At 69.9% G+C, this 54,038-nt stretch carries 43 protein-coding genes, 3 pseudogenes and 1 riboswitch; of the genes and pseudogenes, 34 read left to right on the top strand and 12 right to left on the bottom strand.

The window, feature by feature from the left end:
* The 11 genes from lepB (ACFXPL_RS27870) to ACFXPL_RS27920 form a co-directional block, all read left to right on the top strand.
* Positions 1-767 (top strand): signal peptidase I (gene lepB / locus ACFXPL_RS27870; RefSeq protein WP_384924693.1); only part of this gene is annotated, 767 nt, incomplete at its 5' end.
* Positions 760-1,824 (top strand): signal peptidase I, encoded by a 1,065-nt coding sequence (gene lepB / locus ACFXPL_RS27875; RefSeq protein WP_384924695.1) that lies wholly within the window; start codon positions 760-762, stop codon positions 1,822-1,824. The genes lepB (ACFXPL_RS27870) and lepB (ACFXPL_RS27875), both read left to right, overlap by 8 nt.
* A complete protein-coding gene (gene lepB, locus ACFXPL_RS27880; protein WP_384924759.1) occupies positions 1,746-2,666 on the top strand; it encodes a signal peptidase I in 921 nt (306 codons plus the stop codon). Before lepB (ACFXPL_RS27875) ends, lepB (ACFXPL_RS27880) begins: the two co-directional genes overlap by 79 nt.
* Positions 2,667-2,708: 42 nt before the next feature.
* A complete protein-coding gene (gene lepB / locus ACFXPL_RS27885) occupies positions 2,709-3,470 on the top strand; it encodes a signal peptidase I (RefSeq protein WP_384924697.1) in 762 nt (253 codons plus the stop codon).
* On the top strand, positions 3,460-3,987 hold the full coding sequence (locus ACFXPL_RS27890; protein ID WP_384924699.1) for an NUDIX hydrolase: 528 nt from the start codon (positions 3,460-3,462) through the stop codon (positions 3,985-3,987). The genes lepB (ACFXPL_RS27885) and ACFXPL_RS27890 overlap by 11 nt, the downstream gene beginning before the upstream one ends.
* A 54-nt stretch (positions 3,988-4,041) precedes the next feature.
* Entirely contained in the window at positions 4,042-4,350 is a 309-nt protein-coding gene (locus ACFXPL_RS27895) for a DUF2469 domain-containing protein (RefSeq protein ID WP_014675276.1), read from the top strand.
* Between the two features lie 164 nt (positions 4,351-4,514).
* Positions 4,515-4,892: a YraN family protein gene (locus tag ACFXPL_RS27900; RefSeq protein ID WP_384924701.1), complete on the top strand. Its 378-nt coding sequence runs from the start codon at positions 4,515-4,517 to the stop codon at positions 4,890-4,892.
* On the top strand, positions 4,892-6,517 hold the full coding sequence (locus tag ACFXPL_RS27905; RefSeq protein ID WP_384924703.1) for a YifB family Mg chelatase-like AAA ATPase: 1,626 nt from the start codon (positions 4,892-4,894) through the stop codon (positions 6,515-6,517). The genes ACFXPL_RS27900 and ACFXPL_RS27905 overlap by 1 nt, the downstream gene beginning before the upstream one ends.
* Positions 6,514-7,689 carry a DNA-processing protein DprA gene (gene dprA / locus ACFXPL_RS27910; RefSeq protein ID WP_384924705.1) on the top strand — a complete coding sequence of 392 codons (1,176 nt, stop codon included), beginning with the start codon at positions 6,514-6,516 and terminating at the stop codon, positions 7,687-7,689. The genes ACFXPL_RS27905 and dprA overlap by 4 nt, the downstream gene beginning before the upstream one ends.
* Positions 7,690-7,942: 253 nt before the next feature.
* Positions 7,943-8,779 carry an RNA polymerase sigma factor WhiG gene (gene whiG / locus ACFXPL_RS27915; protein WP_384924707.1) on the top strand — a complete coding sequence of 279 codons (837 nt, stop codon included), beginning with the start codon at positions 7,943-7,945 and terminating at the stop codon, positions 8,777-8,779.
* Positions 8,780-8,858: 79 nt separating this feature from the next.
* On the top strand, positions 8,859-9,398 hold the full coding sequence (locus tag ACFXPL_RS27920; RefSeq protein WP_384924761.1) for a TetR/AcrR family transcriptional regulator: 540 nt from the start codon (positions 8,859-8,861) through the stop codon (positions 9,396-9,398).
* A gap of 262 nt (positions 9,399-9,660) precedes the next feature.
* On the opposite strand, the pseudogene ACFXPL_RS27925 reads toward ACFXPL_RS27920, so the two are convergent.
* Positions 9,661-10,344, bottom strand: a pseudogene (locus ACFXPL_RS27925) (peptidoglycan DD-metalloendopeptidase family protein); the annotation flags it as partial.
* A 287-nt stretch (positions 10,345-10,631) separates the two neighbouring features.
* Here ACFXPL_RS27925 and rpsB point away from each other — a divergent pair.
* From rpsB to ACFXPL_RS27970, 9 genes are all read left to right on the top strand, one after another.
* Positions 10,632-11,573, top strand: coding sequence for a 30S ribosomal protein S2 (gene rpsB, locus ACFXPL_RS27930; RefSeq protein ID WP_384924709.1), 942 nt, complete (start codon positions 10,632-10,634; stop codon positions 11,571-11,573).
* 93 nt (positions 11,574-11,666) lie between these two features.
* Positions 11,667-12,503 (top strand): translation elongation factor Ts, encoded by an 837-nt coding sequence (gene tsf / locus ACFXPL_RS27935; RefSeq protein WP_384924711.1) that lies wholly within the window; start codon positions 11,667-11,669, stop codon positions 12,501-12,503.
* Positions 12,504-12,682: 179 nt separating this feature from the next.
* Positions 12,683-13,447, top strand: coding sequence for a UMP kinase (pyrH, locus tag ACFXPL_RS27940; protein ID WP_384924713.1), 765 nt, complete (start codon positions 12,683-12,685; stop codon positions 13,445-13,447).
* Positions 13,448-13,574: 127 nt separating this feature from the next.
* Positions 13,575-14,132, top strand: coding sequence for a ribosome recycling factor (gene frr, locus ACFXPL_RS27945; protein ID WP_046499668.1), 558 nt, complete (start codon positions 13,575-13,577; stop codon positions 14,130-14,132).
* Positions 14,132-15,199: a phosphatidate cytidylyltransferase gene (locus tag ACFXPL_RS27950; RefSeq protein ID WP_384924715.1), complete on the top strand. Its 1,068-nt coding sequence runs from the start codon at positions 14,132-14,134 to the stop codon at positions 15,197-15,199. Before frr ends, ACFXPL_RS27950 begins: the two co-directional genes overlap by 1 nt.
* Before the next feature lie 116 nt (positions 15,200-15,315).
* Complete coding sequence (gene rlmN, locus ACFXPL_RS27955; protein ID WP_384924717.1) at positions 15,316-16,422, top strand: 23S rRNA (adenine(2503)-C(2))-methyltransferase RlmN; 1,107 nt, start codon at positions 15,316-15,318, stop codon at positions 16,420-16,422.
* Positions 16,423-16,461: 39 nt separating this feature from the next.
* Positions 16,462-16,587: riboswitch (TPP riboswitch) on the top strand.
* A gap of 90 nt (positions 16,588-16,677) precedes the next feature.
* The gene (locus ACFXPL_RS27960; RefSeq protein WP_384924719.1) at positions 16,678-17,802 is read left to right on the top strand and encodes a thiamine ABC transporter substrate binding subunit; all 1,125 of its coding nucleotides are present in this window, start codon (positions 16,678-16,680) and stop codon (positions 17,800-17,802) included.
* 173 nt (positions 17,803-17,975) lie between these two features.
* Entirely contained in the window at positions 17,976-19,589 is a 1,614-nt protein-coding gene (locus tag ACFXPL_RS27965) for an ABC transporter permease (RefSeq protein WP_384924763.1), read from the top strand.
* Complete coding sequence (locus ACFXPL_RS27970) at positions 19,589-20,659, top strand: ABC transporter ATP-binding protein (RefSeq protein ID WP_384924721.1); 1,071 nt, start codon at positions 19,589-19,591, stop codon at positions 20,657-20,659. The genes ACFXPL_RS27965 and ACFXPL_RS27970 overlap by 1 nt, the downstream gene beginning before the upstream one ends.
* 435 nt (positions 20,660-21,094) lie before the next feature.
* Here the strand turns inward: ACFXPL_RS27970 and ACFXPL_RS27975 are convergent, their stop codons facing one another.
* From ACFXPL_RS27975 to ACFXPL_RS27995, 5 genes are all read right to left on the bottom strand, one after another.
* On the bottom strand, positions 21,095-22,222 hold the full coding sequence (locus ACFXPL_RS27975; RefSeq protein WP_384924723.1) for an LOG family protein: 1,128 nt from the start codon (positions 22,220-22,222) through the stop codon (positions 21,095-21,097).
* Between the two features lie 277 nt (positions 22,223-22,499).
* Positions 22,500-23,843 carry a hypothetical protein gene (locus ACFXPL_RS27980; RefSeq protein ID WP_384924725.1) on the bottom strand — a complete coding sequence of 448 codons (1,344 nt, stop codon included), beginning with the start codon at positions 23,841-23,843 and terminating at the stop codon, positions 22,500-22,502.
* Positions 23,825-24,553, bottom strand: coding sequence for an ABC transporter ATP-binding protein (locus tag ACFXPL_RS27985; protein WP_384924727.1), 729 nt, complete (start codon positions 24,551-24,553; stop codon positions 23,825-23,827). The genes ACFXPL_RS27980 and ACFXPL_RS27985 overlap by 19 nt, the downstream gene beginning before the upstream one ends.
* Positions 24,554-24,815: 262 nt before the next feature.
* Positions 24,816-26,195 (bottom strand): aspartate aminotransferase family protein, encoded by a 1,380-nt coding sequence (locus ACFXPL_RS27990; RefSeq protein ID WP_384924729.1) that lies wholly within the window; start codon positions 26,193-26,195, stop codon positions 24,816-24,818.
* On the bottom strand, positions 26,180-26,620 hold the full coding sequence (locus ACFXPL_RS27995) for an Lrp/AsnC family transcriptional regulator (protein ID WP_384924765.1): 441 nt from the start codon (positions 26,618-26,620) through the stop codon (positions 26,180-26,182). Before ACFXPL_RS27995 ends, ACFXPL_RS27990 begins: the two co-directional genes overlap by 16 nt.
* Positions 26,621-26,958: 338 nt before the next feature.
* On the opposite strand from ACFXPL_RS27995, the gene ACFXPL_RS28000 reads away from it, so the two are divergent.
* Complete coding sequence (locus ACFXPL_RS28000) at positions 26,959-28,398, top strand: gamma-aminobutyraldehyde dehydrogenase (protein ID WP_384924767.1); 1,440 nt, start codon at positions 26,959-26,961, stop codon at positions 28,396-28,398.
* A gap of 256 nt (positions 28,399-28,654) precedes the next feature.
* On the opposite strand, the gene ACFXPL_RS28005 is transcribed toward ACFXPL_RS28000, so the two are convergent.
* On the bottom strand, positions 28,655-29,470 hold the full coding sequence (locus tag ACFXPL_RS28005; protein WP_384924769.1) for a glycerophosphodiester phosphodiesterase: 816 nt from the start codon (positions 29,468-29,470) through the stop codon (positions 28,655-28,657).
* A 2-nt stretch (positions 29,471-29,472) separates the two neighbouring features.
* The gene (locus ACFXPL_RS28010; protein WP_384924731.1) at positions 29,473-30,498 is read right to left on the bottom strand and encodes an adenosine deaminase; all 1,026 of its coding nucleotides are present in this window, start codon (positions 30,496-30,498) and stop codon (positions 29,473-29,475) included.
* Positions 30,499-30,685: 187 nt separating this feature from the next.
* Here ACFXPL_RS28010 and ACFXPL_RS28015 point away from each other — a divergent pair, with 187 nt between their 5' ends.
* Positions 30,686-31,450 (top strand): DUF4190 domain-containing protein, encoded by a 765-nt coding sequence (locus tag ACFXPL_RS28015; protein ID WP_384924733.1) that lies wholly within the window; start codon positions 30,686-30,688, stop codon positions 31,448-31,450.
* A gap of 62 nt (positions 31,451-31,512) precedes the next feature.
* On the opposite strand, the gene ACFXPL_RS28020 is transcribed toward ACFXPL_RS28015, so the two are convergent.
* On the bottom strand, positions 31,513-32,085 hold the full coding sequence (locus tag ACFXPL_RS28020) for an NADAR family protein (RefSeq protein WP_384924771.1): 573 nt from the start codon (positions 32,083-32,085) through the stop codon (positions 31,513-31,515).
* 238 nt (positions 32,086-32,323) lie between these two features.
* Here ACFXPL_RS28020 and ACFXPL_RS28025 point away from each other — a divergent pair.
* The 7 genes and pseudogenes from ACFXPL_RS28025 to ACFXPL_RS28055 form a co-directional block, all read left to right on the top strand.
* Positions 32,324-32,809, top strand: a pseudogene (locus tag ACFXPL_RS28025) (aldehyde dehydrogenase family protein); the annotation flags it as partial.
* Between the two features lie 79 nt (positions 32,810-32,888).
* Positions 32,889-34,136 carry a spermidine/putrescine ABC transporter substrate-binding protein gene (locus tag ACFXPL_RS28030; RefSeq protein WP_384924773.1) on the top strand — a complete coding sequence of 416 codons (1,248 nt, stop codon included), beginning with the start codon at positions 32,889-32,891 and terminating at the stop codon, positions 34,134-34,136.
* Between the two features lie 192 nt (positions 34,137-34,328).
* On the top strand, positions 34,329-35,591 hold the full coding sequence (locus tag ACFXPL_RS28035) for an ABC transporter ATP-binding protein (protein WP_384924735.1): 1,263 nt from the start codon (positions 34,329-34,331) through the stop codon (positions 35,589-35,591).
* Positions 35,588-36,532, top strand: coding sequence for an ABC transporter permease (locus ACFXPL_RS28040; protein ID WP_384924737.1), 945 nt, complete (start codon positions 35,588-35,590; stop codon positions 36,530-36,532). Before ACFXPL_RS28035 ends, ACFXPL_RS28040 begins: the two co-directional genes overlap by 4 nt.
* Before the next feature lie 77 nt (positions 36,533-36,609).
* Positions 36,610-37,410, top strand: coding sequence for an ABC transporter permease (locus tag ACFXPL_RS28045; RefSeq protein WP_384924739.1), 801 nt, complete (start codon positions 36,610-36,612; stop codon positions 37,408-37,410).
* A 106-nt stretch (positions 37,411-37,516) separates the two neighbouring features.
* Positions 37,517-38,941 (top strand): NAD(P)/FAD-dependent oxidoreductase, encoded by a 1,425-nt coding sequence (locus ACFXPL_RS28050; protein ID WP_384924741.1) that lies wholly within the window; start codon positions 37,517-37,519, stop codon positions 38,939-38,941.
* A gap of 276 nt (positions 38,942-39,217) precedes the next feature.
* A complete protein-coding gene (locus tag ACFXPL_RS28055; RefSeq protein WP_384924743.1) occupies positions 39,218-39,694 on the top strand; it encodes a hypothetical protein in 477 nt (158 codons plus the stop codon).
* A gap of 126 nt (positions 39,695-39,820) precedes the next feature.
* Here ACFXPL_RS28055 and ACFXPL_RS28060 read toward each other — a convergent pair whose 3' ends face one another.
* Together ACFXPL_RS28060 and gabT are read right to left on the bottom strand one after the other, a co-directional pair.
* The gene (locus ACFXPL_RS28060) at positions 39,821-40,402 is read right to left on the bottom strand and encodes a phosphatase PAP2 family protein (protein WP_384924745.1); all 582 of its coding nucleotides are present in this window, start codon (positions 40,400-40,402) and stop codon (positions 39,821-39,823) included.
* A 509-nt stretch (positions 40,403-40,911) separates the two neighbouring features.
* Positions 40,912-42,246 carry a 4-aminobutyrate--2-oxoglutarate transaminase gene (gene gabT / locus ACFXPL_RS28065; RefSeq protein ID WP_384924747.1) on the bottom strand — a complete coding sequence of 445 codons (1,335 nt, stop codon included), beginning with the start codon at positions 42,244-42,246 and terminating at the stop codon, positions 40,912-40,914.
* Positions 42,247-42,525: 279 nt separating this feature from the next.
* Between gabT and ACFXPL_RS28070 the strand changes: the two genes are divergently transcribed.
* From ACFXPL_RS28070 to ACFXPL_RS28085, 4 genes and pseudogenes are all read left to right on the top strand, one after another.
* A complete protein-coding gene (locus ACFXPL_RS28070; protein WP_384924749.1) occupies positions 42,526-44,637 on the top strand; it encodes an ATP-binding protein in 2,112 nt (703 codons plus the stop codon).
* Between the two features lie 205 nt (positions 44,638-44,842).
* Positions 44,843-46,498, top strand: coding sequence for a PucR family transcriptional regulator (locus ACFXPL_RS28075; protein WP_384924751.1), 1,656 nt, complete (start codon positions 44,843-44,845; stop codon positions 46,496-46,498).
* A gap of 489 nt (positions 46,499-46,987) precedes the next feature.
* Positions 46,988-48,433: an aldehyde dehydrogenase family protein gene (locus ACFXPL_RS28080; RefSeq protein ID WP_384924753.1), complete on the top strand. Its 1,446-nt coding sequence runs from the start codon at positions 46,988-46,990 to the stop codon at positions 48,431-48,433.
* Positions 48,434-48,898: 465 nt separating this feature from the next.
* A pseudogene (locus ACFXPL_RS28085) lies at positions 48,899-50,818 on the top strand (acyl-CoA dehydrogenase family protein); the annotation flags it as partial.
* 569 nt (positions 50,819-51,387) lie between these two features.
* Here the strand turns inward: ACFXPL_RS28085 and ACFXPL_RS28090 are convergent.
* Positions 51,388-52,620: a glycoside hydrolase family 64 protein gene (locus ACFXPL_RS28090; protein WP_384924755.1), complete on the bottom strand. Its 1,233-nt coding sequence runs from the start codon at positions 52,618-52,620 to the stop codon at positions 51,388-51,390.
* 370 nt (positions 52,621-52,990) lie between these two features.
* On the opposite strand from ACFXPL_RS28090, the gene ACFXPL_RS28095 reads away from it, so the two are divergent.
* Entirely contained in the window at positions 52,991-53,809 is an 819-nt protein-coding gene (locus tag ACFXPL_RS28095) for a hypothetical protein (protein ID WP_384924757.1), read from the top strand.
* Positions 53,810-54,038: the final 229 nt, after the last annotated feature.

A 54,038-nucleotide genomic window follows, 5' to 3' on the forward strand; every position in this document is an offset into this window, starting at 1 on the left:
ACCGCTCTTCCGATACCCCCACGGGGGCGGAAGAGCGGTCGCGCTTCTCGCGTTCTCCCCGGCTCGGCAGGGGGGCCCGGGACACGGCGGAGAGATCGTGGCTCTCCTGGCGCCGTACGGGGCTCCTCGGCCTCTTCTGCACGGTCTTCGTGCTGTTCTTCAGCGCATTCGTACTCCAGCCATTTCTGATCCCCAGTGGCTCGATGGAACCCACCCTCCGCGTCGGGGACCGCGTACTCGTCAACAAGTTGGCGTACCGTTCCGGTACCGCGCCGCAGCGTGGTGACGTGATCGTCTTCGACGGCACCGGGTCCTTCGTACAGGAGCCGCCCCGCGAGAACCCCGTCACCTGGCTGCTGCACGGGGCGGCCGCGGCCCTCGGTCTCGCCGAGCCCGCCGAGACCGATTTCGTCAAGCGCGTGGTCGGTGTGGGGGGTGACCGTGTGGTCTGCTGCGACAAGGGGGGCAGGGTCGAGGTGAACGGCCGGGCCGTTGACGAGCGGTACGTGTACGCCGGCGACGCGCCCTCCCGCGTGCCTTTCGACATCGTCGTACCCGACGGAACCCTGTGGGTGATGGGCGATCATCGCAGTAATTCGCGTGACTCCCGGGATCATCTCGGAGAGCCGGGAGGCGGGATGGTGCCCGTGGAGAGAGTGATCGGTAGGGCGGACTGGATCGGCTGGCCCATGGGCCGCTGGTCCGTCCTGGAGCACACCGACGCCTTCCGTGAGGTCTCGGGGCCGGGGAGCGGGGCCCATGGGTAAGCGTGGACGACCTGCGAATCACGGATACGACACCAGACTGCCGACCGGCTCCAGGCCCACCACCGGGCGGGCGCTGCCGGGCCGGGCGGAGCGGCGCAAACTCGCCAGGAAGGTGAAGCGGCGCCGCAGCAGGTCCGCGGCCAAGGAGATCCCGCTGCTGATCACGGTGGCGCTCTTGATCGCCGTCGTACTCAAGACGTTCCTGGTGCAAGCTTTCGTGATCCCTTCGGGATCCATGGAGCAGACGATCAGGATCAGCGACCGGGTGCTGGTGGACAAACTGACCCCCTGGTTCGGCTCCAAGCCGCAGCGCGGCGACGTCGTGGTCTTCAAGGACCCGGGTAACTGGCTCCAGGACGAGCAGCCCCAGCCGGACAACTCCCCAGTGGTGGTCAAGCAGCTCAAGGAAGGGCTGTCCGCGATCGGGCTGCTGCCGTCCGCCGACGACAAGGACCTGATCAAGCGGGTCGTCGCGGTCGGCGGTGACACCGTCAAGTGCTGTGACGTCAACGGCAAGGTGACCGTCAACGGCATGCCCCTCACCGAGCAGTACCTGAACCCCGGCAACGCGCCCTCCACGATCCCCTTCGAGGTGCAGGTCCCCGCCGGACGCATCTTCGTCATGGGCGACCACCGCTCCAATTCAGCCGATTCCCGCTTCCATCTCCAGGAGGAGTACAGCGGGACGGTCTCCGAGGCCGGGGTTGTGGGCCGCGCGGTCGTCATCGCCTGGCCGCTCGACCACTGGAGCGGACTGGAGCAGCGGTCGACCTTCGCTTCCGTACCCGACGCGCGTGCCGCGCCGACCACGGCGGCCGGACCGTCGAATAGTCTGTCTTCCCAGGATCGAAACGGATTGGTCCGGCTCCCGACCCCTGCGGAACTCCCGCTCGTTATGGGAGTGGTGGGCCTGTCCCTCCTTCGGGACAGGCGATCACACAGAGTATTCGCGCGGAGTAAGGAGTGGATGTGGGGGATGTGGCGGTCGGCGCACGATCCGGACACGACGATCCCGAGGAGGGACGCGAGCAGCTCGCCGAGTCGCCCGAAGACGTGACGGACGAGCCGGCGGAACGGCGGGGCGACGGCGGGGACGGACCGGACGGAGACGGCGCGACAGCGCCGAAGAAGCCGCGTTCCTTCTGGAAGGAACTGCCCCTCCTGATCGGGATCGCGCTTCTTCTCGCCTTCCTGATCAAGGCTTTCCTGGTCCAGGCGTTCTCGATCCCCTCGGACTCGATGCAGGACACGCTGCAGCGCGGCGACCGGGTGCTGGTGGACAAGCTCACACCATGGTTCGGGTCCGAACCGCAGCGCGGAGAGGTCGTCGTCTTCAACGACCCGGGCGGCTGGCTTGACGGCGCCGAGACCCCCGAACCGAACGTGGTGCAGCGGGCCCTCGGCCTCATCGGGCTGATGCCGTCCTCCGACGAGAAGGACCTGATCAAGCGGGTCATCGCGGTCGGCGGCGACACGGTGGAATGCAAAAAGGGCGGAAAGGTTCACGTCAACGGCCACGCGCTGAACGAGACGGACTACATCTACCCGGGCAACACCCCCTGTGACGACGAGCCCTTCGGCCCGATCAACGTGCCCAAGGGCAGCATCTGGGTGATGGGTGACCACCGGCAGAATTCGCTGGACTCCCGCTACCACCAGGAGCTTCCCGGTAACGGTACGGTCGAGAACTCGAAAGTCGTGGGCCGCGCCTTCGTCGTCGCCTGGCCGGTCAACCGGTGGTCGCTGCTCCCGGTGCCCGGCACGTTCGACCAGTCCGGGCTGAATACGGCGGCCTCCGTTGCGGCGGCCGCGACCCCGGGGGCGCTCGCCCTGGCCGGAGCTGCGCCGATCGTGCTGTGGCGCAGAAGGAGGCTGACCCGCCGGAGTACCGCCGGGTAGGGTGCCATCCCAGATCGTTCTCCGAACGGGGGGAGTGCTGGGATGAGCACAACAGAACGTAAGAACAGCGGCCACGGCCGCCTCGACAGTGTGCTGTCGGGGCTGGCCGTGGCCGTCGGCTGTGTGCTCTTCCTCGGAGGGTTCGTCTGGGCGGCGGTCGAGTACCGGCCGTACACCGTGCCCACCAACTCGATGGACCCGACCGTGAAGGCGGGGGACCGGGTGCTGGCCCAGCGGATCTCCGGCGGCGACGTACGCCGTGGGGACGTGGTCGTCTTCACCGACTCCGAGTGGGGTGACCTGCCGATGGTCAAGCGTGTGGTCGGCGTCGGCGGTGACACGATCTCCTGCTGCGACGCCTCCGGCCGGCTGACCGTCAACGGCAAACCGGTCGAGGAGCCCTACGTGCGGGGCATGCTCGGCGGACGGGCCTCCCTGACCGATTTCGACGCGACCGTGCCTGAGGGGCAGCTCTTCCTGCTCGGCGACGAGCGCAGCGGATCGCTGGACTCCCGCGTCCACCTCCAGGACCCCACGCAGGGCTCGGTGCCGCGCACGGCGGTGGACGCGCGCGTGGACGCCGTGGCCTGGCCGCTGGGCGGCATGATCGGGCGGCCCGCGGCCTTCGCCGCGCTGCCGGGCGGCGTGTCCGCTCCCGGACCGCTGGAACCGCTCGTCGCGGCCGTGGTGGGCGGTGCGCTCCTGATCTTCGGGGGCGCGGCGTACGGGCCGGTCGTGCAGCTGATCTCGAAGAGGCGCCGGAGCGACACCCGTGGGGACGGAGCGTCCGCACATGTCGCCTGACGACCGGTGCGGGGCAGAGGCCGACGCGGAGGCGCGCCCGTTCAGGAAAGTGGCGCGGGTGGTGCTGCTCGACCCCGAGGACCGCATTCTGCTGATGCACGGGTACGAGCCGAGCGATCCAGCCCGCCAATGGTGGTTCACACCCGGCGGAGGCCTGGAGGCCGACGAGAGCCGCGAGGAGGCCGCGCTGCGCGAGCTGGCGGAGGAGACGGGGATCACACAGGTGGAGCTGGGGCCCGTGCTGTGGCGCCGTCTCTGCTCCTTCCCGTTCGACGGCCTCCGCTGGGATCAGGACGAGTGGTACTTCCTGGCACGTACGCCGCGGACCGAGGCCTCCCTCGGTGACCTCACCGACCTGGAACGACGCAGCGTCGCGGGGCTGAGGTGGTGGACCTCCGCCGAACTGTCGGCGGCGCGTGAGACGGTGTATCCGACCAGGCTCGCCGAGCTGCTGCGCACGCTGCTCGACGAGGGTCCCCCGGGCGCGCCGGTGGACCTCGCGCCCGAGCACGTCTAGCGGCGCGGGGGCCGGAGCACAATAGGGGCACGTACGGCTGAAGGGGAACATGCCATGAGCGCCGAGGACCTCGAAAAGTACGAGACCGAGATGGAGCTGAAGCTCTACCGGGAGTACCGCGATGTCGTCGGTCTGTTCAAATACGTGATCGAGACCGAGCGTCGTTTCTATCTCACCAACGACTACGAGATGCAGGTGCACTCAGTTCAGGGTGAGGTGTTTTTCGAGGTCACCATGGCGGATGCCTGGGTCTGGGACATGTACAGGCCGGCCCGCTTCGTCAAGCAGGTGCGGGTACTCACGTTCAAGGACGTGAATATCGAGGAGCTGAACAAGAGCGATCTCGAACTGCCCGGCGGCTGAAACGGGTGAGGTCGGCTCGTCGGATGATGAGCCCGGCCCTCGGCGTTGAAGACTCGGATATCACTCGGACGGGTGGCCGAGTTATCCACACTCGATGAGTTTTCCACCAAGATCCACCCGGATCGGGAGATCGCGTCAGAGTCGGTGCCGGAGGTGGTGCCGAGATGAACGCGACGGGGGCACTGGGAAGGTACGGCGAGAATCTCGCGGCGCGGCGACTGGTCGCGGCGGGGATGATCGTGCTGGCCCGCAATTGGCGGTGCGGCAGGACGGGTGAGATCGACATCGTCGCCCGGGACAGTGACACGCAGGGCCGGGAGACGCTGGTCGTCTGTGAGGTCAAGACGCGCACAGTGGGTGCGTTCGAACATCCGATGGCCGCGGTCACGCCGGAGAAGGCCGATCGGCTGAGGCGGCTCGCCGCCTGCTGGCTGGACCGGCACGGCGGCCCGCCGCCCGGCGGCGTACGGATCGACCTGGTCGGGGTGGTACTGCCCCGGCGGGGCGCTCCCGAGGTCGAGCACGCGCGGGGGGTGGCCTGATGGGATTCGCACGTGCCTGTTCGGTCGCCCTGGTGGGCGTCGAGGGTGTGGTCGTCGAGGTCCAGGCCGACCTGGAGCCCGGCGTGGCCGCCTTCACCCTGGTCGGGCTGCCGGACAAGAGCCTGGTGGAGAGCCGCGACCGGGTCAGGGCCGCCATCGTCAACTCCGGCGAGGAGTGGCCGCAGAAGAAGCTCACGGTGGGGCTCAGCCCCGCCTCCGTACCCAAGAGCGGCAGCGGCTTCGATCTCGCGGTGGCCTGCTCCGTCCTCGGCGCGGCCGAGCGCATCGATCCCAAGGTGATCGCCGACCTGGTGCTCATCGGGGAGCTGGGCCTGGACGGACGGGTCCGCCCGGTGCGCGGGGTGCTGCCCGCGGTGCTCGCGGCGGCCGAGACCGGATATCGCCAGGTCGTTGTCCCCGAGCAGACCGCGGGCGAGGCGTCGCTCGTGCCGGGAGTCTCCGTACTCGGGGTACGGAGCCTGCGCCAGCTCATCGCCGTACTCACCGGCGGGGCGGTTCCGGACGAGCCGCAGGAGCCTGCGCAGGGCCGTCCTGACGCCATGCTGGCGGGGCTGACGGTGCCCGGAGCCGGAGTGGGTACCGGTCTCGCCACAGGCGCGGCGGGTGGTGGCCACCGACCGGACCTCGCGGACGTGGCGGGCCAGGCCGCCGCCCGCACCGCGCTCGAGGTATCCGCGGCGGGCGGACATCATCTGCTGCTCCAGGGGCCGCCGGGCGCGGGCAAGACCATGCTCGCCGAGCGCCTGCCCGCCGTTCTGCCGCCGCTGACCGAAAAGGAATCCCTGGAGGTCACCGCGGTCCACTCGGTCGCGGGGATCCTCCCACCGGGCGAACCGCTGGTGCACACGCCGCCGTACTGCGCACCGCACCACTCGGCGACGATGCAGTCACTGGTCGGCGGCGGGAACGGGCTGCCACGGCCCGGCGCGGTCTCGTTGGCCCACCGCGGCGTGCTTTTTCTGGACGAAGCGCCAGAATTCTCCGGACGGGCGCTGGACGCCCTACGGCAGCCCCTGGAATCGGGCCATGTGGTCGTGGCGCGCAGTGCGGGGGTGGTGCGGCTGCCGGCGCGCTTCCTGATGGTTCTCGCGGCCAACCCCTGCCCCTGTGGACGGCACACCCTGAACGGCGCCGGATGCGAGTGCCCGCCCGCGGTGATCCGCCGCTACCAGTCACGGCTCTCCGGTCCGCTTCTCGACCGCGTCGACCTGCGGGTGAATGTCCAGCCGGTCAGCCGGGCGGATCTCCTCGGACAGGGCGGCCGGAGCGAGTCGACGGCGGCGGTCACCGCACGGGTGCGGGAGGCCAGGGCGCGGTCAGCGGCCCGGCTGGACGGCACGCCCTGGTCGGTCAACAGCGAGGTTCCCGGACATGAGCTGCGGACCCGCTGGCCCGTCGCCTCCGGAGCGCTCGGAGCGGCGGAACGGGACCTGGAGCGCGGGCTGCTCACCGCACGTGGGATCGACCGGGTCCTGAGAGTGGCATGGACGGTCGCGGACCTCGCCGGGTGCGACCGGCCGGAAGCCTGTCACGTCGACCTCGCCCTGCAACTGCGCACGGGCATCGCCCGGGGCGCCAAGGCCGCGGCGGGAGGCGTCTCATGACGGCCGTAGGCCCCCAGGAGCGACTGGCGCGCGCCGCGCTCACCCGTGTCCTCGAACCGGGCGACGAACAGGGCGGCCGGTGGCTGCGCACGTTCGGTGCCGCCGGACTGCTGGACCTGTTCGGCTCGTCGGCCGGTGCGCGGGACACCGTACGCGGGCAGCTCGCCGGAGCCACCGAGCGGCGGCTCGACGGCTACCGTGCCCGAGCGGCGCGGGCCGTGCCCGAGCGCGATCTGTCGGCGATCACCGCGGTCGGCGGCCGGTTCGTCTGTCCCGGCGATGCGGAGTGGCCCAGCCAGCTCGACGACCTCGGCCCGGCCCGGCCCATCGGCCTGTGGATCCGCGGCCGGCCGGATCTGCGGATCTGGTCCCTGCGCTCCGTCGCGGTCGTCGGGGCCCGGGCGTGTACTCCGTACGGGGCACATATGGCGGCGTCTCTCAGCTCCGGTCTCGCCGAGCGCGGCTGGGTGGTGACCTCGGGGGCCGCGTTCGGCGTCGACGGGGCGGCCCACCGCGGCGCCCTGGCGGCCGACGGGGCGACCGTCGCCGTGCTCGCCTGCGGTGTTGACGTGGTCTACCCGCCGGGCCACGCCGAGTTGGTCGGCCGGATCGCAGAACAGGGCCTGGTCATCGGCGAATTACCGCCGGGTGACCATCCGACCCGCAGCAGGTTCGTGCTGCGCAACCGCGTCATCGCCGCGCTCACCCGGGGGACCGTCGTGGTGGAGGCGGAGTACCGCAGCGGCTCCCTCGTCACGGCGCGCTGCGCACAGCGGCTCGGCCGCTTCACGATGGGCGTTCCAGGACCCGCGACCAGCGGGCTCTCCGCCGGGGTGCACGAACTGCTGCGCGGCGAAGGCGTGCTGGTCACGGACGCTGCCGAAGTGGTCGAACTCGTCGGAGACATAGGAGACCTGGCCCCGGCCCGCAGGGGCCCTGTGCTCCCCAGGGATCTCCTCGATCCGGTCAGCGCCCGGGTCCTTGAGGCGCTGCCGGCCCGGGGCGCCGCCGACGGGCGGGAGATCGCGCGGGTTGCCGGAACGACGGCGGACGAGACGCTCGGCAGGCTGTACGAACTCCACTCGTTGGGGTTCGTCGAACGGCACGGCGACCGATGGCAGTTGGCCTCCCGGACCACGCAGGAGACCCTCGCGCGGCGAGGCGGTGCTTGATCTGGAGCATTCGGGTGAAAGGGTGAGAGCGATGATCCTCGAACCGCTGTCGGCGACTCCCGTCAGGCCGGTGCCCGGACAGGACCTGGCGGGGGCGGCGCCCGATCGAATGTGTGGCCGACGGCATCCACCGGAGTGGACTCGGTCGTCCACTCCTCGCGCAGCGCGATGCTCCAGTCACGCTACGCTCACCTGGACTCCGGTCCAGCGAGATGTCCCCCGCACTTCACGGCAGAACGGCTCAAGGCGACGCATGCCCCAGCACACCTCCGGGTCTGACCGCGCGGCAGCGCCCCCGGCTGCCCGGAGCGCCGTGCGTTCCCCCGCGCCCTCGTCACTCAACGAGCTGTGGCGGTCCTACAAGAGCACGGGCGACAGCCGGCTGCGTGAACAGCTCATCCTCCACTACTCGCCGCTGGTGAAGTATGTCGCGGGCCGGGTCAGCGTCGGCCTGCCCGCCAACGTCGAGCAGGCGGACTTCGTCTCCTCCGGGGTCTTCGGACTCATCGACGCGATCGAGAAGTTCGACATCGAGCGGTCGATCAAGTTCGAGACCTACGCGATCACCCGGATCCGCGGGGCCATGATCGACGAACTCCGGGCACTGGACTGGATCCCGCGCTCCGTACGGCAGAAGGCGCGAGCCGTCGAGCGCGCCTACGCCACTCTGGAAGCCCAGCTCAGGCGTACCCCCACCGAGGGGGAGGTGGCCGCGGAGATGGGCATCGCGTTGGAGGAACTGCATGCGGTTTTCAGCCAGTTGTCCCTGGCGAACGTCGTGGCGCTGGAGGAGCTGCTCCATGTCGGCGGCGAGGGGGGCGAGCGGCTCAGCCTCATGGACACTCTGGAGGACACCGCCGCCGACAATCCGGTGGAGGTCGCCGAGGACCGTGAGCTGAGACGGTTGCTGGCGCGCGCGATCAACACCCTTCCCGACCGGGAGAAAACTGTGGTCACGCTCTACTACTACGAGGGGCTGACCCTCGCCGAGATCGGGAATGTGCTTGGTGTGACCGAGAGCAGGGTCAGTCAGATCCACACAAAATCCGTGCTCCAACTGCGGGCCAAGCTGGCCGACGTCGGACGCTGAGGCTGTGCTGTCGCGGTCGCATCCGTAAAGTGGATGTGTGCCAAGGATTCGAGCGGCCTCCGTGGCCGAGCACCGGACCATGCAACGCGGCGCCCTGCTGGACGCCGCGCGCTCCCTCCTGTCCGAAGGCGGTACGGAGGCGCTGACCTTCCCCGCCCTCGCCGAGCGCACGGGCCTCGCCAGGTCCTCGGTCTACGAATACTTCCGCTCGCGCGCCGCTGTCGTGGAGGAGCTGTGTGCGGTCGACTTTCCGGTCTGGGCGGCGGAGGTCGAAACGGCCATGGCCGGCGCGGACACCCCCGAGGCTAAGGTCGAGGCGTACGTACGGCAGCAGCTCGCCCTGGTGGGTGACCGGCGCCACCGCGCGGTCGTCGCCATCTCCGCGAGCGAACTGGACGCCGGGGCCAGGGAGAAGATCCGTGCTGCGCACGGTGGCCTGATCGCCATGATCGTCGAAGCCCTGGCCGAACTGGGCCACGAGCGGCCCCGGCTGGCGGCGATGTTGCTCCAGGGCGTGGTGGACGCGGCGGTCCGCCGTATCGAGCTCGGCGCGGCGGAGGCCCCACCGGAGATCGCCGAGGCGGCCGTGTCCATGGCGCTGCGTGGTGTACGGGGCTGAGTCCGGCGGCGCTCACGACGCCCCGCACCGCACGGCGTGCCCGCCCGGATGCGTGGTTGACGTGATCGTCGGCGGTACGTCGACGCCCCGGTCGGCAGGCAAGGGCCGCCACTGCCAGCAGCAACAGCGCGTACGGCCCGTACGCGTCGTACGGGGCGCAGTACCCCCCGGCCGGGACCGCCCCCGGGATCGCGCCCGGAGCCGGCCCCACGGGCCTGGTCGGCCCCGCTGACCCAACCGCGGTCGTGATGGTCGACGCTTTGGGTTCCGGCGCTTCGAGCACCGGCAGCAGCCGGGCAGGGCCCCGCCGGAGCAGGCCAGGCGGCAGCAGCGACAGCGGGTCCAGATAGGTCTCCCCTCGCAGCAGCCCCCAGTGGAGGCAGGCCGTCGGGCAGTGGGAAGGACCGGCCGCCAGTACCCCGACCACTTGGCCCGCGACGACCTGGTCACCCTTTCTGACCAGCGGTTCCACCGGTTCGTAGGTGGTACGCAGAGATGGATGGCCCGTGCCGGGCAGGGTGATCGACACGACTCCGCGCCCCGCCACCGGGCCCGCGAAGGAGACTCGCCCCGACGCGGCGGCGCGTACGGGGGCACCTGCGGGCGCCCCGAGGTCAACCCCGCGGTGACCGGGCCCGTATCCCGTCGCCGGCGGCTGCCAGCCGCGCAGCACCGTGGGCCGCGAGCCCACCGGCCAGGACCGGCGGCCGTCCGGGACGTCGGGCGGAGCGGCGGACGGAAGGTCGGGAGGGGGCTCGGAGGGCGCGGGTGTTCCGGCAGGGGCGGGCGTAGGGGCGGCGGAGCCGTGAGGCGCCCAGAGCAGCCCCACGACGAGCGTGAGGGCCAGCGTGACGGCGGGGGTGAAGGATGGCTTGCGGATCTGCGCTCCGGCACGGGCGAGCAGGCGCGGGAACAGTGAACGGCGGGTGACGCGCTGGGTGATCATGCGATACACCGTGGACCCGAACGGCGCGACCGCGCTGATCATGAACCGGATCTGTGGACAACTGGCCGGTTGTGGATAACGCCGTCACCCGAGGGTGCGAAGGTCCCGTACACTTCTTGTGGCGATCCGGGTCACCGGGTCGACTTCGCACGCCTCGTCATCGGCCTCTTCGCGCCGATGCCAGCGCTTCTCGGTCTCGGGCTTTCCCGTGGCACAGCGCAGTCGAGGCGTCAGGCGCGACTGCCGTCCGGCGGACGCGACAACCGAGTACCTCAAGGAGTACGGCCATGGCCGTCGTCACGATGCGGGAGCTGCTGGAAAGCGGCGTCCACTTCGGTCACCAGACCCGTCGTTGGAACCCGAAGATGAAGCGCTTCATCTTCACGGAGCGCAACGGCATCTACATCATCGACCTGCTCCAGTCGCTGTCGTACATCGACCGCGCTTACGAGTTCGTCAAGGAGACCGTCGCCCACGGCGGTTCCATCATGTTCGTCGGTACGAAGAAGCAGGCGCAGGAAGCTATCGCCGAGCAGGCGACGCGCGTGGGCATGCCCTACGTCAACCAGCGCTGGCTGGGCGGCATGCTCACCAACTTCTCCACCGTCTACAAGCGCCTTCAGCGTCTGAAGGAGCTTGAGCAGATCGACTTCGAGGACGTGGCCGCCTCCGGCCTCACCAAGAAGGAGCTGCTGGTCCTCTCCCGCGAGAAGGCCAAGCTGGAGAAGACCCTCGGTGGTATCCGCGAAATGCAGAAGGTGCCCAGCGCCGTCTGGATTGTCGACACCAAGAAGGAGCACATCGCCGTCGGTGAGGCGCGCAAGCTCCACATCCCGGTCGTCGCGATCCTCGACACCAACTGCGACCCCGACGAGGTCGACTACAAGATCCCGGGCAACGACGACGCGATCCGCTCCGTCACCCTGCTCACCCGCGTGATCGCCGACGCCGTCGCCGAGGGCCTCATCGCCCGTTCCGGCGTCGCCACCGGTGACTCCAAGCCGGGCGAGAAGGCCGCCGGCGAGCCCCTCGCCGAGTGGGAGCGCGACCTGCTCGAGGGCGAGAAGAAGGACGACGCCGAGAAGCCGGCCGAGGTCACCACCGAGGCTCCGGCCGCGGAGGCCCCGGCTGCCGAGGCTCCGGCTGCCGAGGCTCCGGTCGTCGAGGCCGAGAAGCCGGCCGAGGCGCCCGCCACCGAGGCTCCGGCCGCGGACACCGAGCAGGCCTGACCTTCACCAGGTTCGGCAGTTGACGGCGGGGGCCCATCGGCCCCCGCCGTTCACCCGTAGATCTTTCAGACCTTCGAAAGAGAATTACAGATCATGGCGAACTTCACCGCCGCTGACGTCAAGAAGCTCCGTGAGCTCACCGGCGCCGGCATGATGGACTGCAAGAAGGCCCTGGAAGAGGCCGACGGCAGTGTCGACAAGGCCGTCGAGACGCTCCGCGTCAAGGGCCAGAAGGGCGTCGCCAAGCGCGAGGGCCGTTCGGCCGAGAATGGCGCTGTCGTCTCCCTCATCTCCGACGACAAGACCTCCGGCGTCCTCCTTGAGCTGAAGTGTGAGACGGACTTCGTCGCCAAGGGTGACAAGTTCCAGGCCGTGGCCAACACGCTCGCCGCCCACGTCGCGGCGACGTCCCCGGCTGACCTGGCCGCCCTGCTCGCCTCCGAGATCGAGGCCGGCAAGACCGTCCAGGCGTACGTGGACGAGGCGAACGCGAACCTGGGCGAGAAGATCGTCCTGGACCGCTTCGCGCAGTTCACCGGTGGCTACGTGGCCGCGTACATGCACCGCACCATGCCCGACCTCCCGCCGCAGGTCGGCGTGCTGGTCGAGCTGGACAAGGAAGACGCCCAGGTAGCCAAGGACGTCGCGCAGCACATCACCGCCTTCGCGCCGAAGTACCTCAACCGCGACGAGGTCCCGGCCGAGACGGTCGAGAAGGAGCGCCGCGTCGCCGAGGCCACCTCGCGCGAGGAGGGCAAGCCCGAGGCTGCCCTTCCGAAGATCATCGAGGGTCGCGTCAACGGCTTCTTCAAGGAGAACGTCGTTCTGGAGCAGGCTTTCGCGAAGGACAACAAGAAGTCCGTTCAGAAGATCCTGGACGAGGCCGGTGTCACCCTGAAGCGCTTCTCGCGCATCAAGGTCGGCGTCTGAGTCCGTACGCGATCAACCAAAGACCCCGATAGGGTCGGAGGCAGTCGCTCGCGTGTGCCTGACGGCATTACTTCGCAGGCGGCCGGGCGACCGCAGATCTGACGAGGAGGCCATTGCCGCACAGGGAACCGCAAGGACCCCGGCAATGGCCTTCTTCGTATGTGCACGAGGAGATCTCCATGGAACAGGCCGACAAGAGCGTCGAGAAGAGCGCCGACGGTGCGAAGCGCCGCTTCATGCTGAAGCTGTCCGGTGAGGCGTTCGCCGGCGGAGGTGCGCTCGGAGTCGATCCCGACGTCGTCCACGCCATCGCCCGCGAGATCGCCGCCGTCGTCCGCGACGGCGCCCAGATCGCGGTCGTCCTCGGCGGCGGGAACTTCTTCCGCGGCGCCGAACTCCAGCAGCGCGGCATGGACCGGGCCCGCTCCGACTACATGGGCATGCTCGGTACGGTCATGAACTGCCTGGCCCTTCAGGACTTCCTGGAGAAGGAAGGCATCGACTCCCGCGTCCAGACGGCCATCACCATGGGCCAGGTCGCGGAGCCGTATATCCCGCTGCGGGCCGTACGCCACCTGGAGAAGGGCCGCGTCGTCATCTTCGGCGCCGGTATGGGCATGCCGTACTTCTCCACCGACACCACCGCCGCGCAGCGCGCCCTGGAGATCGACGCCCAGGCGCTGCTGATGGGCAAGAACGGCGTGGACGGGGTGTACGACTCCGATCCCAAGACCAACCCCGACGCGGTCAAGTTCGACGCGCTCGAATACAGCGAGGTCATCGCCGGCGATCTGCGCGTCGCCGACATGACCGCGATCACGCTGTGCCAGGACAACCGGCTGCCGATCCTTGTCTTCGAATTGCTGAAGGAAGGCAATATCGCGCGTGCGGTCAAGGGTGAGAAGATCGGCACGCTCGTGAGCGACCAGGGCACCCGGGACTGATCCCGGGCTGCCCCGTACGGGGATGGACAGAGCCCTGCCGGTCGGACACCGTGCAGGACGAGACGCGACGCAGGTTCCGCCGGCCGGCAAGCATGCCGGGCCCACTCAAGACACGCAGGAGCAAGTGGTGATCGAAGAGACCCTCCTCGAGGCCGAGGAGAAGATGGAGAAGGCCGTCCTGGTCGCCAAAGACGACTTCGCCGCGATCCGCACCGGGCGTGCGCATCCGGCGATGTTCAACAAGATCGTGGCGGACTACTACGGTGCGCTCACCCCGATCAACCAGCTCGCCTCGTTCGCCGTGCCCGAGGCGCGGATGGCCGTGGTGACCCCGTTCGACAAGAGCGCGCTGCGCAACATCGAGCAGGCCATCCGGGACTCCGACCTCGGCGTCAACCCGAGCAACGACGGCAACATCATCCGGGTGGTGTTCCCTGAGTTGACCCAGGACCGTCGCAAGGAGTTCATCAAGGTCGCCAAGACCAAGGCCGAGGACTCGAAGATCTCCATTCGCGCCGTACGCCGCAAGGCCAAGGAGACCATCGACAAGCTGGTCAAGGACGGCGAGGTCGGCGAGGACGAGGGACGCCGCGCCGAGAAGGAGCTCGACGACACCACCGCGAAGTACGTCGCGCAGGTGGACGAGCTGCTCAAGCACAAGGAAGCCGAGCTGCTCGAAGTCTGATGAACGACTCTTCCCGGGGGGCCTTGCCGACAGCCGGTTACTGGGGACCGACCGACCAGGGGGTTGCCCCGGCGGGTCCCGCATACGATGAGCATTCCGCACAGCAGACTCGGCCCATGCCCATCGTGCCCGACGAACCCGCGAACGGCGGGGACCAGAACGACGACCGGGGGGCTGCTCGGCCGGGCGGCCCCCCGGCCCGCGACGAGACTCCGCAGGAGCCCATGGCCGTCCCCCCGCCGTCCCCGCCGAAGAAGCGGGCCGGTCGTGATCTTCGCGCGGCCATAGGAGTCGGTGTCGGGCTCGGCGCCGTGGTCGCGGCGTCGCTCTTCATCGTCAAGGCCGTGTTCATCGGTGTCATAGCGATCGCCGTGGTCGTGGGGTTGTGGGAGCTGACCTCGCGGCTCGACGAGAAAAAGGGCATCAAGGCACCGCTCGTACCGCTGGCCGTGGGCGGTGCCGCGATGGTCGTCGCCGGATACGCGCGCGGCGCGGAGGGCGCCTGGGTCGCGATGGCCCTCACTGCGCTCGCCGTGCTGATCTGGCGGATGACGGAGCCACCTGAGGGCTACCTCAAGGACGTCACCGCGGGGGTCTTCGCCGCGTTCTACGTGCCGTTCCTGGCGACCTTTGTCGCGATGATGCTCACGGCCGGGGACGGTTCGCAGCGTGTGCTGATGTTCCTCGTGCTGACCGTCGTCAGCGACACCGGCGCGTACGCCGTCGGCTGGCGCTTCGGTACGCACAAGCTCGCGCCGCGTATCAGCCCCGGCAAGACCTGGGAGGGGCTCGGCGGCGCCGTCACCTTCGCCATGGTGGCCGGCGCGCTTCTGATGGAGTTCCTGATCGACGGCGGCGCCTGGTGGCAGGGGCTGCTGATCGGTCTGGCCGTTGCGGCCAGTGCCACCCTCGGGGACCTGGGTGAGTCCATGATCAAGCGTGACCTCGGGATCAAGGACATGGGCACGCTGCTGCCGGGGCATGGCGGGATCATGGACCGGCTCGACTCGCTGCTGCCCACTGCGCCGGTCGTCTGGCTGCTCCTGGTGCTCTTCGTGGGGTCCTGACGGGACCCTGACCGCTCTGACGGGGTACGCCGCCCACGGGGGCGGCGTACCCCGTCGCTCGTGGCGGCGTACGGGGCAACAGGCCACGCGGCGTCGTCTGCGACACTGGACAGACCATGCCTGCACCCGGAGAACTCACTTTCGTCGCGCCCCGCGGAGCCAAGAAGCCCCCGCGGCATCTCGCCGACCTCACCCCCGCCGAGCGCCGCGAGGCCGTCGCCGCCATCGGGGAGAAGGCGTTCCGCGCCAAGCAACTGTCGCAGCACTACTTCGCGCGGTACGCGCACGACCCCGAGCAGTGGACGGACATCCCGGCCGCCGCGCGGCAGAAACTCGCGACGGAGTTGCTGCCCGACCTGATGTCGGTGGTGCGACACATCTCGTGCGACGACGACACGACCCGTAAGACGCTCTGGCGGCTGCACGACGGCACGCTCGTCGAGTCCGTACTGATGCGCTATCCCGACCGGGTCACCATGTGCATCTCGTCGCAGGCGGGCTGCGGGATGAACTGCCCCTTCTGTGCGACCGGACAGGCAGGTCTGGACCGCAATCTGTCCACTGCGGAGATCGTCCACCAGATCGTCGACGGGATGCGCGCGTTGCGCGACGGCGAGGTCCCTGGTGGCCCCGCACGGCTGTCCAACATCGTCTTCATGGGCATGGGTGAGCCTCTCGCCAACTACAAGCGCGTCGTAGGCGCGATCAGGCGGCTCACCGACCCTGAGCCGGACGGCCTGGGCATCTCGCAGCGTGGGATCACCGTCTCCACGGTCGGTCTGGTGCCCGCGATGCTGCGCTTCGCCGACGAGGGCTTCAAGTGCCGGCTCGCGGTCTCCCTGCACGCCCCCGATGATGAGCTGCGCGACACGCTCGTTCCGGTCAATACGCGCTGGAAGGTGCGGGAGGTGCTGGACGCCGCGTGGGAGTACGCGGAGAAGTCCGGCCGCCGGATCTCCATCGAGTACGCCCTGATCCGTGACATCAACGACCAGGCGTGGCGAGGCGACCGGCTGGGCCGGCTCCTCAAGGGCAAGCGGGTACACGTCAACCTGATCCCGCTCAATCCGACGCCGGGCTCGAAGTGGACGGCGTCACGCCCGGAGGACGAGAAGAAGTTCGTCGAGGCGATCGCGGCGCACGGCGTGCCGGTGACCGTACGCGACACGCGAGGTCAGGAGATCGACGGGGCGTGCGGACAGTTGGCCGCCACGGAGCGCTAGCGCGGCCTGGGGGTAACCTTGGCTCGAAACGCATTGCATATTTTCCGACAGGGGAGCGCCACAGCGCTGAGAGTGCGGCACATGTCCGTGAGAGCGGGCAGCGGTCGCAGACCCTCTGAACCTTGCCCAGGTCATTCTGGGTAGGAAGTTCGGACATCACTCAAGCTGTTGCGCCCTGCCCGAGGTCCGGTCCGTACAGACGACCGGCCCTGGGTGGGGCCGCGTCTTCTCCTGGACATCCCAGGAGGAAAACCAGTGGGCACCATCCGTACCCGTACCGGCGTCAGAAACGCGGCGTCCGCGGCGCTCGCCGCGGCACTCGGCATCGCGACCCTCGCGGCCTGCGGCGGCTCCGATGGCTCCGCGTCGTCCGGCGGCGGGAGGAGCGACGGCGCGCAGTCCAAAACCGTCACCCTCGTCAGCCACGACTCGTTCAACGCGTCCCCCGCGGTGCTGAAAGAGTTCACCAAGGAGACCGGCTACACCGTCAAGGTACTGAAGAGCGGCGATGCCGGCGAAGCACTCAACAAGGAGATCCTCACCAAGGGATCGCCCCAGGGCGACGTCTTCTTCGGCGTCGACAACACCCTGCTCTCCCGCGCCCTCGACAACGGTCTGTTCACGCCGTACGAGGCGAAGGGGCTGGACCGGGTCAACTCGACCGCGCGGCTCGACAAGGAGAAGCACCGGGTCACGCCGATCGATACCGGCGATATCTGTATCAATTATGACAAGAAGTATTTTGCGGACAAGAAGCTTGAGTCGCCGCAGTCCTTCGAAGACCTGATCAAGCCCCAGTACAAGAACCTCCTGGTCACCGAGAATGCCGCGACGTCCTCGCCCGGCCTCGGCTTCCTCCTGGGCACTGTCGCGCACTACGGGGACAACGGCTGGCAGGACTACTGGAAGAAGCTCAAGGCCAACGGTGTCCAGGTCGTCGACGGCTGGGAGCAGGCGTACAACGAGAGCTTCTCCGGCTCCGCGGGCGGCAAGAAGGCCAAGGGCGACCGGCCGCTGGTCGTCTCGTACGCCTCCAGCCCACCCGTCGAGGTGCTGTACGCGAAGCCGCAGCCCCAGGAGGCACCGACAGGGGTCTCCACAGGCACCTGCTTCCGGCAGACCGAGTTCGCGGGGCTGCTCGACGGTGCGAGGAACGTGGCCGGCGGCAAGGCCCTGCTGGACTTCCTGATCAGCGAGAAGTTCCAGGCGGACATGCCGCTGAACATGTTCGTCAACCCCGTGGTCAAGGGCGTCGCCCTGCCCGAACTGTTCACGAAGTTCGGCGCGACCGTGGACCGGCCGGAGACCGTCGCGCCTGACCGAATCGCCGCCGGCCGTGAGCAGTGGATCCAGTCGTGGTCCTCTCTCGTAGTGAAGTAACCGCAGGAGTGAAGGGCGGGTCGGCGGACGAGGACGACCTGGCCGGGCGAGGCACCTTGCGGCGCCGTGGCGGCGTACGGCGCCTCCTGCAGGGCGGTCTGCGGGGCGCTTTGCGAGGCGAGGAAGGGCGGGGGCGTGGTCGTGGGTACGGAAGCGTCGTGCGCCTCGCCCTCATGGCCGGGCCCCTCGCCTTCTTCGCGGTCTTCTTCGCCTATCCCGTGGCCGCGATCGTCGGCCGCGGCCTCAAGGCGGACGGTGCCTGGCAGTTCGGGCGCGTCGGCGACGTACTGAGCCGCCCAGACATCCTCGGCGTTCTGTGGTTCACCACATGGCAGGCGCTCGCCTCCACCGCGTTCACGCTGCTGATCGCACTGCCCGGCGGCTACGTCTTCGCACGCTTCACCTTTCCGGGGAAGCAACTCCTGCGCGCAGTGGTCACCGTGCCCTTCGTGCTGCCCACTGTTGTCGTCGGTACCGCCTTCCTGGCGCTTCTCGGGCGCGGTGGACTTCTTGACGACCTCTGGGGTGTACGGCTCGACACCACTGTCTGGGCGATCCTTCTTGCCCATGTCTTCTTCAACTACGCGGTGGTCGTACGCACCGTGGGCGGCCTGTGGTCACAGCTCGACCCGCGCCAGGAGGAAGCCGCGCGCGTCCTGGGCGCCGGACGCCTCGCGGCGTGGCGGCACGTGACCCTGCCCGCACTCGCCCCCGCAGTCGCCGCCGCCGCGCTGATGGTCTTCCTCTTCACATTCACCTCCTTCGGCGTCGTACAGATCCTCGGAGGACCCGGCTTCTCCACCCTCGAGGTCGAGATCTACCGGCAGACCGCGCAGCTCCTCGACCTGCCCACCGCGGCCGTGCTGACGCTCGTGCAGTTCGCGGCGGTCGGCGCGATTCTCGCCGTACACGCCGGGACCGTACGGAGGCGGGAAACCGCCCTGAAGCTCGTCGACCCGGCACAGACCGCGCGGCGGCCCCACGGAGCCGGGCAGTGGGCGCTGCTCGGTTGCGTGCTGGCGACTGTCGCGCTCCTGATCCTTTTGCCGCTGGGGGTGCTCGTCGAGCGCTCCCTCGACGGCCAAGGCGGTTACGGGTTCGCCTACTACCGGGCTCTCGCCTCGGCGGACGCGAGTGGTGGCACCTTCCTCGTGCCGCCGCTGGAGGCCGTCTGGAACTCGCTGCGGTACGCGTTGGTCGCCACGGCCATCGCGGTGGTGGTCGGCGGCCTCGCCGCCGCCGCGCTGACCCGCCGCGCCGGACGCCTCGTACGGGGCTTCGACGCCCTGCTGATGCTGCCGCTCGGCGTCTCCGCCGTGACCGTCGGTTTCGGCTTCCTGATCACGCTCGACAAACCGCCTCTCGATCTGCGGGCCTCGTGGATCCTCGTACCGCTCGCCCAGGCGCTGGTGGGTGTGCCCTTCGTCGTACGGACCATGCTGCCGGTGCTGCGCGCGGTGGACGGGCGGCTGCGCGAGGCGGCGGCCGTCCTCGGGGCGTCTCCGCTGCGCGCCTGGCGGGAAGTCGATCTGCCGTTGGTACGGCGGGCCACACTTGTTGCGGCAGGGTTCGCCTTCGCTGTCTCGCTCGGTGAGTTCGGTGCCACGGTCTTCATCGCGCGTCCCGACCGGCCGACGCTGCCGGTGGCCGTGGCGCGGCTGCTGAGCCGGCCCGGCGAGCTCAACTACGGGCAGGCGATGGCCCTGTCCACGGTTCTGATGGTGGTGTGCGCGGTGTCGCTGCTGGCGCTCGAACGTATCCGTACCGACCGCTCGGGAGAGTTCTGATGGCTTTGCTGACTCTGTCGGATGTGACCGTGCGGTTCGGCACCGGTCTCGGCACCGCCCCGCACGCCGCGCTCAACGCGGTCGATCTGGAAGTGGCCGAGCACGAGATCGTCTGTGTGCTCGGGCCGAGCGGAAGCGGCAAGTCGACACTGTTGCGCGTCGTAGCGGGCCTGCAGACTCCGGACGCCGGACGGATCTTCCTGGACGGCACCGACCAGTACGGGGTGCCGGTGCATCGACGTGGCGTCGGGCTGATGTTCCAGGATCACCAGCTCTTCCCGCAGCGTGACGTGGCGGGAAACGTCGCCTTCGGCCTGCGGATGCGCGGTGCGTCACGCGACGAGCAGTCCCGGCGGGTTGAGGAACTGCTTGGACTTGTGGGCCTGTCGGGCGCCGGACCGCGCGCCGTCGCCGCGCTCTCCGGCGGCGAGCAGCAGCGGGTTGCCCTGGCCCGGGCGCTCGCGCCCCAGCCGCGGCTGCTGATGCTGGACGAGCCGCTCGGTCAGTTGGACCGAAGCCTGCGCGAGCGTCTCGTGGTCGAACTGCGTGGCCTCTTCGGACGGCTCGGTACGACCGTGCTCGCCGTCACTCACGACCAGGGCGAGGCTTTCGCGCTCGCCGACCGTGTCGTGGTGATGCGCGACGGCCGCATCGCCCAGAGCGGCACACCGCTGGAGGTCTGGCAGCGGCCCGCCTCCGCGTTCGTGGCGCGGTTCCTCGGCTTCGACAACGTCGTCCCCGCGACCGTGGGCGACGAGGCCGCCGAAACCGCCTGGGGCCGGATCCCTGTACCGAAGGGCTCCGCGCGGGGGGAACGACTCCTCCTGGTACGGCCGGCCGGGGTACGGCTGGTCGACGCGGCGCAAGGGCTGCGCTGCACCGTCGAGGCCCGTACCTTCCGGGGCAGCCGCGTCGCCGTTCTACTGCGCCCCGACCGGCCCGGCGACGGGCCGGTCCTGGAGGCCGAGTGCGGGCTGCACGCCGCCCCGGCGGAGGGCACGACGGTAGGTGTCGCCTTCGCCGCCGAGGATGTGGTGGTCCTGAAGGAGCGGGACGAACACCCTGTATGAGGCGTACAGGCAGCGCCCTGAACCTCGCTCACGGAGTGCAGGTGACAGCGATGGAGAGGTTGTCTTCGTAGACGCTTTATCGGGTAATCGGGCCGTCCTTGTGCGCCACGATCCGCATGGCACGCATAGGTTCCTGAGAGGCGGTGTCTTTGAGGAGAAATCCGCCGTCCCCGGCGGCAGACGTGGCATTCATGTATTCGTCGAGGGCTGCTGCGACGCGTTGGCGCGAGGTCCTGCGCGCGCCTCTGTGCTGCGGCCGTTGTCTTGGTCATGCCCTGCCGCACGCGAAAGGGCGGACTGAAGGTAGACCGTGAGGCAGCCCAGGCGATGAGGCGGAAGCGCAGCTACGGGGCGGTGCGTGAGGAAGTGAGCGGGGGATCGTTGGTACGAGCGACCGGCCACGTTCCCGCGGTGAATCCCGCTTGCGTCCGGGCCTCAGGCCGTGCAGAGCCTGGCGAGCGCGGCAGGAGCCTCGTCCACCGAGTCGACGAGTGCGATCCGCGTCTCCATCGGGCGCTCCTTCGCCAGCGCTTGGAGCAGTGGCCACGTCGGGAGCCGCTCGGTCCAGTGGGCACGGTCGACCAGGACCATCGGGGTCGGCTCGCCCCGTGACTGGTAGTAGTTCGGCGTCGCGTTGTCGAAGATCTCCTGTACGGTGCCCGCCGCACCGGGCAGGAAGATCACCCCTGCGTTGGAGCGTGCCAGCAGGCCGTCCTCGCGGGTCGCGTTGGCGAAGTACTTGGCGATGTGGCCGGCGAAGGCGTTGGGCGGTTCGTGGCCGTAGAACCATGTGGGGATGCCGATGGAGTCGTCGCCCTTCGGCCAGCGCGCCCTGACCTCGAAAGCGGCCCGCGCCCACGCCGAGACGGAGGGGACGAACGACGGTGCCTCGGCGAGCATGTCGAGGGCTTGGTCCAGCATTTCGTCCGAGTGGGGAGCGGAGTACGCGCCGAGGTTCGCGGCCTCCATGGCGCCGGGACCGCCACCGGTGGCCACGGTCAGTCCCGCACGGGTGAGTGAGCGCCCGAGGCGTGCCGCACCGGCGTAGGCATCGGTGCCACGGGCCATCGCGTGCCCGCCCATGACGCCCACGACGCGCGCCCCGATCACGAGTTCGTCCAGGGCGTCGGAGATCGCGTCGTCGTGCACGGAGCGCAGCATGGACGCGAATATGTCGCCGTCGGCCTTGGTCCGCTGGAACCAGGCGTAGGCGAGGGCGTCGGGAGTGGCCTCGTAGCCGCCGTCCGAGAGGCCCTCGAAGAGTCGATCGGGGGAGTAGAGGAACCCCCGGTACGGGTCGAACGGCAGATTCGGCACGGGTGGGAAGACCATGGCACCGTCGGCGCGCACCTTGAACGCGGCGTCGGGCTCCATGGGGCAGCCCAGGAAGACGGCGTCGGCGGTATCGGCGCCGAGGAGTTCAGTCGTACGGGCCGTCAGATCGACGGACTGCACGCGATATCCACGGAGCGTCCCTTGGGTCTGCACGGTGAGGTCGAACTCGTCGAGGGACTCGATCTCGCGGTCCTGGTGGTGCGCGGTGGGCTGCTCGTCGTTCGACATGGGGTCACGATAGGGGATCCTCCTCGACCCGGTTCGCGAGGTGGGGGGCGGTAGCTGTGAGCTGAAGGGGATCGGCAAGGCGGGGTACGAGCGGGGGTGCCCTGTGGGCTTCGTACGCGGCGTACGGGGCGGTGGACGCCGCGACGCCACGGGACCTGCGGGGCGGCGTACGCCGCGGCCGGCAGGGGCGTACGCCGCACCGCCGGGCCGGATGGCGCGGGGCCGCCGCCCTCGCACCGTCCGCGCTCCTGCGGCGCGGCGTGCCTCAGTTTCGCGCCTACGTGGACAGCGGGATTGCGGCCAGCGCCGCCACGGCCCAGGTCAAGGGCACGAAGACCACCACCACAGTGGCCGCCCTTACCAGCACCGCCGTGCGCAGCAGCCCCGCCGGGGCGCCCGCGAGGCGGAGACTTTCCGTGGCCGAGGCCCGTGTCTGCCGCGCTTCCAAGGCCGCCGCCAGCACTGTGGCCGCCGTACAGCCGATGACCAGCGTCGCGCCGAGCGCCGTGAGCGGGCCGAAGGGGCGCTCGTCCGTGGGGCTGTACAGGGACGCCGCCGCGAACGTTCCCGACACCACCGCGCACAGCACGCCCAGTGGCCGGCCGATACGCCGCGACTCCGCCATCAAGGTCCGTCCGGCCAGCAGACGGAGCGCCCCGGGGCGCATGACCTGGAGCAGCCAGCCACAGAGATACGTGATGCCCGGACCGGCCAGCGCCAGACCGACGGCCGTCAGTGACCAGCCGGCCAGGACCGCGGCGGAGCTGCCGTCGAACTGACCGGGCAGCGGCAGCGCGGGGCCGCCTCCTCCGCGGCTCGCGTACGTCTCGACCGCGAGACCGGCCGCCGTGAACGCGACGCCCCAGGGAAGTCCCGCCGGCGCGGGTGCTGGATATGGCGCGGCTGCGGGCGCGGGTACGGGCGTGGCGGGAAGCGCAGACGTGGGCGTGGCTGTCCGCACCGCAACGGCGCTGTCGGCGGCAGGCGTGGTCGTCGTCGTGTCCGACGTTTCCGAGGCGGAAGCCGCCGCGGTGGGGGCACCGCCGCTGCTGCCGACGCTTGCCCCCGTCCGGGCCCTCGAAGCGCTCCGTACGGCGCCCGCGGCCTTCGACTCGACGCGGCTACGAGTTCGTAGAGCAAGCCCCGTCGCCATCGTTGCCAGGACGGGTGAGGCCGCCAGCAGCGTCAGCGCCGCGCCGAACGGTAGCGGTTGGCCGGCGGCCAGCAGGTCGGCCGCCTCACCGTCGAACGGCATGCCCGTCAGATCGCCGCGCAGATGCAGGAAGAACAACAGCGCCACCGAGCTGCCCAGCGTGCAGGAGATCGCGGTCGACGTCGCCCCCAGCACCGTGAGCCGCGCCGGGCCGAGGCCCACCGCCGACAGCCCGGACCGCGATCGGGTGCGCGGTTCGGCGCGTGCCACCGCGACGGCGAACTGCACCGTCGCCGCGAGCGGCACCAGACACCAGAGCAGCCGGACCGGCGACCCCGACGGATGGCCCATCGCCCAGCCGAGAGTGCACAAAAACAGGAAGCCGACACCCGCCGACGCCGCGACGACCAGCAGTCGTCGGAACAGGACCAGGGGGTGTGTGCCGCGGCCTAGACGGAGAGCGAGCACGAGGCCCGGCCTTCCGCCTCGGACGGCCGCGGCGAGTTGTCGCGCCGCCCGTCGACCAGTGTGACGGTGCGGTCGGCGAGCGTCGCGACCTCCGTGTCCAGGGTGGCGAGGACGACGGTGATCCGGTGTGAGCGCGCCGCGGTGGTCAGCGTACGGAGCACCTGCGCGCGGTCCGTACGGTGCAGCGGCGCCGTCGGCTCGTCGGCGAAGACGACCGAGGGCTCGGTGACCAGGGCGCGCGCGACGGCGACGCGCTGCTGCTGGGACCGGAAGAGGGCGTACGGCCGCTTACGGGCGCAGGGGCCGATGTCGAGGCGCTCCAGCCACTCCAAGGCAGTGGCCTTTGCGGCACGGTGCGACGTACCACGCATGAGCAGGGGCAGGGCGGCGTTCTCCCACGAGGTCAGCTCGGGAACGAGGGCCGGCTCGGGGCCGATCCAGCCGAAGCGGTCGCGGCGCAGGCGTTCCCGCAGCAGGGGGCTCATGGTGTGGACCGGCGAGCTGTTGAACCAGACCTCGCCCTGCTGCGGGACCAACTGCCCCGACAGGCATTGGAGCAGCGTCGTCTTGCCGCTGCCGCGCGAACCGTTCACGGCGAGGATCTCGCCTTCGCGCACGCCGAGCGAGACGCCGTCGAGCGCGGGCGATCCGTTGTGGGAGTAGTTCAGGGAACGCGCCCAGAGCACGTCGTTGTCCGGCGGGGCCACCATGGCGTACACCTCGGTTCTGATCGGATGTGGGTGCGCCTCGGCGCTTCCCGGCCGTCCCTCGTCCGGCGGAACGGGGCGGCGACGATCGGTCATGGGGCACGCTAGGTTTTCGGAGCGGGAAGAGGGCACATCACAGGCCCCGCGCGCCGCCCTTCTCACCCGAAAGGCGGCACGCAGACGCTTGTTGGGTGCCGCACGGAGCGAGCGTGGCGGGCAGGGCGCCACAACGCCTCCCCGCTCCGGTGGGCCGCGTGGCGTCCGCTCAGAGCTTCGTCCACGCTTCCGTCAGTACGGCCCGGAGGATCCCCTCGATCTCGTCGAACGTGGACTGGTCGGAGATCAGCGGAGGCGCGAGCTGTACCACCGGGTCGCCCCGGTCGTCGGCGCGGCAGTACAGGCCGCTGTCGTACAGCTTCTTGGAGAGGAAGCCGTACAGGACGCGCTCCGTCTCCTCGTCCGTGAACGTTTCCTTGGTGGTCTTGTCCTTCACCAGTTCGATGCCGTAGAAGAAGCCGTTGCCGCGTACGTCGCCCACGATGGGCAGGTCGTGCAGTTTCTTCAGGGTGGCGAAGAACGCGCCCTCGTTGTCGAGCACATGCTGGTTGAGGCCCTCGCGTTCGAAGATGTCGAGGTTGGCGAGACCGACCGCCGCGGAGACCGGGTGGCCACCGAACGTATAGCCGTGCAGGAAGGTGTTGTCACCCTGGTAGAACGGCTCGGCGAGCCGGTCGGAGACGACGCAGGCGCCGATCGGGGAATAGCCCGACGTCATGCCCTTGGCGCAGGTGATCATGTCGGGTATGTAGTCGAACTTGTCGCACGCGAACATCGTGCCGAGCCGGCCGAAGGCGCAGATGACCTCGTCGGAGACGAGCAGGACGTCGTACCGGTCACAGATCTCGCGGACCCGCTGGAAGTAGCCGGGGGGCGGAGGGAAGCAGCCACCCGCGTTCTGTACGGGCTCCAGGAAGACCGCCGCGACCGTATCGGGCCCCTCGAACAGGATCTCCTGCTCGATCTGGTCGGCGGCCCAGCGGCCGAACGCCTCCGGGTCGTCCCCGTACAGCGGGGCGCGGTAGATGTTCGTGTTCGGGACCTTGCGCGCGCCTGGGACCAGCGGCTCGAACGGTGCCTTCAGAGCGGGCAGTCCGGTGATGGAGAGCGCCCCCTGAGGCGTCCCGTGGTAGGCGACGGCGCGCGAGATGACCTTGTACTTGGTCGGCTTTCCCGTCAACTTGAAGTACTGCTTGGCGAGCTTCCATGCGGTCTCCACGGCCTCGCCGCCGCCCGTCGTGAAGAAGACCTTGTTGAGGTCGCCGGGAGCGTGGTGCGCGAGCCGCTCCGCGAGTTCGACGGCCTTCGGATGGGCGTACGACCACACCGGGAAGAAGCCCAGTTCCTGACCCTGCTTGTAGGCGGCCTCCGCCAGTTCGTGGCGGCCGTGGCCGGCATTGACCACGAACAGCCCCGAGAGGCCGTCCAGGTAGCGCTTGCCCTGGGCGTCGTAGATGTAGGTGCCCTCGCCGCGCACGATGGTGGGCACGGGGGCGTTCTCGTACGAGGACATGCGGGTGAAGTGCATCCACAGGTGGTCGTACGCGGTCTTGGAGAGGTCCTTGCTCACGGCTATCGGGTTCCCCACATGTAGGTCTGCTTCTTCAGCTTCAGATAGACGAAGCTCTCGGTGGAGCGCACACCGGGGAGTGCGCGGATCCGCTTGTTGATCACTTCGAGCAGGTGGTCGTCGTCCTCGCAGACGATCTCGACCATCAGGTCGAAGGAGCCCGCGGTCACCACCACGTACTCGCATTCCGCCATCTCCGACAGCGCGTCAGCGACCGTGTCCATGTCACCCTCGACATTGATGCCGACCATCGCCTGCCGCCGGAAGCCGACGGTGAGCGGGTCCGTGACGGCGACGATCTGCATCACGCCCTGATCGAGCAGCTTCTGGACGCGCTGGCGTACGGCCGCCTCGGAGAGGCCGACCGCCTTGCCGATCGCGGCGTACGGGCGGCGTCCGTCCTGCTGGAGCTGCTCGATGATCGCGAGCGATACGGAGTCGATCGTCGGCGAGGAGCCGTTCCCGGCCCGGGGCTCCGGCCTGGAGTCGTGCCTGACGTCGTGCTTGGAGTACGCCCTGGAGGCAGGCGTGGGCTCCGGCTTCGAGCCCGCCTCGGACTGCGCCTTCGAGTTCGTTCTGGAGTCTGTGCTACGGCTGGCCACGCACTTCACTGTGCACCGGGACTCGCCCGTATAGCAACCCTGCATCGATGAAATTCGTTGTTCGAGGGATCTCATCTCACGGAATCCGAAGTTGCGGGGGGTCGGGCCTGTTGAAAGCGTCGGACGAGCGATTAGGGTGGGTGTCTCACCCATCGGACACCTGACAGGGAGGGGTGGCAGTGACCACCGAGCTGCGCCGGCTGCGTAACTACATCAACGGGGAGTTCCGGGACGCCGCTGACGGGCGGACCATCGAGGTGGTCGACCCGACCACGGGTGACGCGTACGCCACGTCCCCACTCTCGGGGAAGGCCGATGTCGACGCCGCCATGGAGGCCGCTGCGGCCGCCTTCCCGGCGTGGCGGGACACCACTCCGGCCGAGCGTCAGAAGGTGCTGCTGAAGATCGCGGACGCCTTCGAGGAGCGCGCGGAGGACCTGATCGCCGCCGAGTCGGAGAACACGGGCAAGCCGATCGAACTCACCCGCACCGAAGAGATCCCGCCGATGGTGGACCAGATCCGCTTCTTCGCGGGCGCCGCCCGGATGCTCGAAGGCCGGTCGGCCGGAGAGTACATGGACGGCTTCACCTCGATCGTCCGGCGGGAGCCGGTCGGTGTCTGCGCGCAGGTCGCGCCGTGGAACTACCCGATGATGATGGCGGTGTGGAAGTTCGCGCCGGCGCTCGCCGCGGGCAACACGGTTGTGCTCAAGCCGTCGGACACCACCCCCGCGTCGACGGTGCTGATGGCCGAAATCATCGGCGCGATCGTCCCCAAGGGTGTCTTCAACGTCATCTGCGGCGACCGCGACAGCGGCCGGGCCATGGTCGAGCACCCGACGCCCGCGATGGCCTCCATCACCGGCTCCGTACGGGCCGGTATGCAGGTCGCGGCGTCGGCGGCCAAGGACGTCAAGCGGGTCCACCTGGAACTGGGCGGCAAGGCCCCGGTCGTCGTCTTCGAGGACGTCGACCTGGCGAAGGCCGTCGAGGACATCGCAGTGGCGGGGTACTTCAACGCGGGGCAGGACTGTACGGCGGCGACACGCGTCCTCGTCCACGAGTCGATCCACGACGACTTCGTGACCGCACTCGCCAAGGCGGCGGCCGACACGAAGACGGGCGCGCCGGACGACGAGGGCGTGCTCTACGGGCCGCTCAACAACGCCCAGCAGCTCCAGCAGGTCTCCGGCTTCATCGAGCGGCTGCCGGCCCATGCACGGGTCGAGGCAGGCGGTCACCGGGTCGGTGAGAAGGGCTACTTCTATGCCCCGACGGTCGTCTCCGGCCTCAAGCAGGACGACGAGATCATCCAGAACGAGGTCTTCGGCCCCGTCATCACCGTGCAGTCCTTCACGGACGAGGCCCAGGCCCTGGAGTACGCCAACGGCGTGGAGTTCGCCCTCGCCTCGTCCGTGTGGACGAAGGACCACGCGCGGGCGATGCGGATGTCGAAGGCCCTGGACTTCGGCTGCGTGTGGATCAACACGCACATTCCGCTGGTCGCGGAGATGCCGCACGGAGGCTTCAAGAAGTCGGGGTACGGCAAGGACCTCTCCGCGTACGGCTTCGACGACTACACGCGCATCAAGCACGTGATGACGTCGCTCGACGGCTGACGGCTGCCCCCGCCGGGTGTCGGCCGGCAGCCGGCGGGGGACCGACTGCCTCTGCTACGAGCGCGGCGCGGCGTACGGGGCGCCCGTACGCCGCCATACGGGGCGGGCCGGTGCAGCGGAGTACCGCGGCGTACGAGGCGAAGCGAGGCGGCGTACGGGGCACCGGCGGGCGGGTTCGACTTCCTGCCCGGGCGCGCTGGACGGCCCCGCCCCGTACGGGGCGGCTCGTCGAACTCGCCCGGGGCGACGGTCGCGGCTACACCTCAGGGCCCGCCGCGCCGTGGGAGCTCGGCTTGCCGACCGCCGTGCGGAGCAGGCCGGACAGAACGTCGATCCGGTTCGTGGTGATCGAATCGACCCCGCGCTCGATCAGTCTGCGCATGTTGCGCCGGGTGTCCACGGTCCAGGCGGAGACCAGTAGCCCGTCCCGGTGGTTGCGGTCGGCCAGCTCCCGGCTGACCAGCCCGAAGCGGTAGTTGAGCCAGCGTGGCCGCACCGCCGCGAGGAGCACGGGGCGTGGCGGCGCCGGCGTCGTCCAGGTCATCGCGATCTCGGCGCGCGCGTCGGCGGCGCGGACAGCGAGCATTGTGTCCGGGCCGGCGCAGTAGTACACGCGTTCCTCAGCGCCGCACTCCCGGACGGTGCCGACGACCGTGCGCACCGACGCCGCGGTGGCGCCCGGCAGATCGATCATGAACCGGCCCCCCGTGCCGTACGGGCGCCGTGCCGGAGCCCCGTCGCCGCCGTATTCCCCGTCCGGGGGCGGGAGGAGCGCGTCGCGCAGGGTCGGCACCTCGCCGCGCGTCAGCTCACGCAGTTCGTCGTACGTCACCTCGGCGAGCCGCCGCTCATAACCCCAGAGCCGCGCCAGCGAGGCGTCGTGCAGCAGCACAGGCACCCCGTCCCCGGTGAGTCGTACGTCGATCTCGACCGCGTCTGCGCCCCGTCGCCGCGCGGAACGAACCGAGGGAAGGGTGTTCTCCCGGACGCGGTAGGGGTCGCCGCGGTGGCCCACGGCGACGACCGTCCGCCCCGTACCGGCGTCGTGGCCGCGGCCGTCGCCGTCGGCCACGGTCAGCGCGCGAGCCACTGCGCGGTGTACGCGTCGATCTCCTCGGCGAGCCGCTTCTTGCCGGCCGTGTCGAGGAACGACGCCTCGACCCCATTCTTCGCGAGATCGGCGATACCGCGCTCGTCCAGGCCGAGCAGCCGCGCCGCGACGCGGTACTCCTTGTTCAGATCCGTGCCGAACATGGGGGGGTCGTCGCTGTTGACCGTCACGAGCACCCCCGCTGAGACCATCGCCTTGATGGGGTGCTCGTCGAGATCGGCGACGGCGCGGGTGGCGATGTTGGACGTGGGGCACACCTCCAGCGGGACGCGGTGCTCGGCGAGATACGCCAGCAGCTCCGGGTCCTGGACGGAGCTGGTGCCGTGGCCGATGCGTTCTGCGCGCAGTTCGCGCAGTGCGTCCCAGACCGTCTCCGGCCCCGTCGTTTCGCCGGCGTGAGGTACGGAGCGCAGCCCCGCCGCGATCGCCCGGTCGAAGTACGGCTTGAACTGCGGCCGGGGTACGCCGATCTCGGGGCCGCCCAGTCCGAAGCCGACCAGCCCGTCGGGGCGCAGGTCCACCGCGAGCCGAGTGGTCTCCTCGGCGGCCTTCAGCCCCGCCTCTCCCGGAATGTCGAAGATCCAGCGCAGTACGACGCCCAGTTCGGTTTCGGCGGCCTTCCGCGCGTCCTCTATGGCCTCCATGAAGGCGTGGTCGGGGATGCCGCGGTTGGTCGAGCTGAAAGGCGTGACCGTCAGCTCGGCGTAGCGGATGTTCTGCCGGGCCATGTCGCGGGCGACCTCGAAGGTCAGCAGCCGCACGTCCTCCGGCGTCCGGATCAGATCGACGACCGAGAGGTAGACGTCGATGAAATGGGCGAAGTCCGTGAAGGTGAAGAAGTCGACGAGCGCGCCGGGGTCGGTGGGTACCTTGGAGTCCGGGTGCCGGGACGCCAGTTCGGCGACGATGCGCGGCGACGCTGAGCCGACGTGGTGGACATGGAGCTCGGCCTTGGGCAGGCCGGCGATGAAGGCGCTCGGATCGGTCATCGTGATCCTCCGGGGAAGGGGACGGTACGGGGCGGGTGCCGGCGGCACGGGTTCTGGAAGCGCGGCCGGCGGGGCGGCGCGTGGGCTGTCTGCCGGACGGTTTCCGGGGCACGGATCATCGTAGGCCGGGCCGGTTCCGCACGGAGCCGAGGCCGTAGCATGACGGAATTACGAGTGGGGGAGGCCCATGTCAGACAAGAGCGAGCAGCCGTCGGGCGGCTACGAGCCGAGCGATCCCTGGGCGCCGCCGGAGCGCAAGGTGCCGCTGGACAAGCCGTCGTCCGCGCAGCCGCACGCCCCCCAGGGCTCGCAGGTGCCGCCGCAGCCTTCCGCCCGATCCGTGCACGACCAGCCGACGATCACCGGAATGCCGGCCGGCGGGACGGGGCAGGGGCCCGGCGCGAGTGCCGGAGGCGGCGCGGGGCTGGGACCAGGGGCCGGTGGGGGCGCCGTACCGCCGCCGCCCACCGCTCCCGGTGGGCCTGCCCGGCCCACCCCGGGACAGTACGGCTATTCCGGCGCCCAGCAGTCCGGCGCCTCGTACGGGGCGGGGGCAGGGGCGGGCTACGGTTACCCGGGCTACCCCAACGCCCCGTACTCGGGATACGGCCAGACCGGCTGGCAACAGGCGCCGTCGAACGGCATGGGGATCACGGCGCTGGTGCTCGGGATCCTCGCCGTCGTGACCTTCTGCTTCTGGGGGATCGGCATCATCCTCGGCGTTCTGGCGCTGATCTTCGGGTTCGTGGGCCGCGGACGCGCCCAGCGGGGCGAGGCGAACAACGCGGGAATGGCGCTGGCGGGCATCATCCTCGGCGCGATCGGCACTCTGATCAGCGCCGCGTTCCTCGGCTTCCTGATCTGGGCGGTCGTGCAGGGGGAGGAGCTGAGCTCGAACACCGAGGATCCGTTCGCCACCTCGCTCGTCGTCGGCGCTGCGGCCAACCGCTAGGAACTGGTCCGTCGGCTGCAGCCGTCCGGCGATTACCGCGGTCCGGGGGCCCGGTCCGGCCGTTACTCCCGGTCGGCCCGGAGCCGGTCGCGCGCCTCCATGAGTGCGAAGCCCAGCAGGTTGAGTCCGCGCCACCGTGTGGGGTCCGCCGCCCGCTCGTCGTCCGAGGCGAGCCCGATGCCCCAGATCCGGTCCATCGGGCTCGCCTCGACGAGAACCCGGTCGCCCGTGCTCAGCAGAAAGTCGCGCAGTGCCGCGTCCTGCCCGAATTTGTGGATGCTGCCCGCCACCACGATTCTGTGGCGCTCGCGCGCCCAGACGCTTTCGTCGAACTCGCGGACCAGCCGCCCCGCCTTCTTGGCGAGCGCCGGATTCGCGGCACCCAGGGCCGCGTGCTCGGCTTCCTCGTCCCCGAATAGCCGGGCCTTGGCCGCCATCATCCAGTGCTCGGCCGTCGCGTACTCAACCCCGTCGACGGTGAACCGGGCCGGCCACCACTGGCTCAGACAGCTCGTGCCGAGCGCGCCGTCCCGCCGTGGTGTGTGCCCCCAGAATTGCAGATACTTGACCGCCGCGCCGCCCTGGGCCCGCTCGACCAGCTCGGCTTGCGTACGTACAGAACTCCCTGTGTCCATCCCCATGTGCGGAAGTCTGCCAGTCACCACTGACAGTGCCCACGGGGATTCCGTACCGTTACGGCTTTGGCTCGCCGCCTTGCCCACTGATTCCGTCGCGTAACCAAAAGGCAACAACGGAATCCCTTGTTGAGATGGAAGTGTTCTGTCAGGATCGGCAATCAATTCGAGCCGGGACAACAGTTCGCAACCGTTCGAGCAAAGGTCGGCACTGTCGGCCGGGACACCGGAGAGCGTCATGGGCAACCGCTTCCAGGTGCGGGACCGTTTCGAGGAGGGCGCGCAGTTCATCGGCGGGCGGTCGCGACCGGGCACCTCGGGACGTCTGCCGGCTGTCGTGAACCCCGCGACCGGCGAGGACGTCCACGCGTACGAACTGGCAGGCCCCACCGATGTTGACGTCGCCGTCGCCGCCGCGCACGCGGCCTTCCCCGGCTGGGCGGCCACCACGCCCGGTGAGCGCTCCGACGCCCTGCACCGGCTGGCGGACGTCCGTGCTGCCCAGGCGGACGACTTCGCGTACGCCGAGTCGCTGCAGTGCGGCAAGCCGATCAAGCTCTCCACCGAGTTCGACGTTCCCGGGACTGTTGACAACACCTCCTTCTTCGTGGGCGCCGCACGCCGCCTCGACACAGCGTCGGCCGGTGAGTACAGCGGCGGCCACACCTCCTCCGTACGCCGCGAGCCGATGGGGGCCGTCGGCTCCGTCGCACCGTGGAACCATTCGCGCGCAAGCCCCTGAAGCCGCCGAACCCCGTCCAGCCGTCCAGCCGTCCAGCCGAAGGGCAGAGTGCATGGAGCAGATGGAGCAGCACGAACCCGACCACCCGTCCGCGGCGCAGTGGGCCGCGATACGCCGCACCATGACCAGCGGCAGGGGCGCCCTCACCCGCCGCTCGATGCTGCGCGCCACGGGTGCCGGCGCCCTCTCACTCGGCGGGCTCGCCGCACTGGGCGGCTGCGGCATCCCGCCCGCGAAGCGGGAGGGGGAAGTGCCCGCCTCCATTGACCACTCGGCCGAGGAGAAGCGCGTCGTCTTCTCCAACTGGACCGAGTACATGGACGTCAGCGACGACGAGAAGCACTATCCGACGCTGGAGGCGTTCACCAAGCGCACCGGGATCACGGTCAAATACACCGCCGACATCAACGACAACGTCGAGTTCTTCGGCAAGATCCGGCCACAGCTCGCCGCGGGCCAGGACACCGGGCGGGATCTCATCTGCGTCACGGACTGGCTGGCCGCCCGCATCATCAGGCTCGGCTGGGCGCAGAAACTCGACCCGTCCCACCTCCCGCACGCGTTCGCGAACCTCTCCGCGCCGTTCCGCTCACCCGACTGGGATCCGGGCCGCGCCTACTCGTACCCCTGGACAGGGATCCCCGCCGTCATCGCCTACAACGTTAAGGCGACCGGCGGGCGTACGGTCGACTCGGTCTCCCAACTCCTGGACGATCCGAAGCTCACGGGACGGGTGGCCTTCCTCTCCGAGATGCGCGACACCGTCGGGATGACCCTCCTGGATCTCGGCAAGGACCCCGCGGCCTTCACCGACGACGACTTCGACGCCGCCCTCGCCCGGATCCAGAAGGCCGTCGACAGGAAGCAGATACGCCGCTTCACCGGCAACGACTACACGGCGGACCTCGACAAGGGCGACATCGCGGCGTGCGTCGCCTGGGCGGGGGACATCGTCCAGCTCCAGAACGACAATCCCGACATCAAGTTCGCCATCCCGCGGGCCGGCTACATGCTCTCCAGCGACAACCTGCTGGTCCCGGTCAAGGCGCGGCGCAAGGCCAACGCCGAGCAGCTCATCGACCACTACTACCGGCCGCCGATCGCCGCGCGGCTCGCCGCGTACATCAACTACGTCTGCCCGGTCGACGGGGTGCGCACCGAACTGGCCAGGATCGACAAGTCGATGGCCGGCAACGCCCTGATCATCCCGAACGCCGCGATGGCCGCTGCCTCGCACGCCTTCCGTTCCCTCAGCACCGGGGAAGAGACGGCGTACGAGCAGAAGTTCGCCAAGCTCATCGGCGCGTAGACAAGTGGGCCCACCGGCCGCGCCGTACGCCGCACCGCTCCCCACACCCCCGGTGCACCCGCGCCCGTACTTCGCGCCCTGTAGGCCCTGCCTCGTACGGCCTTCTGTACGTAGCTCCCTACGCCCCGTCGGATCCCGGGGCGCGCCGTACTCCCCGTCCGTCCACCTCTCTCCTCTCCGGGACCGTGACCCATGACAGAGACCGCATCCACCAGCCGGGACGGCGGCGACGTCCGCCTCACCGGGATCAGCAAGGCGTACGGCTCCTTCCGCGCCGTACGGCCCCTCGACCTCACCGTGGAGCAGGGTTCCTTCTTCGCCCTTCTCGGCGCCTCGGGCTGCGGCAAGACCACCACTCTGCGGATGATCGCCGGCCTGGAGGACCCCACCACCGGCACGGTCTTCCTGGGCGACAGGGACGTTACGGGGCTCCCTCCGTACAAGCGCCCCGTCAACACCGTGTTCCAGAGCTACGCCCTCTTCCCGCACCTCGACATCTACGAGAACGTCGCCTTCGGGCTGCGGCGTCGTGGCATCAGGTCCGTACGCAAGCAGGTCGGTGACATGCTCGGTCTTGTCCAGCTCGGCGACCACGCCAGGCGCAAGCCGCATCAACTCTCAGGCGGCCAGCAACAGCGCGTCGCGGTGGCTCGCGCGCTGATCAACCATCCGCAGGTCCTTCTCCTCGACGAGCCGCTGGGCGCCCTCGACCTCAAGCTGCGCCGCCAGATGCAGTGGGAGCTGAAGCGCATACAGACCGAGGTCGGCATCACCTTTATCCACGTCACCCACGATCAGGAGGAGGCCATGACGATGGCCGACACCGTCGGGGTGATGAACGCGGGGAGCGTCGAACAACTCGGCAGCCCCGCCGAGCTCTACGAGAATCCGCGCACCACCTTCGTCGCCAACTTCCTCGGTACGTCCAACCTCATAGAGGCGGAGATAGCCGACGTGCGGGGTGACGACGTGACGGTCATGGCGGGTGGCGCAAAGCTCCTGCTCCCTGGCGACCGATGTTCCGCCCCGACGACGCGGGGCGGCAGGCTGCTGGTCGGCGTGCGCCCTGAGAAGATCTCCCTGACCCACGCGGACGACGCCGGCTCGATCCCTGACGGAGGTAACCGCATCCCCGGCCGGATCGCCGACTCCCGCTTCATCGGCGTCTCCACGCAGTACGTGATCAAGAGCGCCGTCTGCACCGAGCTGGAGGTGTACGCGCAGAACATCGAACGTGACAGCCGGCTGGCCCCCGGCGCCGAGGTCGTCCTGCATTGGAACCCGGCGCACACCTTCGGCCTGGACGGCGCGCAGTCTCCGCTGGCCGGCACAACGGGCGACGCCGGCGGCCCCTTCGGGTCCACCACCGGCGACGTCGGCTCCGCTACGGCGCGGACCCAGGCCGAAGCCCAGGCGCCCGCCCGTGTCGGCGAGGCAGGAGAGGAGGGAGTATGACGGCCACGGAAGCCCCACCCGCCGCGCCCACCCCGCCGCCCGCCGCGGAGTACGGACCTCCCGTGCGTAGGCCCTCCGCGCGCAGGCGCCTCGCCCCGTACTGGCTGCTCCTGCCCGGCATCCTCTGGCTGCTGGTCTTCTTCGCGCTGCCGATGGTCTACCAGGCGTCGACCTCCGTACAGACCGGCTCCCTGGAAAAGGGCTTCCAGGTCACCTGGCACTTCCGGACGTACTGGGACGCGCTCCAGGAGTACTACCCGCAGTTCGTACGCTCCGTGCTGTACGCGGGCACCGCCACGCTCCTGTGCCTGCTGCTCGGCTACCCCCTCGCCTATCTCATCGCCTTCAAGGCGGGCCGCCGGCGCAATCTGCTGCTGGTCCTCGTCATCGCGCCGTTCTTCACCAGTTTCCTGATCCGGACGCTCGCCTGGAAGACGATCCTCGCGGACGGGGGCGCGGTTGTCGGCGTACTGGACGCCCTGCACGTCCTCGACGTGACCAGTTGGCTCGGCTGGACCGAGGGCGACCGAGTCCTGGCGACACCCATGGCGGTGGTCTGCGGTCTGACGTACAACTTCCTGCCCTTCATGATCCTGCCGCTCTACACGTCGCTGGAGCGCATCGACAGCCGGCTGCACGAGGCCGCCGGCGATCTGTACGCCAGGCCGCTGACGACCTTCCGCACGGTGACGTTGCCGCTCTCCATGCCTGGCGTCGTCTCCGGCACGCTGCTCACCTTCATCCCCGCGAGCGGCGATTACGTCAACGCCGAACTGCTCGGCTCCACCGACACCAAGATGGTCGGCAGCGTCATCCAGACGCAGTTCCTGCGTGTCCTCGACTACCCGACGGCCGCCGCGCTCTCCTTCATCCTCATGGCGGTCGTCCTACTGATGGTCACCGTCTACATCCGCCGAGCGGGGACGGAGGACCTCGTCTGATGAGCCGGAAGAGTCCTACAAGGCCGGTGGAGCCGGTGAGCCCGACACGGGGCGTGCCACGGGGCGGCCTCACCGCCATGACACGCTGGATACGGCGCAACGTGGTGGTGATCGCCGGCGTGCTGACGCTCGGCTACATGATCGTGCCCAATGTCGTCGTGATGGTCTTTTCCTTCAACAAGCCGAACGGCCGCTTCAACTACGCGTGGCAGCGCTTCTCCCTGGACGCCTGGAAGGATCCGTGCGGAGTCGCCGACCTGTGCGGGTCGCTGTTGCTCTCGCTTCGGATCGCCGCTTGGGCGACGCTCGGCGCGACCGTCCTCGGCACCATGATCGCCTTCGCGCTGGTCCGCTACCGCTTCCGGGCGCGCGGCTCGATCAACTCGCTGATCTTTCTGCCGATGGCGATGCCCGAGGTCGTGATGGCGGCGTCCCTGCTGACGCTCTTCCTCAACATGGGCGCGCAACTCGGCTTCTGGACGGTCCTGATCGCCCACATCATGTTCTGCCTCAGCTTCGTCGTGACCGCTGTCAAGGCGCGCGTCATGTCCATGGACCCCCGCCTCGAAGAAGCGGCGCGCGACCTCTACGCGGGGCCGGTGCAGACCTTCGTACGGGTCACCCTGCCGATCGCCGCGCCCGGGATCGTGGCGGGAGCGCTGCTCGCCTTCGCGCTCTCGTTCGACGACTTCATCATCACCAACTTCAACGCCGGATCGACCGTGACCTTCCCGATGTTCGTATGGGGCTCCGCGCAGCGCGGCACGCCTGTACAGATCAATGTCATCGGGACGGCGATGTTCATCATCGCCGTACTGATGGTGGTCATCGGCCAGATGGTCGGCAACCGGCGGAAGAAGACCGCTGCGACCGTCTGAACGGCTTCATTGACCGCCCGCGTCCACAGCGGTCCGATTCGACAGCAGTCCGCATCCGGAAAGAGCCTGCATCCGGAGCTGTTCGCAGGAGTAAGGAGCCGGACACATGGCCGTGAACCCTGGCGCCGTGCGCGACGCCGCCGCGACGTCCCTCGCCGACGCGCGCCCCGTACCGTACTGGCTGGACTCCCCGGACCGGCCGGTCGCGTGCGCCGCACTCACCGGCGACGAGCACTGTGACCTGCTCGTCGTGGGCGGTGGCTACAGCGGACTGTGGACCGCCCTCCTGGCCAAGGAGCGGGCACCGGAGCGCGACGTTGTGCTGATAGAGGGCCACGAGGTGGGCTGGGCCGCCTCAGGCCGCAACGGAGGCTTCTGCGCGGCCTCCCTCACCCATGGCTTCGGCAACGGGCTCGCCCGCTGGCCCGACGAACTGCGCACGCTGGAAGAGCTGGGCGAGCGCAACCTCGACGCCATCGAAGCAGCCGTCGCACGGTACGGCATCGACTGCGCCTTCGAGCGCACCGGCGAGATCGACATCGCCACGGAGCCGTACCAGCTCGACGGACTCCGTGAGCTGTACGAGGAGCGGACACGGCTCGGCGGCATGGGCCTCGAACTCCTCGACCGCGACGCGGTGCGCGCCGAGGTCGACTCGCCGACCTTCCTTGGCGGGCTGTGGGACCGGCGCGGCGTGGCCATGCTGGACCCGGCGCGGCTCGCCTGGGGCCTCAAGCGGGCTTGCGCGGAACTGGGCGTACGCATCTACGAGAACACCCGCGGCCAGGCGCTGGCCCGGTACGGCGCAGGAATGGCCGTCCGTACCCCCTACGGACGGGTCTTTGCCCGGCGCGTCGCGCTCGGTACCAATGTCTTCCCGTCACTGGTCAGGCGGGCGCGCCCCTACACCGTCCCGGTATACGACTACGCCCTGATGACGGAGCCCCTCACGGCGCGGCAACGGGGCGCGATCGGCTGGCGCAACCGCCAGGGACTGGGGGACAGCGCCAACCAGTTCCACTACTTCAGGATCACCACCGACCACCGTGTCCTGTGGGGTGGTTACGACGCGATCTACCCGTACGGTGGCCGGCTCGGTTCCGAGATGGAGCGGCGCCCGGAGACCTACCTCAAACTCGCCGCCCACTTCTTCCGCTGCTTCCCGCAGTTGGAGGGCGTGCGCTTCAGCCACGCGTGGGGCGGGGCGATCGACACGTGCTCACGGTTCTCGGCGTTCTTCGGCACGGCGTACGGCGGCCGGGTGGCGTACGCGGCGGGTTACACCGGCCTGGGGGTCGGCGCGACGCGCTTCGGCGGCGACGTGCTGCTCGACCTCCTCGCGGGGGAGCTGACGGAGCGCACCGATCTGGCCATGGTCCGGGACAAGCCGCTGCCGTTCCCGCCCGAACCCTTCGCGTGGGCCGGGATCGGTCTTACTCGGTGGTCGCTGGCGCGCGCGGACGCCCGCGACGGCCGGCGCAACATCTGGCTGCGGACGATGGACCGACTCGGGCTGGGTTTCGACAGTTGAAACGGAGGCTGGGGCCGAGCGCTGGGACACGGCCGGGGCTGAGGGCGGAGGGCTGTGCGCGTCGCACGGGGCGACGGTACGGTGCGCCGCGCCGCACTACGCCGTGCGCAGCGCGTAGTAAGCGCCGCGAACGGGTTCCGACGCGCCCTCTCCAATATCAGAGCTTGTGAGTCAGATCACCGGAAGATGGTGCACAGAACCCGCGTAATCGATCCGCCCCACCGACCTCCTCCTTGTGGACAGACTGTCCAACAACACGGATGGGAGGCCGGGCAGATGACTGGCTCGGGGGCAAAGAGCGCGGTGGAATGGCTGGCATCGGTGGCACCGGATCCCGACGCCTGCCGGTGGGAATGGGAGCGCAGCCCGAACGGAGTGGCTCTGCTTCCGGCCGGCAGGCGCTGGGACGTACTGATCCTGCCGGGTGACCTCGGCTACCCGACACTCGACGTGCTGACGCGGCTCGTCGACCGCCCCGGTCCGGTACTCGCCGACTTCGGCGACGCCCGGATGGGTTTCTTCGTGCCGCCGGGCACGGTCGCGCGCTGGATCGGTACGGGGGTGCGGGGCGCAGGCCGCGGCACCTGGATCGTCGTCCCGTACCCGGGACGGGCGAACGGCGGGGTGCGCTGGCTGATCCCGCCGGACGGCGCTGGGACCCTCACGGACGCGGCGCTGCTGGAGCTGGCGATGCACGAGGCGGCTGCGGGTATGGCACGCGGAGGGGGCACGTGGGAGGGCGGCGCCGGGTAGCGACGGGTGCGCTTGGTTCCGGCCGGAGGTCACCACCTCGGGCCGGCAGCTGGCCGATCGGCCGGAGGGTCCGCCGTGGCGCTGAGCCCGGCGCGACGCGAAGAGGCGCCCCGCTCGCGTTCGCCGTCACGCTCCTGATCGTGTTTCGCGCTCGTGTGGGCGCGAGCGGAATCCGCGGATCGCCGCCTCTTTAAGGAGGAGCAGTATCCCGCACAGCGCCAGGCTCCCGAGGACGTCCAGCGGCCAGTGGTAGCCGCGCAGTACGAGGCCCACGCCCGTTGCCAGGGTGAGCAGCGCCGCGACGGGCAGCGTCCTGTTCCGGCCGGCGTACGGGGCGAGGAGCAGCGCGGCGCCGCCGTACGCGACCATCGCCGTCGCCGTGTGCCCCGACGGGTAGTAGCCGGTCGCGTCCGTGAGCGGGCCCGGCCGGTCGATCCACATCTTGAGCGGTACGACCAGGGCGGGAACGCCGACCATCGCGACGCCGGCCCCCAGCGGCCGTGCGCGCTGCCCGCGCCGTAGCGCCACGCCGAGCGCGAGAGCCAGTACGGGCAGGGCGACCGGCATGCCGCCGAGGTCGGAGAGGAACTGCGTCAATGGTTCCGGCCCCTTGCCGGAGAGCGCGAGACCGATCCGTTCGTCGACGGTACGCAACGGCCCGCCGACGGCCGTCTGCCACGTGATGAGGGCGAAGAGGACCGTGCACACGGCGAGCGCCGTGAGAGCGCGAGGGGAGAAAAGAGGCGGCCGCCCGGGAACAGGGGGGGTTGTTCCGGGGCGGCCGTCAGGACCGGTGTACCGCGCGCCCCGGGGGGTTTGGGGCGAGCGGCCATCCGATCGGTGAGGAGATCCAGAGCCAGAAGCTCCAGTGATGTGCGCGAAGGCACGACCAAGGCGACGCTGGGGATGCCTCGCATTGGTATCGCCCACAGGTTCCTGTGCAGTTCCCTGTGAGCGGGGTGTTTCTCTCATCTGGCAAAACCGTACGTCAGCACAGGGAACTCCAACAGCCGGAAACCTATCCCGCCATGGCCCTCCCACACCTTCTTCACAGGCTCTCACCGGTGTGATGGCCCCGAGCACGCCGCGGGAGCGCTACGACGGCGCCTAGGCCGCGCCATGGTGCACCATGGCGCGGCGTACGGGGCGCAGAGGGCCCTACAAGGGACTCTGAGACGGTCGAGGGCGCCGCTTCCCTGTCGGACGGCTCAAAGGGCTCAGAGAGAGGCGAGCGCCCGCTCGATGATGTCCAAGCCCTCGTTCAGCAGTTCCTCCCCGATCACCAGGGGAGGCAGGAAACGCAGGACGTTGCCGTACGTGCCGCAGGTGAGGACCAGCAGCCCCTCCGCGTGGCACGCCTTGGCGAGCGCCGCAGTCGACTGCGGGTCCGGCTCCTTGGTGTCGCGGTCCTTCACCAGCTCGACCGCGATCATCGCGCCGCGCCCGCGGACATCGCCGATCACGTCGTACTTCTCCCGCAGCGCGGAGAGACGGTCCTTCATGACCCTCTCGATAAGGCGCGCCTTCGCGTTGAGATCCAGCTCCTTCATCGTCTCGATGGAGCCGAGCGCGGCGGCGCAGGCCACCGGGTTCCCGCCGTACGTACCGCCGAGGCCGCCCGCGTGCGCGGCATCCATGATCTCGGCGCGGCCGGTGACGGCGGCAAGCGGAAGGCCGCCCGCGATCCCCTTCGCCGTGGTGATCAGGTCCGGGACGACGTCTTCGTCCTCACACGCGAACCACTGGCCGGTGCGGCAGAAGCCCGACTGGATCTCGTCCGCGACGAAAACGATGCCGTTCTCCCGGGCGAACCGAGCGAGTGCGGGCAGGAACCCCTTCGCCGGCTCGATGAAGCCGCCTTCGCCGAGTACGGGCTCGATGATGATCGCGGCGACGTTGTCAGCGCCGATCTGCTTGCTGATCTGGTCGATGGCCTGGGCGGACGCCTCGGCTCCGCAGTTCTCGGGACCGGTCGGCCAGCGGTAGCCGTAGGCGACCGGTACGCGGTAGACCTCAGGCGCGAACGGCCCGAAGCCGTTCTTGTACGGCATGTTCTTTGAGGTCAGTGCCATGGTGAGATTCGTGCGGCCGTGATAACCGTGGTCGAACACGACGACGGCCTGGCGCTTGGTGTGCGCACGGGCGATCTTGACGGCGTTCTCCACCGCCTCGGCTCCCGAGTTGAAGAGGGCCGATTTCTTGGGGTGGTCGCCCGGCGTCAGCTCGGCGAGCTGCTCGCAGACCTCCACGTACCCCTCGTACGGCGTGACCATGAAACAGGTGTGGGTGAAGTCCGCGAGCTGGGCGACGGCGCGGCGTACGACCGCCTCGGCGCTGGCGCCGACCGAAGTCACGGCGATACCGGAACCGAAGTCGATCAGCCGGTTGCCGTCCACGTCCTCAAGGATGCCGCCGCCGGCGCGCGCGGCGAAGACGGGCAGCACGGACCCCACACCTGCGGCGACCGCGGCGGTACGGCGGGTCTGCAGCTCCCGCGACTTGGGTCCGGGGATGTCGGTGACGACGCGGCGCTCCTGCGGAATGGCGGTCATGAGGGGCTCCTGGGGGTATTCCGGTTCTTTCTCCGCAGGCTAGGGGCGAGAGAGGAAAGCGGGCATGCTCCGATCGGGAGTGGTGAGGGCGTGTCGTTGTCCGCGGCGGACATAGCGACCTGGTTCCGTGCCGGGGGCGGCGCCCCGTACGGCGCGGAGGGGGGGGCAACGGCGCCGCGCGGGCGGGACGGCGGCGGTGGGCCACCCGCTCAACGCATGGCGGTGGCAATACATTGGGCGGGTACAACAGGGCGGACTGCACAGGGGGCGGGAGTTCACATGGACAGCGACGGCACACACGACGCACAGGGCACACGCGCCCCCGAGCCGCGCCCGGCGGCGCCGCCGCCCATGCCGCCCTCGGCACCGCTCGAATCGGCCCCGCCCCCCGCGCCGGGGCACGCGCCACGCTCCGGCCCGACCCTGGCGGAGTGGCTGCGCGTCCCACGGCTCCCGGACGCGCCGGGAACCTGGACGTACGGCCACCGGGCGCGACCTGCCGAGGAACCGGAGCTGACACCCCTGCGGCAACTCGTGAGCGGGGCGCTGATCTCGTTCCTGGCTGGTCTGCTGCTCTGGTCACTGTTGTGGAACGGTTATCTGGGCGGTTTCTGGCTCTGGCCGCTCTACATGTTCACTCCTGATTCCTGGCGCGCCACGATGGCCTCAGTTGTCGCGTCTTACGTCTACTACGCGCTGTTCATCGGTGGAATGCTCTTCCTCTTCGGCCGCCTCGGCCGCTGGCCTGAACTGGCTCGGCGCGTCGTCGGCCGCGGCCCCGGCGCGACTCCAAAGGAGGCCGCCCCGCCGACCCCGCAGCCAGAGGACGATCTCACCGAGTGGCCCGAACTGCGGACCGCGGGGCAGAGCGACATCGCTGCGCGCCTTACCTCCGAGATACGGAGCGGGCGGATGAACGACGTCGACTACGCCCGGATCCGCCGCGCCTGGCACTCCGTACGGGCCGACCCCTCGCGCCTGACGGCCTTCGGCGAGGCGGTACGGGGCGACGGTGCGGGCGCCTGTGTCCATCCTTCGGGCAAGCGTGATCTGCCCGTCCGCGCGGCCCGGCACGATCTGCTCGTACGGCAGGTCAGGCTCGGCACCGTCCACGACGGTGAACGCAACCCGTACGCCCGCAGGGGGACGGGGCTCGCGCTGGACCCGGTTCTGCTGGGTACCTCGCTGCTCGCCGTCGGGCCCCCCGGCGCCGGAAAGACGCACGCCTTGGTACGCCCCGTCGTCGAGTCGCTGTCGCTCCAGGCGCTCGCCGGGCAGGCCGCCGTCATCGCTGTCTGTGCCACCGGCACGCAACTCGGGCCGGACAGTGCCTACGACGTCGTCGTCCGGCTCGGTGATCCGGACTCGGTGTACGACCTCGATCTGTACGGCGGCGCCAATGACCCCGACGAGGCCGCTGTCGTCCTCGCTGAGGGCCTCGTGGGCGATCTCGCGGATACCGACAGCCGGCGGGCGTCCACGGCCCTCGCGCAGCTCCTGGGGCCGTTCCGCGCCGCGCACGGTCGGCTGCCCGCCGTACCGGAGCTGCGCGAGCTGCTCGACGGTGAGCCCGCCGCACTCGCCGTACTGCGGGATGCCTTGGACGCCGAGGGGCACGTCGCCATGCGGCGCGAGCTCGACGCCCGCGAACGGCAGTCCGGTGTGCCCGGGGACCCGGGACGGGCGCTCGCCGACCGGGTCGCGCTGCTCGACCGGCCCGCCTTCGCGGGCTTCTTCGACACCAACGGCAGGACCCGGCCGTTCTCCCTGTGCACCCTGGAACACCCGCTGCGCGTCCGCATCGACCTGCCAGAACGCGGGCACGCCGAGGCGTCACGGATGCTGGCCAGGATCGTCCTCGCCCAGTTCACGGCGAACGCCGCGACCCGGGCCGACCGGTCGCTCTTCGCCTGTCTCGTCCTGGACGACGCGACGCGCACCCTCACCCCCGAAACCCTGCGCGGCGTGCAGCGCCTCCGGTCGGTGAACGCGGGCGCCGTGCTCACGCTGCGCACCCTCGACGACGTGCCCGAGGCGCTGCACACCGCGCTGCTCGGGGCCGTCGGTTGCCGCATGGCCTTCTCCGGTATCACCACCTGGGACGGTAAGCGCTTCGCGGAGGCGTGGGGCACCGAGTGGGTGGAGACGCGCGACGTCACGCAGCGCACCGTCTTCGCGGACCAGCCACTGACCCGAGCCATCCACGCCTTCCGCAAACTGGTCACCGGCAAGGCTGTGACCACGGACGCCGTGACCGTACGGAAGGTCGAAAGGGAGCGCTGGTCGGCCTCCGAACTGGCGCACTCGGTGCCGGCGGGCCACGCGATCCTCTCGCTGCGGACGGTGAATGGCGAGTACGCGCCACCTCTCCTGGTCGACCTGCGCAACTGAGCGCAACTGAGCGCGCTGGACGGGTGCGGTCCATAGTCGTCAGGACGCCCGACTTCGTACAGGCTGGCAGAATCGGACCATGCCGTTACTACAAGACGGCGAAATGTTGTGTGGCCTCGCATTGGGGCCGATGCATGCTCCGCCACCTGATCGGCCCGTGTCCGTCGCCCTGCCCCTCCGCTGCCGAAGGTCCTACGGTTCCACCATGCCGCCCACCCTCGCCTCGCTCGTCCAGCATTCGGCGCTCCATCTCACCGTGCACGCGGGGGAGGACCGGCTGAGCACGCCTGTCCGCTGGGTCCACGCCAGCGAGCTGCCCGACCCCGTCCCGTACATGGAGGGCGGCGAACTGCTCCTCATCACGGCGACGACCCTGGACGCCGCGGACCCTGGGGCGATGCGGCGATACGTGCGGCGGCTGGCGGACGCCGGGGTCGCCGGGCTCGGCTTCGCCGTCGGCGTCAACTACGAGGACATCCCCGAGGCGCTTGTCGGAGCGGCACGCGAGGCGGATCTGCCCCTGCTCGGCGTACCGCGGCGTACGCCGTTCCTCGCCATCAGCAAGGCGGTCTCGGCGGCGCTCGCGGCCGACCAGTACCGCGCCGTGACCGCGGGGTTCGAGGTCCAGCGCGAGCTCACGCGCGCGGCGCTCTCCCAAGGTCCCGCAGCGCTGCTGGAGCGGCTCGCGGCGCACGTGGACGGCTGGGCGGCGCTGTACGACGCATCCGGCGCCGTTGTCGCCGCCGCGCCCGAATGGGCGGCACGGAGGGCGGCCCGGCTGACGGTCGAGGTCGAGCGGCTGGGCGAGCGCCCCGCGCCCGCGAGCGCGGTGGTCGGCGGGGTGGACGCGGGCGACAGGTCGGGGGGTGCGGAGGACCGCGTCGAACTTCAGTCGCTCGGCACGGGCAGACGTGTCCGCGGCGCCCTCGCGGTCGGTACGGGGGCGGCACTGGGCACCGCCGAGCGGTACGCGGTGCACTCCGCGGTCGCGCTGCTGACGCTGACGACGGAGCGTTCACGAGCCCTCCAGGCGGCCGAGCAGCGGCTGGGCGCCGCGGTGCTGCGCATGCTGCTGTCCGGCCAGCCGGACCACGCGCGGACAGTGGCGGGGGACCTGTACGGAGGACTGCTCGACGCCCCGTTCCGGCTACTGATCGCGGAGTCCACCCCGGGCGCCGCAAGCGCCGCTGCCGCGCAGGAGGGCAAAGAGACGGACCATCCGCTCCAGGCGCTGACGGACGCCGTCGAGGCGGTGGCCTCACGAGCGGGCGAGGCGGTACTCGTGGTCCCGGACGGTGAACACCGCCTCGCTGCGGTGGCCTCCGACGGCGGCGCGGTGGCTGCCTCCATGACGGGATACGCGCTGCTGGAAGCCGAGGAGACAGGCGTCGTCATCGGCCTCTCCGCGCCTACGGGGCCGATCGCGACGGCCGGCGCCTACAAACAGGCCGAGCAGGCGCTGTCGGTGGCCCGGCGGCGCGGCATGGCGCTCGTCGAGCACGAGGAACTGGCTGCGGGATCGATCCTGCCTCTCCTGGCGGACGACGCGGTGCGGGCCTTCGCGGAGGGGATGCTGCGGGCGTTGCGTGACCACGACGCTAAGGGGCGCGGTGATCTGGTGGCGTCGCTGCGGGCATGGTTGTCCCGCCACGGTCAGTGGGACGCCGCGGCGGCCGACCTGGGCGTGCACCGTCATACGCTCCGTTACCGCATGCGCAGGGTGGAGGAGATCCTCGGCCGTTCACTGGACGACCCGGACGTGCGGATGGAGCTGTGGCTGGCGCTGAAGACGACGGCGTCGCCGACGATGCCCGCCCCTTCGGCTCCGGAGGCCTCTGAGGCTCGGGAACAGCGGGATTAGCCACACGCCTGGTTGGGATCACCACGCGCCTGCCGGCGGGGAGCGAGGCGGCGGCGTACGGGGCGTGCGCAGCGCCGGGGCGGACGGGGCGCCGGACCAGCGACTGGACCAACGGGCGCGGGGAGAGGTGGGCGCATCCAGGGCTCACTTGTCCGTAAGTTGGTCATTGGAAGCCGCGCGCGCCGTACGGCGCGCGCGGCGGACCGCCGCCCCCGCTTCCGCGCCCCTATAGGTTGCGCCCTCGCGCCCCGTGCGCTGCGGAATCGGCTCCCTGTAGCCGTGCCGCCCGTGTTGCCACACGGACGGACCGGTTCCGCCCCGTCATCATTCGGCCTCGCTCCGGCCCGGCCCGTTCCCGCTCAACCTTACGTATGACATTGCGTAGCACAACCTCGATCGCACCACTCCACTACGGACAATCCGCCTCACGCCTCCGCAGCCCTACCGTGGGATGCGTACGCCGTCTCCTCGGAAGGGCCCGGACTCGCAATGACTTCCACCCACGCTTTCTGGCTCGCCGGCCGTCAGGCCACCGGGGAGGACACCCTCGATGTCACCTCCCCCTGGGACGGCCGACTCGTCGGAACTGTCGCCCTGCCGACCGACTCGCAGGTCGAGGAAGCCGTCGCCGCCGCGTACGCGGTGGTCGACGAGTTCGCCGCGACGCCCGCACATGTACGGGCCGCCGCCCTTGACCACGTATCGCGCCGCCTCGTCGAGCGCACCGAGGAGATCGCCCGGCTGATCTCCGCCGAGAACGGCAAGCCCCTGAAGTGGGCTCGCGGCGAGGTCGGCCGCGCCGTTTCCGTCTTTCGGTTCGCCGCCGAGGAGGCCCGCCGTTTCAATGCCGGTGACGCGCAGCGGCTCGACACCGACGCGGGCGGTACCGGCCGCCTCGCCCTGACCCGTCGCTTCCCCCGCGGCGTCGTTCTCGGTATCGCGCCGTTCAACTTCCCGCTCAACCTCTGTGCCCACAAGATCGCCCCGGCCATCGCCGCGGGCGCCCCGATCGTCCTCAAGCCCGCCCCGGCGACGCCGCTCTCCGGACTCCTCATCGGCGAACTGCTCGCGGAGACCGACCTCCCCTCGGGCGCGTGGTCCGTACTGCCCGTGCCCAACGACCGGATGCCTGCCCTCGTGCAGGACGAGCGGCTGCCGGTGATCTCCTTCACCGGTTCCGACAAGGTCGGCTACGCGATCATGGACTCTGTCCCGCGCAAGCACTGCACCCTCGAACTCGGTGGCAACGGCGCGGCCGTCGTCCTCGCGGACTACGCGAGCGACAAGGACCTCGACTGGGCCGCGGCGCGGATCGCCACATTCTCGAACTACCAGGGCGGCCAGTCCTGCATCTCTGTGCAGCGCGTGATCGCGGACGCGACGGTGTACGAGCGCCTCGTGCCCCGCATCGTCGCTGCCGTCGAGGCTCAGGTCACCGGTGACCCCGAGGACGAGGCCACCGATGTGGGGCCCCTCGTGAGCGAGGATGCCGCCAAGCGCGTCGAGTCGTGGGTCGACGAGGCCGTACGGGCCGGCGCGCAGCTCCTCACGGGCGGCAAGCGCGACAGGGCGAGCTACGCGCCCACCGTCCTCACCGACGTCCCCGAGGACACCACCCTCGCCTGCGAGGAGGTCTTCGGCCCCGTTCTCACCCTCCGCCGCGTCGAGAGTGAGAGGGAGGCGTTCGAGCGGGTGAACGACTCCAAGTACGGCCTTCAGGCCGGCGTCTTCACCCATGACCTGAAGGCCGCGTTCCGCGCCCACCGCGCCTTGGAGGTCGGCGGCGTGGTCGTCGGGGACGTTCCCTCGTACCGCGCCGACCAGATGCCGTACGGGGGCGCCAAGCAGTCCGGAGTGGGCCGCGAGGGGGTGCGGTACGCGATGGACGACTACACGTACGAGCGCGTCCTCGTGTTCACGGGCCTGGACCTGTAGGCCCGCGCGGGGCGCCCCTGTACGCCCCCCGTACGGTGCCCCCGCACCAGGCGTGCGGGGGCACCGTACGGGGCGTACGCACCACTGACGGCAGCGGCCGGAGCCTACAGCAGCAGGCTCCGGCCGCTGCCGTACGTACGTTCGGACTCCGTTCGGACTCCGTTTGGACTATGGGCAGTACCGGGCGGGCGGGGAGACGGTGCGGGTACGGGGCCGAAGCGGTCCATTCCACGACTGGTGCGTGCGGTGGGAATCGGGTAGATACGGACGAGTAGCAACAGTCGGTATATCGACACCATCACCGGTATGTCGGCATGTCCCGCACTGCCGCTTACCGGCCCACACCGCCAGGCATCGTCCTTGGCCCCGACTCCGCGGCGAGGTGAGTTCCTCATGTCCGCCCCATCCGCACCCTGAGCAGCGTCCACGCCCCAGGAACCACGGAAACCACAAGAAGCACAGGGAAAGCCCAAGGTCTCCGAACGCGAAGCGCGGCAGGTCGCCGAAGCCGCCCGTGAACAGGGCTGGCGCAAGCCCAGCTTCGCGAAGGAGATGTTCCTCGGCCGCTTCCGTCTCGACCTCATCCATCCGCACCCGATGCCGGCACCCGAGGACGTCAGGCGCGGTGAGGAGTTTCTCGCGAAGCTGCGCGCGTTCTGCGAGACACGCATCGACGGCGCGCTGATCGAGCGCGACGCAAAAATTCCCGACGGTGTGATCAACGGCCTCAAGGAACTGGGCGCGCTCGGCATGAAGATCGACACCAAGTACGGCGGGCTCGGTCTCACCCAGGTGTACTACAACAAGGCCCTGGCGCTCGTCGGCACCGCCAGTCCCGCCGTCGGGGCGCTGCTCTCGGCCCATCAGTCGATCGGCGTACCGCAGCCACTCAAGATCTTCGGCACCCAGGAGCAGAAGGACCTCTTCCTGCCGCGCCTGGCCCGTAGTGACATCTCGGCGTTCCTGCTCACCGAGCCCGACGTGGGTTCCGACCCGGCCCGGCTGGCCACGACGGCCGTCCCTGACGGCGACACGTATGTACTCGACGGCGTGAAGCTGTGGACGACCAACGGCGTCGTCGCCGATCTGCTCGTGGTGATGGCCCGGGTCCCTCGGGAGGAGGGCCGGAAGGGCGGCATCACCGCGTTCGTCGTCGAGGCGGACTCCCCTGGCATCACGGTCGAGAACCGCAACGCCTTCATGGGGCTGCGCGGCCTGGAGAACGGCGTCACCCGCTTCCACCAGGTCCGCGTCCCCGCCGCGAACCGCATCGGCCCCGAGGGCGCGGGTCTCAAGATCGCACTCACCACGCTCAACACCGGCCGTCTCTCCCTGCCCGCGATGTGCGTGGGCGCGGGAAAATGGTGTCTGAAGATCGCCCGCGAGTGGTCGGCCGCGCGCGAGCAGTGGGGCAAGCCGGTGGCCCGTCACGAGGCCGTGGCGACGAAGATCTCGTTCATCGCCGCCACCACGTTCGCGCTGGAGGCGGTTGTCGACCTCTCTTCCCAGATGGCCGACGAGGACCGCAACGACATCAGGATCGAGGCCGCCCTCGCCAAACTGTACGGTTCCGAGATGGCCTGGCTGATGGCGGACGAACTGGTCCAGATCCGTGGCGGCCGTGGCTTCGAGACGGCGGACTCCTTGGCGGCCCGCGGTGAACGCGCCGTACCGGCCGAGCAGATGCTCCGCGACCTGCGCATCAACCGGATCTTCGAGGGCTCCACGGAGATCATGCACCTGCTGATCGCCCGCGAGGCCGTCGACGCCCATCTCGCGGTGGCCGGTGACATCATCGATCCCGATAAATCCCTCCAGGACAAGGCCAGGGCGGGGGCGAAGGCGGGGAAGTTCTACGCCCGTTGGCTGCCGAAGCTGGTGACCGGGCCGGGGCAACTGCCCAGTTCGTACGCGGCGTTCCACCCGGCCGGGCACCCGGACCTTTCGTCTCATCTGCGGTACGTCGAGCGCACCGCCCGTAAGCTCGCCCGTTCCACCTTCTACGCCATGTCGCGCTGGCAGGGTCGCATGGAGACCAAACAGGGCTTTCTCGGCCGGATCGTGGACATCGGTGCGGAGCTGTTCGCTATGAGCGCCGCGTGTGTACGGGCCGAACTGCTGCGTACGAGCGGCGACCACGGCCGCGAGGCATACCAACTGGCCGATGTCTTCTGCGAGCAGGCCCGGATCCGTGTCGAGGCGCTTTTCACGCGGCTCTGGTCCAACACGGACGATCTGGACCACAAGGTCGTGAACGGCGTCCTGTCGGGTACGTACGCCTGGCTGGAGGACGGCATCGTCGACCCGAGCGGCGAGGGCCCCTGGATCGCGGACGCGACACCGGGCCCGTCACAACGCGAGAACGCACACCGCCCGATCCGGTGAACCGCTGAGGCGCACCGTACGGGGCGACGCGGGCCGTCACCAGAAAGGGAGGGGCGGGGCGAGTACCAGGGCGCGCCGGGCCAACCGACGGGCGCGCCGTGGACGCACAGTACGGTGCGCATGTGGTCCGGCCCGTACGGTGCCACGGCGCACCGTACGGTTTCGTCTCGCTCCGTACGGCCGCGACGCCCCCGTACGCCGCGCGCCTCAAGCCGCCCCGTACGCCCCGCACGCCGCGCCGGACCGGGGCGCCGTGCGGATTCCCGGACCTGGCGCCCGGACCCCCCGGTCCCCGCAGATGTGCCGCCGCCGCCTGACGCCGCTGACCCGTGTGCTGCGCCGGCTCGGGCACCGGTGCCCTTCTGGGCGACCTGGGCTTCGGGTGACCTACGACGACCTGGGCCGCCTACGGAATGCCTTCCCGGCGTTCCCCGAGGCGTTCGGCGCGTTCCAGCACGCCGGACGCCGGGCCCAATCATGACCGCCCTTCACAGCTCCGTGAGAGAGCGGCCCGGACTGTTCCCTTTGCCATGAAGTCCGAGAACAGTCCGAGTCCTGTCTTCTGCCTCTTAGCTGAACGGATCTAGGGTGATGAACGCCTCCTGCGGGTTGCTGTCGGTCACCAGCGACTCGTGGTTGCCGACGTCGTCGAAGGCGAAGGCGTACGCCTTGCCGTCCGCCATCTGCGCGTGAATCTTCCGGGCGTAGTGGTTGGTCACCGCGTCCTGGTAGAAGCCGGACGCACTGGTGTCGGGCTGGTTGGGGTTCGTCAGGAGAGTGGAGCGGTTGTAGCCCGCGCACAGGGTGCGCGAGATCGGGCCGCGTACGGCGTCGTTCGGGGCGTCCAGGAACTTGTAGCAGCCGAAGACGCTGTCCGCGTCGGGCTTCTGGAACGAGGTGACGACCGCGCCCGAGGTGTTGGTGAAGTTCATGACGTTGCCGGAGACGCGGCCGAAGTACTTGGTGTTCGGCTGGTCCGTGAACGGAGTCACCGTCAGGGTGGAGGAGGCGTACTTGCTCCACACGCGGTTGATGTAGTCGTTCATGACGGACGCCGGAAGTGTGCCCGTCCCGACGCCGTGGCCGGGTGCGAGAGCGCGCAGAACGGTGCCGTCGGAGCGCGTCTGGATCAGATTGGCCCAGCCGCCGGGCTGGTCCCGCAGAGACGCGTAGAAGCCGTTGTAGCCGCCCGCCTTGAGGTGGCCGGTGGCCTTCGTCGTACCGTTCGGGAGTTTGACGCCCACGGCGTACGGGGCCGAGAACATGTCGACCTGGGTGCTGTTGATCCAGAGTCCGCTGCCGTTGAGTGTGTACTCGGTCCAGTTGAAGAGGATGTCACGGTTCGGGTCGGACGGGTTCTGCACGGCGGGCTGTACGAGGCCGCCGGTGGTCAGCTTGAAGACAAGTTTCCGGCCGTACGAGAAGTAGACCCGGCCGGAGAACTGCGGCATCCGGATGGTCATCGACTGTCCGTTGGCGGGACCGGCGATCGACGCGTCCGGTGCCGGGGTGGGCGGATTGCCCCCGGCAGGCCAGGGGTGGAACGTACCGTTCGCGTCGGCCCAGCCCTGCCGGCCCGTCGAGAGCTGCGTTCCGATGTTGTAGATGTAGACCTGATCGCCGCGCGCGGAACTGTTCTTGATGGTGAGCGGGATGGTCGCGGGGACCGCGGCTTCGGCCGACGGCGCGGTCGCGGTGCTTGCGTCGGCCGTGGCAGCGGGCGCGGGGCCGGCCGCTGTGAACGCCGTCGCGAAGACCACGGTCGCGGCCAGGTAAGTCAGTACCTTCGGTAGCGCGGGCACGCTCTTCCTCCTTAGGAGGTGGATTCCAGTGGGGGGAACAGAAAGTCTGAGAGCGCTCTCAGGATCGGCCCGGGCGGCAGGCGTGTCAATGAGAGTGGCTCAACAGGCCAGAGTTGAAGGCGTGGTTGACGATTCCTTGCTTCCCCGGCTCGGCGCTGTGCGTCGGACGAGGCGCCGTTCCCGCAACGCCGTGCTCCCGGCCCTCCGTGACCTCATGCGTCCCAGGGCGCACAATGCGGCCGTCAGGACGCCGCCACCCACGTACGGCGCGGAGCGTGGGGCGCGATCAACTCAGGACGGGTGGGGAATGTTCGGGGCCGGTCAACGGGGCGAGAAGAAGGAGCGGCGGCAGCGGCGCTTTGTGGCCGCGATGGTTGGCGCACTACTCGTCGCCACGTGCACGGCGGCGTGCGGCGTTGTCGGCGCGCGCAGCGACGCACCGGGTGCCAGCGGCGGCGGCAGTGACCCCGGCGCCGCGAAGAGCGCCGCGATCCGGGGGGCCGGGGACGGCCGGAGAGACGCGAGGGATGAGAAGGGCGGACCGCGCGTCACACACACGGAGCCCGCGCCCGCAGCAGCGTTCTCCGCACCCGGCCCCGCGCCCCTGACCACTTCACGGCTCACCGCCGCGTCCTTCACCGACGGCGAGCGGATCGGCGCGTACACCGCCTCCGCCTACGCCCTCGGCGCTCCGCTCGGTGAGGGCTACACCGCCGAGCCCGTGGGCTGCCAGCCGATGGTCAGCCTTGCCAAGGGAGCCACTCCGCACGCCCCCGTGGCCGAGGTGAACCGCGGGCTCGTGGACGCTGACGAGACGTACGGCGTCGCCGTCGCCGTTCAGCTGCGCACGTATGCCGCCCGTGGTGCGGCCGGTGTGCTCGGGGCGCTCCGCGCGGCGGCGCTGTCGTGCGCCGACGGGTTCACCGAGGACCGGGGTCTCGTGCGGGCGAGGTATCTGTCCGTGGAGTCGGCCGACGCGCCCGACCTGGGGGACGAGGCGGTGGCGTACCGGTTCACGATCCTCGACGTACAAGGGAAGGCGAAACTCTATGAATATCTGACTGTCGTACGGGCTGGCGTCTCCACTCTCTCCTTCCGTGCCGAGACCACGGACAGCGAGGACATCGGGGGTGTCCCGGACGAGATCGTCCAGGCTCAGTGGGAGAAGTTCCGCGCCGCCGCCGGATGAGCACCCACGCTCCTCTGCCGCCTGCGCGTCGGGTCCCTGCCCCAGCCCCCTGCCCCTACGCGGGCCTCCGTGGGCCCCGGCCCCGCCCCGTGCGGCGCCCCACGGGGCCGCAGGGGCCCGCATAGAGGTACCGGAAAAGCGCGCCGTACGGGGCGGGCGACGGGCCGCGACACAGACACGGACCCGAGACGCCCCCGGGCTCCGCGCGGGCCGGTCATGGCGCGCGGTG

This window comes from Streptomyces sp. NPDC059092 (assembly GCF_042756365.1).
Taxonomy (GTDB): Bacteria; Actinomycetota; Actinomycetes; order Streptomycetales; family Streptomycetaceae; genus Streptomyces.

Bases quoted from the DNA above. Each gene is read 5' to 3' on its own strand.
- ACFXPL_RS28070 (WP_384924749.1), top strand. From the start codon at position 42,526: ATGGACAGCGACGGCACACACGACGCACAGGGCACACGCGCCCCCGAG.
- ACFXPL_RS28095 (WP_384924757.1), top strand. From the start codon at position 52,991: ATGGTTGGCGCACTACTCGTCGCCACGTGCACGGCGGCGTGCGGCGTT.
- ACFXPL_RS28040 (WP_384924737.1), top strand. From the start codon at position 35,588: ATGACGGCCACGGAAGCCCCACCCGCCGCGCCCACCCCGCCGCCCGCC.
- ACFXPL_RS27890 (WP_384924699.1), top strand. From the start codon at position 3,460: ATGTCGCCTGACGACCGGTGCGGGGCAGAGGCCGACGCGGAGGCGCGC.
- pyrH (WP_384924713.1), top strand. From the start codon at position 12,683: ATGGAACAGGCCGACAAGAGCGTCGAGAAGAGCGCCGACGGTGCGAAG.
- ACFXPL_RS28080 (WP_384924753.1), top strand. From the start codon at position 46,988: ATGACTTCCACCCACGCTTTCTGGCTCGCCGGCCGTCAGGCCACCGGG.
- rlmN (WP_384924717.1), top strand. From the start codon at position 15,316: ATGCCTGCACCCGGAGAACTCACTTTCGTCGCGCCCCGCGGAGCCAAG.
- ACFXPL_RS27950 (WP_384924715.1), top strand. From the start codon at position 14,132: ATGAACGACTCTTCCCGGGGGGCCTTGCCGACAGCCGGTTACTGGGGA.
- rpsB (WP_384924709.1), top strand. From the start codon at position 10,632: ATGGCCGTCGTCACGATGCGGGAGCTGCTGGAAAGCGGCGTCCACTTC.
- ACFXPL_RS27895 (WP_014675276.1), top strand. From the start codon at position 4,042: ATGAGCGCCGAGGACCTCGAAAAGTACGAGACCGAGATGGAGCTGAAG.
- whiG (WP_384924707.1), top strand. From the start codon at position 7,943: ATGCCCCAGCACACCTCCGGGTCTGACCGCGCGGCAGCGCCCCCGGCT.
- ACFXPL_RS27900 (WP_384924701.1), top strand. From the start codon at position 4,515: ATGAACGCGACGGGGGCACTGGGAAGGTACGGCGAGAATCTCGCGGCG.
- ACFXPL_RS28035 (WP_384924735.1), top strand. From the start codon at position 34,329: ATGACAGAGACCGCATCCACCAGCCGGGACGGCGGCGACGTCCGCCTC.
- ACFXPL_RS27905 (WP_384924703.1), top strand. From the start codon at position 4,892: ATGGGATTCGCACGTGCCTGTTCGGTCGCCCTGGTGGGCGTCGAGGGT.
- ACFXPL_RS27920 (WP_384924761.1), top strand. From the start codon at position 8,859: ATGCAACGCGGCGCCCTGCTGGACGCCGCGCGCTCCCTCCTGTCCGAA.
- ACFXPL_RS27975 (WP_384924723.1), bottom strand. From the start codon at position 22,222: ATGTCGAACGACGAGCAGCCCACCGCGCACCACCAGGACCGCGAGATC.
- ACFXPL_RS28075 (WP_384924751.1), top strand. From the start codon at position 44,843: ATGCCGCCCACCCTCGCCTCGCTCGTCCAGCATTCGGCGCTCCATCTC.
- ACFXPL_RS28010 (WP_384924731.1), bottom strand. From the start codon at position 30,498: ATGACCGATCCGAGCGCCTTCATCGCCGGCCTGCCCAAGGCCGAGCTC.
- ACFXPL_RS27985 (WP_384924727.1), bottom strand. From the start codon at position 24,553: ATGGTGGCCCCGCCGGACAACGACGTGCTCTGGGCGCGTTCCCTGAAC.
- ACFXPL_RS28055 (WP_384924743.1), top strand. From the start codon at position 39,218: ATGACTGGCTCGGGGGCAAAGAGCGCGGTGGAATGGCTGGCATCGGTG.
- ACFXPL_RS28030 (WP_384924773.1), top strand. From the start codon at position 32,889: ATGGAGCAGCACGAACCCGACCACCCGTCCGCGGCGCAGTGGGCCGCG.
- lepB (WP_384924695.1), top strand. From the start codon at position 760: ATGGGTAAGCGTGGACGACCTGCGAATCACGGATACGACACCAGACTG.
- ACFXPL_RS28015 (WP_384924733.1), top strand. From the start codon at position 30,686: ATGTCAGACAAGAGCGAGCAGCCGTCGGGCGGCTACGAGCCGAGCGAT.
- gabT (WP_384924747.1), bottom strand. From the start codon at position 42,246: ATGACCGCCATTCCGCAGGAGCGCCGCGTCGTCACCGACATCCCCGGA.
- lepB (WP_384924697.1), top strand. From the start codon at position 2,709: ATGAGCACAACAGAACGTAAGAACAGCGGCCACGGCCGCCTCGACAGT.
- dprA (WP_384924705.1), top strand. From the start codon at position 6,514: ATGACGGCCGTAGGCCCCCAGGAGCGACTGGCGCGCGCCGCGCTCACC.
- ACFXPL_RS28045 (WP_384924739.1), top strand. From the start codon at position 36,610: ATGACACGCTGGATACGGCGCAACGTGGTGGTGATCGCCGGCGTGCTG.
- tsf (WP_384924711.1), top strand. From the start codon at position 11,667: ATGGCGAACTTCACCGCCGCTGACGTCAAGAAGCTCCGTGAGCTCACC.
- ACFXPL_RS28050 (WP_384924741.1), top strand. From the start codon at position 37,517: ATGGCCGTGAACCCTGGCGCCGTGCGCGACGCCGCCGCGACGTCCCTC.
- ACFXPL_RS28020 (WP_384924771.1), bottom strand. From the start codon at position 32,085: ATGGACACAGGGAGTTCTGTACGTACGCAAGCCGAGCTGGTCGAGCGG.
- ACFXPL_RS27970 (WP_384924721.1), top strand. From the start codon at position 19,589: ATGGCTTTGCTGACTCTGTCGGATGTGACCGTGCGGTTCGGCACCGGT.
- ACFXPL_RS27965 (WP_384924763.1), top strand. From the start codon at position 17,976: ATGGCCGGGCCCCTCGCCTTCTTCGCGGTCTTCTTCGCCTATCCCGTG.